Genomic DNA, 56651 nt, shown 5'->3' with positions numbered 1-56651 from the left:
TACCGGGAGCGCCTCGAGTCGCTGGCGCGCGCCGTCCGCGACCGGGGCTGACGTGCCGGCGTCCGTCGGCACCGCGGTCACGCCGGCCCGTGCGGCGCGGCTGCTCGACGAGCTCGATGCCGCGACGGAGGCGGCGCTCGACGTGGCCCTGGGCGGTCGCGGTCGGGGCCGGGACGCCCTGCAGCGGCGCCGCGACGGGGCGTCGCCGGAGGAGCGGAGGCAGCGGGCCGCGCTCGAGCGCCGGGCGTTCAGCGCGGAGGCGGACCCCGCGGCGCTCGAGGAGCTGGCACTGCTGCGGGCGCAGCGCCGCGAGCGGGAGGAGGCGCTCGACGCCGCGGTCGCGGAACTGGCCGCGCCCGCCGGACCCGCAGCGGCCCAGGGCCGGATCGGCCGCGGGACGGCGAGCGGCCGGACCGGTGGGGACGAGACCGGCGAGACCACCGGAGGCGACGACGCCGACTCCCGCACCTCCGCCACGCCCCGCCCGCGCCGCCGCCTCGGGGTGATCGCCGCCCTCGTCGCCCTGCTCGGGCTCGCCGCCCTCGGCACGGCCGCCTCCGTCGCGCTGGCCCCTCGCCCGTCGCTGGAGGTCTTCACCGAGCCCTGGGCCGTCCCCGACGACGTCGCCACGCGCCCGCTGTCGACCCTCGCGAGCCTCCGCGTCTTCCACTGGGGGCCGACGCGCTACCTGGGCAGCATCGCCGGAGTCGACTACTTCGCCACCCTCAGCCTCGACTCCTTCTCGGCCGCGGAGCTCGCCGACGAGTCCGTCTGCCTCTACGGGCTCGCGCGCTCCGACGGCGACGTCGTCGTCACGGACTGCGCGGCGACCGCCGACTTCATCGCGAGCGGCATGACCCTCTCGCCCGACGACTACCAGGGCGACGCGGGCGGCACCGGAGTCGCCTGGGGTCCGACCGGAGGGATCCGCTCGGTCGGCTGAGGCGGCTGGCCCGACTCCACCGGGCTCGCCCGCCGTCCCCGATCAGCCCCCCAGGCCCCGCCCCGTCAGACCCGCCGCGTCGACGCCCGCTCCACCAGCGGCATCGGCACCAGCACCCGCTCTCCCGGAGCGCCGCTGAGCAGCAGCTCGACCGCCCGTAGGCCCATCTCCTCGTGCGGCAGCGCCACGGTCGTCAGCCCGGGGCGGAGGTAGGCGGCCAGCTCGTCGTCGTCGAACGACACCACGGCGACGTCGCCCGGGATCGAGAGCCCCGCCTCCGCGACCGCCTGGTAGGCCGCCTCACGCCGAGCGGCTTCGGGCACGACGGCGCGGGCGGACAGGTCGCCTGCGCCGACCCGGACGCGGGAGTCGGCTTCGCGTTCCTCACCAACCGGATGGAGGGGGTCGGCGACGTGCGCGCGACCCGCGTCGTCGAGGCGCTCGCGACCGCGCTGCGACTGCTCGCTCCGCGCGGACTCTGGCCCCTCCGCGCCACCCCCGTCAAGGGGTGGGGCACCCGGTCGGCGCCGTCCTAGCGTCGGGGGACGGGCCGACCGGAGGGGCAGTCCGGGATCCAGGGGAGGGCGAGATGCAGAAGCTGTACTACGCGAGCGGATTCGTGCTGCTGGGCGACGAGGTGTGCTCGGCGGTCGTCGAGTACGCGCAGGCGCTGGCGAACGTGGGGAAGTCGGACCTGGTCGTGGTGCCGTCGCTCTCGGACGAGGGGCTGCGAGGCGAGACCCGTCTCCTGGTCGGACCGGCCAGCCAGCTCTTCACCAGCCCGGCGCTCGACCGCGGCGTCGACCTCGACGATCCGGAGGCGGTGGAGTCGATGCGCGAGAAGACCCGACGGCTCCAGCCCGCGCGGCCGACCGTGCAGCCGCGCGGCGAGGGCGACGACAGCGAGGACGACGGCGGGACCGACTACCTCTGACGCCTCAGGTGTCGAGCGTGGTGCTGGGGCGCTCGCCGAAGCGGTGGGCGTACGAGGCCGAGAACCGGCCGAGGTGCGCGAAGCCCCAGCGCCGTGCGACCTCGCTGACGCTGACGACTCCGGACTCGCCCGCCCGCAGCTCCTTCTGCACGCCGTCCAGCCGGATCCGCCGCAGATAGTCGACCGCGGTGAAGCCGAACTCGCGCCGGAACTCGGTCTGCAGCGTCCGCAGGCCGATGCCCGCCGCGTCGGCGATCTGCTCGGTCCGGAGCGGCTCGTGGGCGTGCTCGTACATGTACTCGATCGCCTGGCGGAGGCGCCCCGAGCGGGGTACCCCGAGGTCGCCGGGAGTGTCCAGCGTCGAGTGCGGGAAGGTCTCGAGCAGGGCGACGGCGACCGCGCGGTCGGCCTCGCGGCGCAGCAGCGGCGAGCTGTCGGCGTCGTAGATCACCCGGGCGACCGTCGCGACGGTCGCCGACCAGCGCCGCAGCGCCGCGCCCTCGGGCCGTGAGGTGGTGTCGAAGAGGAGGGGGCCGCGGGTGCCCTCGACCTCCTCCGCGATGCCCTCGAGGTACGCGCCGTCGAAGTGGATGAGGTTCTGGCGGTAGTCGTGGAACTCGAACCGGCTGGGGCGGTCGTTGACGAAGACCGCCGGCTGCCCGAATCCGAGGGTCACCGCGTCGCCGTCGAGATCGGTGACGCCCGCGCCGGCGGTCAGCCACGAGACGACGTACTCGCCCTCGGTCTGGATCGAGCCCTGCACGGAGCCGGCGAACTGGCTGCCGCGGAGCGTCACGTCGCCGTCGCCGACGGAGGTGTAGCGGTACGAGAAGTCCTCGCCGGGCTCGACGACGAAGCGGTGCCCGTTGTACGACTGCTCGAAGAGGGCCCGCGCCTGCTCGATGTCACGCCCGCCGATGTCGGAGCGCATGACCTCGTCCTTCTCGTTCATCCCGATCAGGGTCGCACGAGGAGCGCTCCTCACCGCGTGCCCCGAACGGGGAATTCGTTAAGCGGATAAACCAGTCGCGGGTCCGGCGGCGCGGGTCATGGCCTGGACGGTCGCCGCCTGGAACTGCGTGAGCAGCACCACGGTGTGCCGCGCTCCGGCTTCCACGGCGAGCGAGAAGGTGGCGCCGGCCGGAGTGGCCCGCCAGGAGCGGATGTCGCGGGTGCCGACGCGGGTCGAGTCGCCGGTGCCGGCGCTCCGCAGCACCAGGGAGTCGGGCAGCACGCAGAGCGCGCCCGTCACGCCGTCGACAGTGGAGGAGCACTCGAAGCCTGCGTCGTCGTGCACTGCACCGGCGAGCTCGACGAAGTCGGTGACCTCCATCGGCTCGTCGTCGTCGCGCCTGGACACGGCGCGCTCAGGCAGCGTGCGTGAGCCCGGAGGACTCGGGCTGCTGCGCCGGCTCGAAGACGATCCGCAGGCCCCGGCCGCTGTTGGCCTCCTCCATCAGTGCGCGCACCCAGGTGGCGTTGATCGCCGGCATGCGGCTTCCGTGGAACGAGAACTGGAGGGGGATGGTCGGGTGCAGCCAGAGCGTCTGGCGTCCGGTGCCGTGCGCGCTCGAGGCGTCGAGCTGGAAGGCGAACGCCTCGTCGCGGCGGAACTTGTTGATCATGACGATCTGCAGGTGCGCGAGTGCGCGGTCGTCGATCTCGTGCGAGGTGGGGGGAGTGCCGTAGAGGAGAGCGCCCATGGTGCGTGCCGCCGTTCTGTGCTGTGTCGCGGGTGCCGGCCGCGACGGTGAGGTGCCCCGGCGAGTGCCGCCGGGAGGGGGAGTGCGAGATGGTGGGGGTGTTCGTGGGGAGCAGGACCCGGGGTGTGCTGTGCCGCCGAGTCGAGTGTCCGGAGTGTCGATCCGGGGGTGCCGGGCTCCGGGATGTCGAGCCCGGATGCCGTCGCGCCGAGCCGTCGATCCCCGCTGACGCCTGCTCTGCAGGCCCGTGGAGTCGGGCGGTCGGGCCGTCCCTCCGGCTGTTCTCCGAAAGTACGCCCCTCGTTCGGAGGGCGCGTGCCGCTATCCGGAATGCGAAGCAGTGGCCCCGGCCGCCGGGCGGACTCCCAGCCGGGTGACTCCGGGGCTCAGTTGCGGGTGCCTCCGAAGGGCGGTGCGGCTGCGTCGAGACACCGCGCTCGTGCGCGAGACGCCGCAGTGGTGCGTCGGGCGGGTCGGCGGTGTCTCGGCGGGGCGTGTGGAGCGGGAGGAGGCGTGACGGTGCGCTCACTGGACAGGGCGTGCGGCTCCGTCGAGACGCCGTCCCCGCGGCGGTGTCTCGGCGTGCGCGGGAGGGTGCGCTCCTCCGCGAGTCGTCACGCCGCCGCTCCGGCGGGGGCGCAGGCGCTCAGAAGGCGTAGCGGACGCGGCAGTAGGGGAGGCGCTCGGCGAGGAGGGCGCGGAAGCGGTCGAGGCTGGCGCGCTTGAGGTCGCGTCGGTAGCGGATGTTGACGGCGCCGTTCTCGGAGAGCTTCTGCTCCTGGCGCCCCGGCTGCCAGAGCAGCGACTCCGCCTTCGGGTGCCAGCCGAGGTTCACCTCGTGCAGGCCCTCGTTGTGGGTGAGGAGGATCATCTCGGCCGCGAGCTGCGCCTTCGCCCGCGGGTGGAGAACCGCGTCGAACTGGTCGAAGAGCTCGGTCCAGTCCTGCTGCCAGGTCTCGGTGAGGATCACGGGCGAGAAGTTGACGTGCACCTCGTAGCCGGCGTCGACGAAGTCGTTGATCGCCGCGATCCGCTCGGCCATCGGCGAGGTGCGGATGTCGGTGACCTTCGCCGTCTCGGCGGGCATCAGCGAGAACCGGATGCGGGTGCGCCCGAGCGGGTCCCACTCGAGGAGCTCGCGGTTGACGTACTTGGTCGCGAAGGACGCCTTGGCGGTGGGCGACATCCGGAACAGCTCGCAGAGGTCGCGGACGTTCTCGCTCAGCAGTGCATCGACGGAGCAGTCGCTGTTCTCGCCGATGTCGTAGACCCAGGCCTCCGGGTCGCACTGGTTCGCCTCGGCCTTGGGGCCCTGCTTGGCGATGTGCCGGGCGAGGTGGCGCTGGATCTGCTCGATGTTCGTGAAGAGCGTGATCGGGTTGCTGTAGCCCTTCCTCCGCGGCACGTAGCAGTAGACGCACGCCATGGCGCAGCCGTTGGCGGTGGAGGGGGCGATGAAGTCGGCCGAGCGGCCGTTCGGGCGCGTGACGAGCGACTTCTTCACCCCGAGCACGAGCGCCTCCGTCTTGATGCGCACCCAGCGCGCGACGTTCGCCTCGTCGCCGTGCACCTCCGGGATCAGCCAGTGCGACTCGACGGGAACGATCTCGGCGCCCGGCCATCGCGCCACGACCTCCTGCCCGCGGGGCAGCTCGAGCGCGGCCGGCTCGGCGTAGATCCGCCGGATGTCGAGCAGGCGCCGCTCGCGGACCTGCGCGGACGCGGAGCTCGGAGCGGTGTCGGACATGAGTCCGTTCTACCGGCGACCACCGACATCCGCTGAGCAGGGCTGTCGCCCGCCGCGCAGGTCCTCCGCCCGCCTGCAGGAACCGTGGCGCCACTCCCTCAGGATGGAGGCATGCCCTCCTCCGCCGACCGCTTCCGCCGCGCCGCCGTCGAGCTCGCGCAGACCTCCGAGCGGCAGGTCGAGTGGGCGCTCGCCGTCGCGGAGGATGCGCGCCTCCTCGCCCTGATCGACGAGCTGCCCGCGCAGCACCGGCAGCCGTCCCTGCTCTTCTCGGTCGCGCGGCTGCTCGGCGTGCCCGACGTCGACGGCGCCGGATTCGCCGCGTGGCTCCGGAGCGAGTGGGCGCGGGTGGCGCCGATCGCCGCCGAGCGGAGGACGCAGACCAACGAGGCGCTGCGGTGCGTGCCCCTGGTCGCGGCGCTCGAGCGGATCACGGAGCCGGGCGAGCCGGTGGCGCTCGTCGAGATCGGCGCCTCCGCAGGGCTCTGCCTGGCGCCGGAGCGGTACTCCTACGCCTTCACGGCGAGCGACGGCGAGGCGAGGCTCGGGTCGGGCGCGCCTCTGCTGCGGTGCGCGGTGAGCGGAGGCGCGGCACCGGCGCGGCTGCCGGTCGTCGCGTGGCGCCGGGGGCTCGACCTGGCGCCGCTCGACGTCCGCTCGCCCGAGGACGTCGCCTGGCTGGAGGCACTGCTCCCGCCCGACCGCCCGGAGCGGACCGCGCGGCTCCGCTCGGCCGTGGAGACTCTGCAGGACGACCCGCCGACGATCGTCGCGGGCGATGCGGCCGCCGAGCTGCCCGCCCTGCTCGACGCGGTGCCGCCGGGTCTGCGGACGGTGGTCGTCTCGCTCGGGACCCTGGTCTACCTTCCGTGGGCCGCGCGCGAGAGCGTCCTGGCGACGGTCGCCGATCGCGGCGCGAGCCTGGTGACGCTCGAGGCGGAGGCGCTGCTCCCGCACCTCGTCGCCGCGCGCGGGGACCGCACGGCTCGCGAGCCGACGCCGTTCCTGCTCGCCGCCGACGGCGTCCCGCTCGCGAGCGCGGCCGCCCACGGCGGCACCCTCTCCTGGCTGGCCTGAGCCGCGCTCCCGCGCCGGGTGCGGGGTGCCCGAAGCCCGGGAGGCGCCCGGCGCCCGGTGCTCGCTCCGCCCCGGCGCTCGACCCGCGCCCACTGTTCAAGAGTTGTCGCACTCAGCGTCGAGTGCGACAACTCCTGGACTCTCGCGGAGGAGCGAGCGTCGAAGCCCGAAGCCCGAAGCCCGAAGCCCGAAGCCCAAAGCCCGAAGCCCAACGCGCAGCGACCAGCGCTCTGAGCTCAGGCGCTCGGCCCGATCGTCCGCCCACTGTTCAAGAGTTGTCGCACTCAGCGTCGAGTGCGACAACTCCTGGACAGTCGCGAAGGAGAGGGCGTCGAAATGCAGCGCCGAGAGCTCGGAGTCCCGGCGCTCGACCCGCGCCCACTGTTCAAGAGTTGTCGCGCTCGGCGTCGAGTGCGACAACTCCTGGACTCTCGCGGAGGGGAGGACGGCCGAGCGCAGGACTCAGAGCTCAGAGCCAGAGCTCAGAGCGTCCAGCTCCCAGCGCCCAGCGCCCTACAGCCCGTCGACGACGAGTTGCGTCGCGCGCGGGACGTACGAGGTGTTCGTGGTCGGGTCCCAGCCCACGAGCGCGACCGCGTCGCCGCCGACGCGCGCGGTGATGCCCACGAGCGAGAACGGCTTGCCGCCCACGGCTCCGGACACCTTCCAGCCGAGCGTCTCGTCGGCGCCGGTCAGCGTCTGCTCGGTGCGCTCGACGGTCGTCTCGACCGGCACGCCCTGCATCGCGAAGAGCGTCGAGCCGGAGGCGCAGCGCGTGGTCGCGTCGGTGGCGCTCGCGAGGAGCGAGGCGGCCGCGTCGGCGGTGCCGGTGCTCGACACGACGGCGGTCATGGAGCGGTCGGCGCTGGTGCCGTACGAGAGTCCGGCGGCGGGCTGCGCGGTGTCCCAGCCCAGGCCGAACGGCGAGAGGCAGCTCGCGTCGGTCGCGGTGAGGCCGGGATAGATCGAGTCGAGCATCTCCTGGATGCTCGCGTACTCGCCGGGCACGAACTGCACGCCGGTCAGCACGGCGGCCACCTGCTCGCCGGTCTTCTGAGCGGTGTCGGCGGCAGGGGCGGCGGCCGTCGCGGTGGCGGACGGGGCGGCCGACGACGAGGGGAGCGTCGGAGTGAACGGGCGGAGGGTCGACCCGCTCGTCGCGGTCCCCGCGCAGCCCGAGAGGGCGAGCAGCAGCGCGCCTCCGATCAGAGTCGTGCGCAGCAGTGCCTTGGACATCATGTCTCCCCCTTCGCCCGCCGGCGCCGCACCGGGGCGCCTGAGGCTAGCAGAGCCCCGCGTCCCGGAGGCGGCCCGGCGCCGCCCGCAGACCGGAGGCGGCCCGGTGGCACCCGCAGACCGGAGGCGGTCCGGCAGCGCGTGCGGATCGGAGTCGGCCCGGCCCCACTCGCACAACGGAGCCCGGAACTCCGAGCCCACGCCTCCGACGGCCGTTCCCGCCGCCTCCGCTCCGCAGCTCAGATCTCGGTGTGCCCGAGCTCGGCTCCCGCGAGCAGGCGGATCTCCGGCTCGGCGATGCCCTCCAGCTCCAGCACCACGACGCGGTTGCGGCCGACGCGGGTGACCGGCGAGGGGACGATCAGCGTCCGCTGCGGTCCGCGGCGCCAGTAGCGTCCGAGGAGGAAGCCGTTCACCCAGACCAGTCCCTTGCCCCAGTGCAGCGTGTCCACGTACAGGTCGGCCTGCTCGTCGAGGTCGAACGAGCCGGAGGCGAGCTGCGGCCCGGCCGAGAACGCCGGCGCTGCGACGGCCAGGTCGGGGAGGCACTCCAGCGCGAGGGCACGCGCCGCCCAGCCGGTCAGCGGGGCGCCGTCGAGCGTCACGCCTCCGATCAGGCCCTTGTGCTCGCCGATGCGCGTGCCGTAGTTCACCCGGCCCTGGTTCTCGACCAGGATCGCGAGCTCGCCGCGTCCGCTCGGCAGAGTCAGCGCCCGCTCGTGGTGGTCGCGCGCCAGCACGCCCACCGGCACGCCGTCCAGCAGCACCCAGGCGCGGTCGCGCACCTCCTCGCCCACCACGAGGCGGACCGGAGCGGAGGAGCCGTCGAGCGTCGTCGTGAAGAGCACGAAGCCGTCGTCGTGGCCGAGGTCGTCGAAGCTGGCCATCGCGTCGAGGTGCGCGGCCGGTCCGAACGCCTGGCCGAGGCCGAGCAGCGCCGGGCCGGGGACGAGCGGAGCGGTCAGGGCGGGGGCCGGCGGGCGCACCGCGGGCACCTCCTCCGGCACCGGCGCGTAGCGCGCGATGACGTCGCGGAACGCCCAGAACTTCGCGGTCGGGTCGCCGCCCTCGTCGAGCGGGGCGTCGTAGTCGTAGCTCGTCGTGATCGCGGCGTAGCGGCCCTTGTCGTTCGCGCCGCTGGTCAGGCCGAAGTTGGTGCCGCCGTGGAACATGTAGATGTTGACCGAGCCGCCGGCCGCGAGCAGTGTGTCGAGCTCCTGGGCGGAGGCGTCGGCGTCCGTCGTGTGGTGCTGGGTGCCCCAGTCGTCGAACCATCCGCACCAGAACTCCATGCACATCAGCGGGCCGGTGGGCTGGAACTCGCGCAGCGTCGCGAGGCGCTCCGTGGTCCGCGAGCCGAACGAGCCGGTGAGGTGCAGGCCCGGCAGGCTGCCGTCGGCGAGCATCTGCGGAGTGGGCTGGTCGATGGTGGTCAGCGGGACCGTGATGCCGGAGTCGCGGGTCACCCGCACGAGCTCGGCCAGGTACTCCTTGTCGGAGCCGTACGCGCCGTACTCGTTCTCGATCTGCACGAGGACCACGGGCCCGCCGGCATCGATCTGGCGCGGAGCCACGATCGAGTACACGCGGCGCAGGTAGTCACTGACCGCGGCGAGGTAGTTCGGCTCCGAGCGGCGCACGCCCACCTCGGGGTCGCGGAAGAGCCAGGCTGGGAGGGCGCCGTTGTCCCACTCCGCGCAGATGTAGGGGCCGGGGCGCACGATCGCGTGCATGCCCTCGGCGGCGATCAGGTCGAGGAAGCGGCCCAGGTCGAGCCCGGCGTCCTCGCGCCACTCGCCGCGGCGCGGCTCGTGCGCGTTCCAGGCGACGTAGGTCTCGATGGTGTTCAGGCCCATCAGGCGGGCCTTGCGGATCCGGTCGGCCCAGAGGTCCGGGTGGATGCGGAAGTAGTGCAGCGCCCCCGACAGGATGCGGTGCGGGCGGCCGTCGAGCTCGAAGTCGGCGGTGCCGATGGCGAAGCGGCTCTCGGGAGCGGTGGTCATCTGGATCCCCCTCAGGATCGGTGCCCGGTGTGTCCGAGCGTGAGAACGACGCGGGGCCGACCGGAGCGATCCGGCCGGCCCCGCGTCGAGCAGTGGTGCTACTCCGAGACGGTGAAGCCCTGCGCGTTGCCGTACTGGACGAGCTTGCTCTGCCAGTCGGCGAGGCCCTGGTCGAGGCTGGTGCCGTTGGCGTACGCCTGGCCGACGGTGTCGCCGAAGACGCTGTTCGCGTAGACCTGGTAGGGCAGGTACGACCAGCCGGAGCGGACGTCCTTCGAGGCCTGGGTCAGCACCTCGTTGATCTTCTGGCCGCCGAAGTACTCCGACTCCTGACCGGTGAAGTCCGAGCTGTCGAGGTCGGCCGTGGTCGACGGGAATCCGCCGCTCTGCAGGAAGACGTCGACCGAGGCCTGGTCGCTGTTCAGCCAGCGCAGGAACGCGGCGGCCAGCGCCGGGTTCTCGCTCTGCTTGGTGACGGACTGGCCGCCACCGCCGTTCTCGGCGCTGACGGCGGTGCCGTCGTAGGTCGGGATCGGCGCGACGGCCCAGTCGCCGGAGGCGTCGGGGACGCTGGACTCCAGCACGCCGGGCATCCAGGCGCCGGTCACCAGGGAGGCGATGGAGCCGTCGGCGAGGCCCTTGTACCACTCGTCGCCCCAGGCGGGGGTGTCCGAGAGCAGCTTCTTCTCGACGAGCTGGTTCCAGACGCCGGTCCACTTGGCGGTGCCCTCGTCGGCGAGGTCGATCTTCACGTCCGTGCCGTCGGTGGTGAACGGCTCGCCGCCCGCCTGCCAGATCATGCTGGTCGCGAAGCCGGCGTCGCCGGTGTCGGCGGTGATGTACTTCGACGGGTCGGCGGTGTGCAGCTTCTCGGCCGCGGCCACGTACTCGTCCCAGGTGGCGGGGACGGCGATGCCGTACTGGTCGAAGACGGTCTTGTTGTAGAACAGCGCCATGGGGCCCGAGTCCTGCGGGAGGCCGACGAGCTTGCCGTCGATGTTGACGCTGCCCCAGGTGGAGGCGGAGTACTTGTCCTCGAGGTCGCCCATGCCGTACTGCGACAGGTCGAGGAGCGAGTCCGACAGCGCGAACTGCGGCATGGCGTAGTACTCGATCTGGACGACGTCGGGGGCGCCCGAGCCGGCCTTGATCGCGTTCTCGAACTTGGTGTACTCGTCCTTGTTGGTGCCGGCGTTGACGAGCTCGACGTCGACCTTGGGGTAGGCCTTCTCGAACGCGGCGACCTGCGCCTCGGCGCTGGGGGTCCAGCTCCAGTACGTGATCTTGCCACCGGCCTCGAGGGCCGAGTCGAGGTCGGCGGCGGAGCCGGCGCTCGTGGTCGTGCCGCCACCGGAGGTGGACGAGCAGGCCGCGAGGGAGCCGGCGGCCAGGGCCGCGACGGCCGCGACCGTCAGGGTCCGCCTGAGGGCGGAACGGGCGATCTTCATGGTGGTGTTTCCCTTCACTTCTTCGTGCTGCGGGTGCTGTGGACGGGGCAGGACGCTCCGGCCGGGGGATGGGTAGGGGGAGGGCTCAGCCCTTGACGCTGCCGGCGCTCAGACCGGACTGCCAGAAGCGCTGGAGTCCGAGGAAGGCGACGACGATGGGGATGATCGTGAGGAGCGAGCCCGTGATCACGAGGTTGTAGATCGGCTGCGCGCTGACGCCGGTGGCCTGCGCGTTCCACTGGTTGAGGCCGACGGTGAGCGGGTACCAGGTGGGGTCGCTCAGCATGATCAGCGGGAGGAAGTAGTTGTTCCAGGTCGCGACGACCGAGAACAGCAGCACGGTCACGATGCCGGGGGCGAGGAGGCGGATGGAGATGGTGAAGAAGGTGCGGAACTCGCCCGCCCCGTCCATCCGCGCCGCTTCGAGCAGCTCGGTGGGCACCGACTCCACCGCGTAGACCCACACCAGGTACAGGCCGAACGGGCTGATCAGCGAGGGGATGATGATCGCCCACGGGGTGTTGGTCAGGCCGAGCTGGCTGAACATGAGGAAGGTCGGGACGGCGAGGGCCGTGCCGGGGACCGCGATCGCTCCGAGCACCACGGCGAAGACCGCCTTGCGGCCCGTGAAGCGGAACTTCGCGAGGCCGTAGCCGGCGAGCGTGGCCAGGAGCGTCGCTCCTCCGGCGCCGACGACGACGTAGAGCAGGGTGTTGCCGAGCCAGCGGAGGAAGATCCCGTCGCGGTAGCTGAGGGTGTCGGCGATGTTCTGGAAGAAGACGAAGTCGCCGTCGAACCAGAGGCCGAAGCTCGAGAGCAGGCCGGCCTGCGTCTTCGTCGCGTTGATGACCAGCCAGGCCAGCGGCACGAGGCTGTAGAGGATGAAGACCGACATCAGCAGGGTGAAGGCGATCGACTTCTTGGGCTGCACCGAGGAGCCGCGGCGGGCGGCCGGGCGCTTCGGGGCGCGGGCGGGCGTCCGGGGAGCGGTCGCGAGGGCCATCAGTTCTCCTTCCGCGCGCCGCGGAGCTGCACGACGTAGGCGATCACCGCGGTGATCACGCCCATGACGATGGCGACCGTGGCCGACGCGTTGTACTGCTGACCGGCGAAGGACAGGTTGTAGGCGTACATGTTCGGGGTGAAGTAGGTGGTGATGATGTTCGGCGCCAGCGTCCGGAGGATGTTCGGCTCGTTGAACAGCTGGAAGCTGCCGATGATCGAGAAGATCGTGGCGATGACGATCGCGCCGCGCAGGGCGGGCAGCTTGATCGAGCGGATGACGCGCATCGGGCCGGCGCCGTCGATCTCGGCCGCCTCGTAGAGCTCGCCGGGGATCGTCTTCAGCGCGGAGTAGAAGATGAGCATGTTGTAGCCCACGAACTCCCACGTGACGATGTTGCCGATCGAGGCGAGGATCCAGTCGCGCGAGAAGGGCTGGACGACGTCGGAGCCGAGCAGGTCGTTGACGTTCGCGGCCAGGCCGAAGTTGTCGCCGTAGATGAAGCCCCACATCAGCACCGCGACGACCGCGGGGACGGCGTAGGGGAGGAAGACCACGATGCGGAAGAAGCCGGTGCCGTGGAGGCGGCCGCTGTCGATCGCGAGCGCCGCGACGAGGGCCAGCACGAGCATCACGGGGACCTGCACGACGAGGAACAGCAGGACGCGGCCGAAGCCCTCCCAGAAGTTCGGGTCGGTGAAGATCGCGGCGTAGTTCGCGAAGCCGACGAAGGAGTTGCCGCCCACCAGCTGCTCGCGGAAGAGGCTGAGGTAGATCGAGTAGACGACCGGGGCGATGAAGACCAGGAGGAAGACGACGAGGAAGGGGGCGACGAACGCCAGGCCCTTCCACTCGCTCTTCGCCCGCGACTTCGGGGCCGCGAGGGGGGACGCCGGAGGGGCGACCTCGCTCAGCGGGACGGGGGGAGACGTCGTCGTCATGGGATTCCGTTCGGGGAGTAGTGCGGGCCCGTCATGTTCACGTCAACATGGCAGAGCGTCACCGTAGCATGTCCACGTCGCCACCCGCGACTGATCCTGCGTCACGGTTCGGCGCACGATGCACCACGGCTGACGGGCGGCGCGCTATAAAGGGAAGCCCATGTCACTCGAGACCGACCGCCCGTCCCCGTCCACCCGGCCGCGACGCGGCGTCTCGATGGCCGACGTGGCCCGGCGCGCGAACGTCTCGGGCCAGACGGTCTCGCGGGTGTCGAACGGCAAGCAGAACGTCGACGGCGAGACGCGCGAGCGGGTCCTCGAGGCGATGCGGGCCCTCGGCTACCGGCCCAACAGCGCGGCGCGGGCCCTGCGGACGGGCCGCTTCCACAGCATCGGCGTGATCATGTTCACGCTGTCCTCGTTCGGCAACATGCGCACCCTCGACGCCATCGCGATCGCGGCCGCCGACGCGGGCTACTCGATCACCCTCATCCCCGTCTCCCACCCCACCCAGGGCGAGGTGTCGGTCGCGTTCCACCGGCTGAGCGAGGAAGCGGTCGACGGCGTCATCATCATCGTCGAGGCGCACCTGCTCGACGAGGCCGACATCGTCCTCCCGCCGGACCTGCCCGTGGTGGTCGTCGACTCCGCCGGCGGCGAGAAGTACCCGGTGGTCGACACCGACCAGATGTCGGGCGCCCGCCAGGCCGTCGAGCACCTGCTCGGACTCGGCCACCGCACCGTGCACCACATCGCCGGTCCCGACCGCTCCTACTCCGCCGAGCGCCGCCACGAGGCGTGGGAGTCGACCCTGATCGAGCGCGGCGCCCCGGTGCCGGAGGTGCTGGTCGGCGACTGGTCCACCGACTCCGGCTACCGCCTCGGCAAGCGGCTCGCCGCCGATCCGGAGGTCACCGCGATCTTCGCCGCCAACGACCAGATGGCGCTCGGCGTGCTGCGCGCCCTGCACGAGGCCGGACGCGCCGTGCCCGGCGAGGTGAGCGTCGCGGGCTTCGACGACATGCAGGAGTCGGCGAGCTTCTGGCCGCCGCTGACGACGGTGCGCCAGTTCTTCGGCGACACGGGCCGCCGCTCGGTCGACATCCTCCTGCGCGAGCTCGAGTCGGGCGAGCGCACCGGCGTCTCGCTCGTGCCGACCCGCCTCATCGTCCGCGAGAGCACCGGCCCGGCCCCCGCCGCCTCCTGACGCTTCCGCGGAGCCGGCCCGCGGAGCCCGCCCGCCCTTCACGTTGATCGAGGAGCCGGCCCCGCCGGCGTATCGAGATCCCCTGCACCGGACCCCCTCTGCCGCACCCACGCCCCTCCCCGTGCCCGCTCGACCGCGGAGCTCGCGATACTGTGAGCCCTCTCACCCCGGACCTCCAAGGAGACGCACATGTCGGTCGGCCTGCTCGCGGTTGTCGATGACATCCTCACCGCCGCCCTGAAGGCGAGCGCCAAGACGGCGGGCGTCGTGATCGACGACGCGGCCGTCACCCCGCAGTACGTGCAGGGCCTCACGCCCGCGCGGGAGCTCCCGGTGGTCGGGCGGATCGCGCTGGGGAGCCTGTTCAACAAGTTCGTCATCATCATCCCGCTGGCGCTGCTGCTCTCGGCGTTCGCGCCGCAGGTGCTGCCGTACCTGCTCATCCTCGGCGGCGCGTTCCTCTGCTTCGAGGGGGCGGAGAAGGTGCTCGAGTGGTTCGGCGTCTCGCACGGCGGCCACGAGACGGAGGCGCGCGACGAGAAGAAGCTCGTCTTCGGCGCCATCCGCACCGACCTCATCCTGAGCACCGAGATCATGCTGATCGCGCTCGACGGCCTCGACCCCGACTTCGGGATCTGGCCCACGCTCGGCGCGCTCCTGGTCGTCGGGCTCGGGATGACCGTGCTCGTCTACGGCGCCGTCGCGCTGCTCGTGAAGATCGACGACGTGGGCCTGCGCCTGATGAAGAACGCGGCCCGCGGCGTGCGGCGCACCGGAGCGAGGATCGTCGCGTCGATGCCGGTCGTGTTCCGCGCGATCAGCATCATCGGCACGCTCGCCATGCTCTGGGTCGGCGGGCACCTCGTCGTCGCGAACCTCGCCGAGACGGTGTGGCACGGTCCGTACGACCTCGTGCACGTCGTCACCCACGCGGTCGAGGGCGCGGGCCCGGTCCTCGTGTGGCTGGCCGACACCTTCGTCTCGATGATCTTCGGCCTCGTGCTGGGTCTGGTCATCGCGGCCGTCGTGATGGGCGTCTCGCGCCTGCGGACCCGCGACGAGGCGGCCGCGGGGCACTGAGCGGGGTCTCGGTACGCCGCGTGCCGCGGCCGGTCGACCGGCATGGGGGTGCGCGGTCGCTCCACCGGCGCGGAGGTGTGCGGCTGCCCGACCGGCACGGATCCATGCTGATCGAGCAGCCCGCGCCGCGGGCGTATCGGGATCCCACGACGCGCCGCCCGCGCAGCGCCGCTCCGACGGCGAACGACGGACCGCCCCCGTCCCCGGAGGGGCGGAGGCGGTCCGTGTCGGAGGGGGCGTCAGCAGCTGCGGGCCGCGTACGCTCCCGTCGCCACCGAGGTGACCTGCTTGCCGTCGACCGTGCCCGTCGCGGTGACGGTGGCCTGGCCGGCCGGCAGCGAGGCCGCGCGCGTGGTGAACGCGGCGCTGCCGCTCGCGCCGGGCGCGACTCCGGTGACCTGCTTCGACCCGGAGGGCGTCGCGATGGTCATCGAGACCGGCACTCCTGACTCGTTCTTCGCCGCGACGGTGAGCGTCACCTTGCCGGCGATGCAACGGGTGGTCGCCGTGACCGCGACCGCGAGGGCGACGGGCGCCTTCAGGGTCACCGTCACCGTCGTGGTCGAGGTGACGGAGCCGTCGGCCGCGCGGACCGCGATGGTCGCGACTCCGCCGTTCGCCGTCGTCGGCTGGGCGATCCGCACGGTGGCCGCCGAGTCGGTCGCCACTGCTCCGATCACCGGCATCGCCGTGCCCTCGACGGTGACCGCGTAGGAGGTGCGGGCCGGGTCGAACCCGGCGATGCCGGCTCCTCCGACGCGCAGGGCGCCCAGGGTGGCGACCGCGGCGGGCGAGGCGACCGACTCGTAGAGCTTGGTCTCGGCCACGATCAGGTGCGTGTTGTCGTAGGCGTTCATCACGACGCGGAAGGCCTTGGCCGTGACGGGCGCGAACGACGCGATCAGGGTCGGAGCCGTTCCGCCGGCCGGCGACGCGAGGGCCACGGCCGACTCGTAGCCGGGGACCGCGGTCCAGGTCGTGCTGTCGGCGGCCTGGTACTGCAGCTGGTAAGTCTGCGCCCAGCTGGTGCCGCCGTCGGCGAGGAACTGCACCGACACCTTCTCGACCTGGCGGGTCGAGGGGAAGGTGTAGGTCAGCGAGCTCTGCGCGGCCTTGGTGCCGTTGGTCCAGTTCGACCAGCCCTTGTCGCCGTCCACGCCGTTGCGGGTGCGCTCCGGTCCGTAGCCCGACTCCGACGACGACGCGGTCGCGACGATGCCGGCGTCCGGGTTGAAGTTACGGAGCGTGCCCGTGGTGACGAGCACCGTGAGCGTGGCGGGGAGCGTCGCGCCGTCGGCGGTCGCCGTTCCCGAGACCGTCACCTGCCCGGCCCGGGCGAGGGAGGCGGTGGTGAGCGGCGTCCAGTCCCAGACGACCGGCACCGGGAAGGTGCTGGCCGAGGCGCCCACGCGGGCGGGGACCGTCGTCGGGGCCGAGGCCTTCACTCCGGCGACCGAGGCGCCCGCGGCGGCCGTGACCGACACGGGGTCGGTCGCGGTCAGTCCGCCGACGTCGACGAGCGCGGTGACCGTGATCGTCTGGCCGTAGAGGTCGGTCGCGGTGCCGGGCACCTCGACGCGGCCGGTCGCGCCGTACGCCGAGTCGGCGGGGCGCTGCCAGGTGACGGCGAGCGGTGCGCCGGCTCCCCAGGAGTACTGCGGGGTGATGCTCGCGGGCAGGGTCGGAGCGACGCCCGCGGTGGTGCGGACGGCGATCGTCTGGCCGGCGGTCGGGGCGAGGTCGCGGAGGGACCACGACTGGTTCGCTCCGCCGTTGGAGGTGTAGACGCCGACCGACGCGTTGTCGGCGCTGGAGCCGCCGTTCACGTCGAGCGACTGGGCGATCGACTCGGCGACGAGCGAGAAGTTCACGCCGTCGGTGGTGTTGACGATCCAGCGGGTCGCGGCGGTCGTCTTCGCCGCGTCGACGGACAGCGAGCGCAGGTCGGTGCCGGCGGTCGTGGCTCCGAGCACGCGTCCGTCGCCGTTGACGAGGACGACGCGGCGGGTGGCCTCGCGCTCGCCGGCGGCGACCTCGCGGACCGTCCAGGTCTGCTTGGCGGCCGTGGCGGAATCGGTGGCGAGGCCGGTGATCGTGGTCGCGGCGCCCGAGGGGTTGCCGGTCAGGGCCTTGCCGCTCTGGGTGCCGACCAGCTGGTAGCGGTGGCCGTCGCGCAGGGCGGGGGCGGAGTCGGCGACTCCCGAGACTCCGTCGATCGAGAAGCTCGTGACCGACTTGGCGGGCACGGTGATCGTGGCGGTGCGCGAGATGCGGTCGACGCTCACCGGCGTCTTGGCGACCAGGGCGTTGCTCGTGGGAGCGGCGGCCGAGGAGGCCTTCGTGGTGACGTACGGGGTGACCGTCGCGGTGTCGGCGATGGTGCCGAAGCGGGAGAGGTCGAGCACGACGGTCTTCTCGGTCGCGGTGCTGTTGGTGTGCACGACGGTCGCGCCCGAGCCGTCGCCGCGGACGGCGGCAGTGGAGGAGCTGTCGTTGGAGGGCATCAGGTGGTCGCCCTCGTGGATGAACTTGGTGAAGTTCCGGATGGTGTTGAACTTCGAGTTCGTCTCGACGCCGCAGACCGGGGCCTTGGTGGAGTCGCCACCGGCGTCGGCGACGCGGCGGACCGACTTCCAGACCTCGGTTCCGTTCTCCTGGTACGGCTTGCAGTCCAGGTCGATGTAGACGGAGCCCCAGTTGAGGTTCTCGCCCTTGGGCTTGGGCTGCTGCATGTTGTAGTAGTCCTCGACGGGCTGCCAGAGCACCCACGCCTTGGGCTCGAGCTCGCGCAGGTCGTCGTTGATGCGGCCGGCGATGCCGAGGCCGTTCTCCATGTTGGTGGGGTCGAAGCCGGTGACCCAGTTGCCCTCGATCTCGCTCATCCACAGGTCGGTGTCGGCCTGCTTCGCGAGGTCGCGGACCTTGAGGCGGCCCGAGGTGCCGTAGGTGTGGACGTTCATCCGGTCGACCTCGGCGCGGATCGCGGCGGAGTAGGCGGCCCAGTTCGTCGCGAAGATGTCGGGGTTGGTCTCGTCCATCGCGGCGATGCCGGCGTCGGTGGTCGAGGCGTCCAGCGCGGCGGCGACGTCGGGGATCAGACCCGCTTGGCGCGTCGGTCCGACGTGCATTCCCTCCTGGCGTCCGCCGGTCGGGACGCCGTTGGAGAGCTGCGTGCCCCAGTAGTTCGTGTTCGGCTCGTTGAAGGGGTCGAGCGTGTCGAACTCGATGCCGTACTCGTCCTCCATGTGCTCGGTGACCTTCACGAGGTACTTCGCGAACTGCTCCTCGGCGGCGGGCTTCAGCTGCTCGCTGTTCGCGTCGAAGCCGCCCGAGACGTAGCCGCTCTCGGTCATGAAGTACGGGGCGGAGTTGGAGAACGCCTCCCAATGCGAGATCTGCTTCTCCTCGGCGAGCCTCTCGACCCACCAGCGCTGCGTCTCGTCGGCGGTCCAGTCGTAGGAGGCGGGGTCGTCCGCGTTCCACTTCGCCAGGAGCGCATCGCGGTCGGCGAGCTTCGTGGAGGTGCCGCCGTAGGTCGACGCGTCGCCGGCCGGGTTCGGCTTCCACCAGCCCTCGACGGCGCCGCCCGGGCGGAGGTAGTCCTTCACGTCGGAGGCGTTGCCGCCGCCGATGTTGTAGCGGGCGATGTTGAGGTCGAGGCCGCTGTCGCCGAAGACCTTCTGGTAGAGGTCCTCGCGGAGGGCCTCGGGATAGCCGCCGGTCGCGTTCGCGAACCAGACGAGGCTGGTGCCCCAGCCCTCGAACGCCTCACCGGCGGCGGCGGGGTTCGGCGTGATGCGGAACGCGTCCGCGGCCTGAGCGGGGGCCGCTGCGGCGGGGATCGCCAGCAGTGCTCCTGTGGCCAGGGCGGCGCTCGTGGCGAGCGCGGCGACCCTTCTGAAGGACATCGACATTGATGCGGTCTCTCTTTCGCCATCGAAATGCGGGCATGTTCACATGAACGCGCCCTGACGGCCGACTGTACATGTTCACGTCAACAATCGGAAGGTGCTCAGGGGCGCGCGGGGCCCGCAGCGTCGAGAAGCCAGGAGTCGTCGCAGTCGGCGCCGAGTGCGACGACTCCTGGAGGGTCGTGGGCCTGCGGAGGCGTGCGGCCGCGCCACGCCACCCCCGCGCTCAGACGCGGTGCGTCGTCTCCGGGAAGGCCTCGGGCTCGCACTGGATGGTCGCGTGGTCGATGCCGTGGCGCTCGCGGAGGACGGCGAGCACCCGCGAGAGCGCGGTGCGGTAGTCGGCGTCGGGGGCGACGACCACGTGGCCGGTGGCGCTCTCCATGCCCGAGGTGATCGTCCACACGTGCAGGTCGTGTAGCGCCAGCACGCCAGGGACGGCGCAGACGTCGCGCTCGAGTGCCGCGAGGTCGACGTGCGCGGGCGCCGACTCCATCAGGATCCCCAGCGCCTGCCGCGTCAGCGACCAGGTGCGGGGAAGGATCAGCAGCCCGATCAGCACGCCGACGATCGGATCCGCCCACGCCCAGCCGGTGGTGAGCAGCACGATCGCCGCGACGATCACGCCGATCGAGCCGAGCGCGTCGCCGAGCACCTCGAGGGAGGCTCCGCGGAGGGTGATGCTCTCCTTCGCCCCGGCCGACAGCAGGCGCAGGCTCACGAGGTTGACCGCCAGGCCCACGACGGCGGTGATCAGGAGGGGGCCGCCGGGCACCGCGGGCGGCTCGGCGAAGCGGCGGACGGCCTCGACGATCACGAACGCGGCGACCGCGAACAGAAGCAGGCCGTTGGCGAGGGCGGCCAGCACTTCGAGGCGGTAGGAGCCGTAGGTGCGGCCCTTCGCGGCGGGGCGGGCGGCGAGCGAGATCGCGGCGATCGACATCCCGAGCGCCAGCACGTCGGTGCCCATGTGCGCGGCGTCCGAGAGCAGCGCGAGCGAGCCCGTCGCGACTCCGACCGCGAACTCGACGATCATGAACGCCGCGGTCAGGACGAAGGCGGCCACGAGCGGACGCCGGTGCCGCGCGGCGGCGGAGCCGGCCGGAACGCCGTGAGAGTGGCCCATCGGCTCCTCCGATCCCTGTTCGTATAAACAGTCTTGCATGCGTTTGGAGCCGAGCGCGAGCGTCCTCAGCCGACCAGCGGGTCCAGCGCCTCGCCGAGGTAGGGCGCCAGGGTCCGGGCGTACGACTCGGTGAGGTGCCCGAGGTCGCGGTACACCTTCACTCCGCCGATCACGAGGGGGCAGCCGCGGTCGTCGCAGAACCAGCGGGTGAGGTCGACGGCGGCGGCGCCCGGCCAGTCCTCGGCGGCGGCGGCCATCAGCTCGCGGTCGGCGAAGGCCTCGTCGAGCGGCACGCTGCAGTCGGCCGCGGAGCCCGGCTCCTCGGCGCAGGCCAGCAGGGAGAGCGAGGGCAGCACCGGATTGTCGCGGATCGCGACCACCGTGGATCCGCGGGCGATCAGCGGCGCCCACGACTCGTGGAACCCGTCGATGCCGGCCTGCTCGTCGGGGGTGCCGGACGCGTCGACGAACACGGACTTCTTCGCGGAGTAGGCGGTGACGACGAGCGCATACGGCTCCTGGCCGGCGAGCTCCTCCTGCAGCTTGCTGTTCCAGACGTCGCAGGAGCGGCGGGAGGAGGCGGAGTCGTCGCGCCGCTCCGCGGTCGAGAAGACGCAGCCCGTCTTGTAGTAGGTGTGCAGGTCCCAGCCGCGCTCCTCCGCGACGCCGCGCAGCGCCGGAAAGAAGGACGCCGCGTGCGAGTTGCCGATGAGCAGCACACGGAGGCCGGCGGGATCGCCGAAGCGGCACTCCTTGAGTGCGGTGCCGGAGTTGCCCGTGCTGCACTCGTCGGTGTTCAGCGCGGAGCCGTCCTCCGAGGCGTCGACGGCGGGCAGGCTCGTGGTCCAGGAGTCGGAGCAGGCGTTCGCGAGCGCCGCGGCTCCGACGCAGCCCTCGGTCGAGACGGGGAGGGTGTGCGCGCGGGTGAGGTCGGCGGCGATCGCGGCGTTCGTGCCGGTGAGGCCCGTCGCTCCGGCCAGGGCGGCGACGGCCAGCAGGGCCGCCGGGGCGAGCGCGCGGAGGCGGTGCGGGCGCTCGGCGGGGGCGCGGCGGTGGAGGGGGTCCTCGAGGAAGCGCTTCGAGGCGGCGGCGAGGAGGATCGCAGCGGCGATGGCGCCCAGGCCCGCCGGAGCGGTCGGGTCCTCGCCGGTGCTCTCGCGCCAGAAGACGAGGAGCGGCCAGTGCCAGAGGTAGATCCCGTAGCTCAGGCCGCCCAACCACACGAGCGGGGGCAGGGCCAGCAGTCGGCCGACGCCGCGGTCCGGGGCGGGGCCGGTCCCGGCGACGAGCACGAGCACCGCCGAGAGGGTCGGCCAGAGCGCGGCGGTGCCGGGGAACGCGCTCGAGACCTGGAGCACGAATCCGCAGGAGACGACTCCGATCAGCCCCAGCCACCCGGCGACCGTCCGCAGGGCCGCCGGGATCGCCAGTCCCGGGAGCACGAGGGCCGCGAGCGAGCCGAGCCCGAACTCGTATGAGCGGGCGAGGGTGCTGTAGTACGCGGTCGGCTGGTCGATCCCGACCAGCACGACGGAGAACGCGAACGAGAGGACGGTGAGCGCCGCGACGAGCGCCAGCAGGAACCGCGGCAGCTGCGCGCGTCGCCGCAGCAGCACGGCGGCGAGGGTCGCGACGAGCACCAGGGCGAGCCAGACCAGGTAGAACTGCCCCTGCACCGACATCGCCCAGAAGTTCTGCACCGGCGAGTGGAAGTCGTCCTGCGCGAGGTAGTCCACTCCGGCCCGCGCGAGCGCGACGTTCTCGACGTAGAAGGTCGAGGCGAGCACCTCGGTGAAGGTCTGCAGCAGCTGCGAGGGGCGCAGGAGGAGTGGAGCGAGCGCCGCGACGACGACCAGCACCACCGCGGCCGCCGGGAAGAGCCGCGAGGCGAGCCTCCGGAGGAAGGCGATCGGACGCACGCGCCCGAACCGGCGGATCTGGCCGAGGAGGGTCAGGGTGGTGAGGAACCCGGCGATCACGAAGAAGACGTCGACGCCTCCGGAGACGCGGCCCAGCCAGATGTGGAACGTCGCGACCAGGAGGGACGCGACGGCGCGCAGTCCCTCGATCTCGGGCCGGTAGCCGGACGCGTCGGCCTTGCGCACCAGCGCGGACCGGCCGGAGGCGGCGGTGCGGGCGGAGTGGCGGGGCAACGGGTTCCTTCCGTGACGGTCGGCGGGCGGTGGGGCGGGAGCCGTCGATCGTCGGTGTTCAGGATCGCGCTCTCCCGCCCTCAGGGGAACCGTGTCCGGGGTGCTGTCCACCTGGTTGGGGGCTGCGGAGGCGAGGTGCGCGACAGGTGTCCGCTTACTCGGCTGTTCCGGGCCTTCTGAGTGCATCGAGAACTCGGAGGTCGCCGTTCTCGCGCGCGACCACGGCGACTTCTGCGGAGTCGCCGGTGGGCGGGACCGAGGGTGGATCGAAGGCGGGTGGCGCGGATCGACTGGCGCGGATGGACGGGCTTAGGTGAGGTAAGGCTATGCTCACCCGGGCTCCGCGCCGAGACGCGGGTGCCGCCCGCCGACGGACCGGGCCGACGAGCCCTGCCGGCGAACCGGACCCACGAACAAGGCCCACGAACCGGGCCGACGACCGACGCCCACGAACCACGGGAGATCCATGTCCACGCATCGACGGCGCCCCGCCGCCCTCGCCCTCGCCGCCCTGACCCTGCTCGCCCTCACCGGCTGCGGCGCCTCCGAGCAGATCGAGCCCGAGAGCACGGCCGCCGCGGGGGAGGGCACGACCTCGTACCCGCTCACGCTGGACGACTGCGGCACCACGACCACCGTCACCGCCCCTCCGCAGCGGGTGGTCTCCCTCGACCAGAACTCGACCGAGATCCTGCTGTCCCTCGGCCTCGAGGACCGGATGGTCGGCACGGCCTCCTGGACCGACCCCGTGCTCGAGACCCTCGCCTCCGCGAACGAGAGCGTGCCGCGCCTGGCCGACAACGCGCCCACCTACGAGGTGCTGCTCGGCGCCGACCCCGACTTCGTCACCGCCTCCTTCGGCCGGCACTACGCGCCCGAGGGCGTCGCCTCGCGCGACCGCCTCGCCGAGACGGGGATCGGCTCCTACCTCGCCCCCTCCGACTGCGACAACGGGGCGAGCGTCAACGGCGGGAGCGGCACGCGCACCGTCCCGCTGACCGTCGACGTCCTCTACCAGGAGATCCACGAGCTGGCCGAGGTCTTCGACGTGCAGCAGCGCGGCGACGCCCTGGTCGCGCAGCTGCAGGAGCGCGCCGCCGCCGCCACCGAGGGGGTCGACCTCGGCGGCCGGAGCGTCGCCTTCTGGTTCGCCGACACCAAGACGCCCTACATGGCCGGCGGCTACAACTTCGCCTCGATGCTCGGCACCACGACCGGCATGACCAACGTCTTCGCCGACCGCACGGAGGACTGGCCCGCCGTGGGCTGGGAGAGCGTCGTCGCGGCCGACCCGGACGTCCTGGTCCTCGGCGACCTGCAGCGCGACCGCTTCCCCGGCGACCGCCTCGACGACAAGACCGCGTTCCTCCGCTCCGACCCGCTGACCAGCAGCCTGCCCGCGGTGCAGGACGGCCGCTTCATCGCGCTCCACGGCGCCGAGATGAACCCGTCGATCCGCTTCGTCGACGGGCTCGAGAAGATCCGCGCCTGGTGGGACGAGAACGGGGCCTCGCTCTGAGCACGCACACGGGCACGGGCACGGGCGCGGTCCTCGTCCGCCGGGTGCCGCGGGGCCTTGCCGCCGCCGCGCTGGTCGTCGGCGGGCTGCTCGCGCTGGCGCTCTCGGTCGGCGTCGCGGTGACGCTCGGCCCGGCCGACGTCTCGCTCGTGAACGTCCGCGACATCCTCCTCAACCACCTCGGGCTCGCCTCCGTCCCGGTGCGTGCGGCCGAGGACGCGATCGTCTGGCAGGAGCGCCTCCCGCGCGCACTCGTGGCCGCGGCCTGCGGGGCGGGGCTCGGCGTGTGCGGAGTGATCCTGCAGTCGCTGCTGCGCAATCCGCTCGCCGACCCGTTCGTGCTGGGCGTCTCCTCCGGAGCGTCCACGGGCGCGGTGCTCGTCGGCGTGCTCGGGGTCGGCGGAGGAGTGGTCGGGCTCTCCGGAGGCGCCTTCGTCGGCGCGCTGGTCGCCTTCGGCTTCGTGCTGCTGCTCACGCGGTTCTCGGCGGGCGGCACCTCGGGCGTGATCCTGGCGGGGGTGGCGAGCACCCAGCTGTTCTCGGCGCTGACCTCGCTGATCGTGTTCGCTCTCGCCGACTCGGACGAGACCCGCGGCGTGATGTTCTGGCTGCTCGGCTCCCTCGAGGGCATGCGCTGGGACGACGTGGCGCTGAGCGGAGGAGTCGTGCTGCTCGGCTCCGTGGTCTGCCTCGCCGCGGCGCGCACGCTCGACGCGTTCGCTTTCGGGGAGGACGTGGCCGCGTCGCTCGGCGTGCACGTGGGCCGCACCCGCCTCCTCCTGCTGGTGGTGACGGCCCTGCTGACGGCGACCCTGGTGAGCATCGCCGGCGCGATCGGCTTCGTGGGGCTGGTGCTGCCGCACGCCGCGCGACTCGTGTTCGGCCAGCGGCACTCGCGGGTGATCCCCGCGACGATCCTGCTCGGCGCGGTGTTCCTGGTGTGGGTCGACGCCGGATCGCGGGTGGCGTTCGCGCCGACTCCGCTGCCGGTGGGGGTCGGCACGGCACTCGTCGGCGTGCCGGTGTTCATGCTGCTGCTCCTGCGGCGGAGGGGCCGCTCGTGACGCTCGAGGCCGACCGGGTCTCGTGGCGCCGGGGCGGCCGCCTGGTGGTCGACGGGGTCTCGCTCCGCCCCGCTCCCGGCTCGACAGTGGGACTGCTCGGGCCCAACGGCTCGGGCAAGTCGTCGCTGCTGCGGCTGCTGCAGGGCACCGCGGCTCCGGACGCCGGCGTCGTCACCCTCGACGGCGCGCCGCTCCGCTCGCTCCGCCGCCGCGAGGTCGCCCGGGCCGTGGCCACGGTGACGCAGCAGGCCGAGACGGAGGCGGACCTCCCCGTCCGCGACGTCGTCCGGCTGGGGCGGACACCGCACCGCTCCCTTCTGGGCGGAGACACGGCCGAGGACCTGCGCGCGATCGAGCGCGCCCTCGAGCAGGTGGGTCTCGAGGCGAAGGCCGACCACCTCTGGCACACCCTCTCGGGCGGCGAGCGGCAGCGCGCGCACATCGCCCGGGCGCTAGCGCAGGAGCCGCGCGAGCTGCTGCTGGACGAGCCGACCAACCACCTCGACATCCGCCATCAGCTGGAGCTGCTGGCCCTGGTGCGGGCGCTGCCGGTGACCACGGTCGTCGCGCTGCACGACCTCAACCTCGCGGCCCTGTTCTGCGACGCGCTGCTGGTGCTGCGCGAGGGGCGCGTGGTCGCGGGCGGCACCCCGGAGGAGGTGCTCACTCCGGCGCTGATCGCGGACGTCTACGGGGTGCGCGCCCGCGTGATCGTCGACGCCGGACGGCCGCACGTGCTGTTCGACTCCTGATTCCGCTGCCGCATCCTGACCCCACTGCCAGACGATCGTCGATCAGTCAACGGTCTCGTCCGTCGTGAGGAGCGCGTTCTACCGTCGGTGAACCGGCTTCGAGACCTCACAGGAGAGGTCCCCCTCGCGCTGGGCGAGGTGCTCTCCTGACGGAGGGCGATGGACGTGCCGGTGACGACGAGGGGAGTCGAGAGATGTCCAGAGACGACGTGGCACCGGGGCGGTTCGCGCGGTTCGTGAAGTGGGTCAACAAGGCCGACGGCTGGGAGCCGCAGTACCTGCGCGGGCGGGTCGTGGCCAAGAAGGACGGCGAGTGGATCGTCGCGGTCGACGGCGAGGAGCGCCGGATCGTGAAGAAGGAGTGGAGCGTCTACCGCTGACCCTCGGGGAGGACTCGTGATGCTGCCCGACCGGCGCACTCCCGAGATCAGAGAGGCGCGTCCCGGAGTCTTCGTGCTCGAGCTGCGCCGCACCCGCCGCCGGCCCGCCGAGGAGCTGGGCGTCCTGATCCGCACGGGCACGACCTGGACGGTGCTGGGCCCCGAGGGCGTGCTCTCCGACGTGCCGAGCTTCCACGACGCCGTGGCGGCCCTGCGCGAGTAGCGCCGCACCATCGAGGTGCCAGCGGCCACGCTGAGTCGCCCGAGACGGTCGCCCGCTCCGGCGTGTCGACAACCGTCTAGGGCGCCTCAGCGCTGACACGAGAGTGGACGGCGCGGCGGTGGTGCCGCCGAGGCGTGGGCCCGCCGCGCCTACAGCTGGCGGCCCGGACGCTGCACGCCGACGACGGTGACGGTCAGCGTCGCGGAAGTGCTCTGCGCGGCGGACGGCGCGGACTCCGAGAGGCGCACGGTCAGGCGGAGGTGGTCGGTCGCTCCGACGGCCAGAGCTGGGGAGCCGGGCAGGTCGAGGCGGGAGGCGGCGGGGCGGTCGGCCGACACGGTGGTGACGGTGCCGGGGCAGGTCGCGGCATCGGCCGACCAGGACAGCGAGCAGCGCTCGATCGCGAGCTGCAGGCCGTCCGAGAGGTCCGTGCCGGTGGCCGTCTGCAGTTGGAGGGCCGACATCGGCAGGGTCCCGGCGTTCGTCAGGTCGAGGAGGCGCCGGGCCGTGCCGCCGGGGACGAGTCCCGCGACGGGGACCGGCACGGTCGTCGCTCCGGTGCCGGTGAACGTCGCGATGACGGTGCCGGAGGCGACCCGCGCGCTCACGGAGCCCCGGTCCAGGAGCACGGCGGTGGCGGTGGCGGCGGCGCCGAGGACGAGCGCGCCGGCGACGAGTCCCGCCAGGCCGGCGCGGGAGACCACGCGGCGGCGGACCTCGGGGGAGTGGCGCGGGGCTCCGCGGTCGCGGGAGGACGGCCGGGCGCTGTGCCGCCCGTGCTCAGCGGGCGGACGCAGGGGCTCCGGGGGCGGCGTGCCGTCCGACGAGCGGTGCGCGCCGCTCATGGGGCGACCTCCGCGGGGCGGCGCCAGATGGCGATCAGGAGCGCGCCCACGATGACCGCGCCGCCCGCGGCGAAGAGCGCGAACCGCGCCTCCGAGTGGGCGAGGCCGATGCTCGGCCAGCCCAGCAGCGGCACCACCGAGCTCTCGCGCCAGATCCGCTCGTCCGCGATCGTCACGATCCACGGGTCGGCCGACTCGTTGTTGTCGCCCTTGGTGGTGAGCGCCAGCTGGCCGGGCTCGCGGCCGCGGAGGGCCGCAGCCTCCTCCTCGGAGTAGACGAGGGTGACGCGGTGGATGACGCGGCGGCCCGGATCGTCCGGGTCGGTGAAGACGATCACGTCACCGGCGCGGATCGCGGCCTGGTCGACGGGCAGGGTGACGGCGAGGGAGCCGACGGGCATCCCGGGCGCCATCGAGTTCGACAGCACCGGCACGAGCCGCACGAGACCGAGCGCGGAGAGGACGAAGACGGCGATGCCGGCGACGGCCACGATCGTGACCAGGCCGCCGAGGAGAGCGCGGAGGGCCTTCACGCCTGCTCCCTCCGGTGACGACGGCGCGCCGCCGCGGCGAGCAGGGCGCCCGAGCCGAGGGCGAGCATCCCGCCCAGGAGCGCAGCGCCCAGGTCGCGGCCGGTGACGGCCAGCCCGCCGCCCGCCGCTCCGGGGAAGGAGCCGGGGCCGGGCGTCGCGGAGGGATCCTCCTCCGTCGTGCCCACGAGCACCCGCAGCGACGCCGCCGCGAGCTCGGTCCCGTTGCCGGCCGACTCCGGGAACAGGACGCGGACGCGCACGCCCACGGTGGCCCCGCGCTCGAGCGGACGGACACCGTCGAGCCGGCCGAGCGTCGCCGCGGGCCCGGATCCGAGCGGCACAGCGTCGTCGGGGCAGAGGTAGCGCTCGACCGTGCGCCCCCCGTCGACGACCTCGGCGACGGTGAACGCCGAGCCGCAGAGCTCGACGGACAGCTGGAGGCCGTCGCGCGGGTCCTGCGCCAGCGTCCCTCCGTCGACCGCGAAGGCCACGGAGACCCCCTGCGGCGACAGGCCGGTGCTGGTCACCTCGACCGCCCACTCGGCGCGGTCGCCCGGAGCGAGGTCGGTGAGGGATCCGGGCGCCGAGAGCTCGCGCACGTCGAGCACGCCGACGGGCTCGGCGCTCGCCGCGGGCGCGAGGAGCACCGCCGCGAGGACGGCGACGAGCGCACGGGCGTGGGGCATGGGGACGACTCCGGGAGGAAAGGGGGATGCCTCCGCCCCGCGCCGGTGGCGGCCGGGCAGGACGGAGGCGGTGGGGGACGGTCTACTTCTGGATGCCGGCGCGCTGGATCGCGGCGGCCGTGAAGGTGACCGTGGCGGAGGCGTTCTCGTACGCGTTGTCGGCCGCGGTCGGCAGGACGAGCTCGATCAGCGTGTTCAGCGTCACGTCACCGGCGTCCGAGGGGAAGGTCCCGGTCGTGGTGGGGGTGATGCCGAAGTTCGCCGGGGTGAAGTCGACCGCGCCGGCCTGGCCGCCGATGGACGACAGCTTGCCGGATCCGGTGACCGTGGTGGTCCCGCTGCAGGAGTACGGGCCCGCCGGAGTCGTGGTGGGGGCGGTCGTCCAGGCGGTGGAGCAGGTCAGCAGGCGGTAGTCGAGGCCGTTCGGGCCGGAGACGAGAGACTGGCCGACACGGTTCTGGTCGGTGGTGTCGGATCCCACGACGTCGTTGGTGACGGCCTGCGAGAAGCGCACCGACGAGACGAGGTCGCCGTCGTTGGTGGCGTTCGGCAGGACGATCGTCACCGGGCGCTGGATGGTGTCTCCGGGCGCGATGTCCGTCACGATGAAGGTGCCGTCGAGGTTGATGTCGAGCTGTCCGGCGTCCGCGGTGACGCTGGCGGTACCGGAGTCGGTGAACACGGCGAAGGCGCCGGCGCCGGCGAGGGCTCCCGCGGCGAGGAGGACGCCGCCGGTGAGGGCGATCTTCTTCCAGGGGCTGCGACGGGTGGGTGCTGTGGTGGTCATGGCGACCGTTCCTTTCTGGTGGGTGGTGCCCGGTGCGGGCGTGGTCTCCCTCACGAGGACACGTGCAGGACGAGAGGGGTGTCGGCGGGGAGGCATCAGCAGCCTCCGGCGGTGGTGACGGCCGGCTGGGCGACGGCGGTCGAGGCGGCGGACGCGACTCCGAGCCAGCGCTGCAGGTCCGGGCGGACCCGCCACTGGTAGCTGCGGCCCTCACCGACCCGGTCGTCGGTGAAGCTCGTCGCGGAGGCGGCGGGTGCCGCGATCACGGTCCAGGGGCCGGGCGTCGTCCCCGCGAGGCGGCGCTCGAGGGTCCAGCCGGTCGCTCCAGCGGCGGCCGACCAGCTCACGAGGGTGCTCGGCCGACCGGCCGTGCAGCTCGCGACAGGCGTGGCGACCACGGGGGAGCTGGTCCAGGCGCCGAGCCCGACCGCTCCGCTCGTGCTGCCGGTGCCGGAGAAGCCGCGCCGGACGAGGGGAGCGGGATCGACCCACACCGTGATCGTGCCGCCCGCCGTGAGCGCGCCGTCCGTGACCGTGTACGCGATCGTCGCGCTCCCGGTCCAGCCGTCGGTCGCGGGCGTGTAGGTGCACGTGGATCCGGAGCAGGAGAAGGTGCCGCGCAGCCCGGCCGGGACGCTCGTGCCGGCCAGGGCGAGGGTCGCGCCCGCGTCCTCGTCGGTGTCGTTCGCGAGCGGAGCGACGGTGACGGCGGGGCCGCCGGTGGTCGCGACCACGCGGTCGGGCCGGGCGACCGGCGCGCGGTTCAGCGCGGTGACGGTGACCGTGACCCGCACGTTCCAGGTGCCGTACTGGCCCGAGAGGGAGTAGTCGAAGACGTCGGTGCCGACGAAGGCGGCGATCGGGCGGTAGGTGCACTGGCCGCGGGTCGCTCCGCTCGCGACGCAGGAGACGGAACCCTGCACGGGAGTGGCGGGGGCGGGGGTCGCCGCGCCTCCGATCGCCCTCGGGGTCGCCGAGAGCTGCGCGCGCGAGAAGGTCGCGCCGGTCGCGGCGGGCCCGTCGTTCGCGAGCACGTCGATCACGACCGATCCGCCCTGCACGACCGTCGCGGCGTCAGCCGCCGGATCGGGGATCACCGAGATGCTCACCGAGGCCGTGCGGGTGAACGCCCCGCCGGTCGGGCCGGTCGCCGTCGCCGTGGCGGTGTTGGCGATCGTGCCGGCGGTGACGTCGGCGGCGGTGGTCGTGTAGGCGGCGGTCGCGGTGACGATCTGGCCGGGCAGCAGTCGTCCGGAAGTGCCCGGCCAGGAGTAGGTGAGAGCGGAGAGCCCGCTCTTGGGGTCGCTGATCGCGACCGCGGTGAGGGTGGTGGTGCCGGTGTTGGTCGCGCGGAAGGTGTAGGTCACCACGGTGCCGGCGGCGCTGATGAAGGCGGGGTTCGCGGTCTTGGCGAGCGCGAGGTCGTTCGTGCGGGTGATCGTCACCGTCCGCGAGGCGGTGGCCGTGACGGCGGCGCCCGTCGGAGGGGTGCCGGTCGCGGTGGCGGTGTTGAGGACCTGGCCCGCGTCGACGTCGGCCTGCGTGAGCGTGTACGACGCGGTCGCGGTGACCGACTGGCCGATCTCGAGGCGCCCGGCGGTCCCCGGCCAGGAGTAGGCGAGCGCGGAGAGCCCGCTCTTGGGATCGGTGACCGTGACGGAGCTCAGCCCGGTGTTGCCCGTGTTGGTGGCGGTGAAGCTGTAGGAGACGGTCGAGCCCACGGCGGCCCCGGTCGGGATCGTGCCGTTCTTCGTCAGCGAGATCGAGGGCGCGTAGCGGATCGGCGTGGTGGCCGTGGAGGTCGCGGTGACCGTCACGGGCGAGGCGGCCAGGGTGCGGCCGGAGACGGTCGCCGTGTTGACGAGCGACGTGTTCTTGTCGATGTCGACCTGAAGGACCGTGTACGGCGCCGACGTGAAGGTCGCGCTCGCTCCGGGTGCGAGCTGAGTCGAGGCGGGCGTGATGCCGGAGACCTTCGGGTCCGTGACCGCGACGTTCTGCAGAGTGACGGTGCCGGAGTTGAGGGCGAGGAAGGAGTAGCGGATCTGCTCGCCCGCGTCGGCCTGGGCGTTGCCGTTCGTGTCGGTGAGCAGGGCGGTCTTGGTGAGGGTCAGAGCGGGAGCCGGGGTGGCGATGGGGGCGGTGACGGTGGCGGTCCTGCTCGTGACGGGGGTCGTCGTCACGACGTTCGAGATCGTCTCCGTCTTCGTCGCTGCAGCGGTCGCCGTGTTGACGAACGAGCCGGCCACCGCTTCGGCGGCCGTGACCGTATGGGATCCCGTGCAGATGGTGGAGGCGAGCGGGAGCAGGGTCGTCGTCGGACAGGAGATGCTCGCGGCCTTCGGGTCCGTGACGACGATCCCGGTGAGCGTGCCCCGGATAGATCCGTTCGTGACGACGAACTGGTAAGGGATGACGGATCCCTCGGCGTAGGCGACGGGCTGCGTGGTGGTGCGGTCGATCTGCTTGACCAGAGTGATGTCGTCGAGAGTGTTGATGGACGAGACGGAGACGTTGCGGACGAGGTGGGTGTCGTTCGATCCACCGGTGGACGCCGTGAAGCCGAGCTTGTAGGTCGAGGGCGCTGCGGTCGGCATCGTGAACTGCATCAGCTGATCGAGCTGCCCGGCGGGCAGACCCGCTGTCCCTCCCCAGTAGACCGTGACGACGGGAGTGGCGGCAGCCGAGACCATGATCCGTATCGTCCGCCCGTAGGACGCGGGCGGAGCGCCCGTCGATGTCGTGGCCGTCGTGCGGACCGACGTCAGCAGGGGAGGCGAGGCCGACTGGAGGAAGCAGTATCCGCTCTTGGCCTGCCCGGGTCCGCGCGCCACGATCTTGTTCGCCGTGAGGAGCGCCGACCCGGAGTTCGAGGGGCAGTCGGAGCCGAGGCCGAGGGTAGGCGCGGCGGGGGGCCTGGCCGAGAAGTTCCCGAAGGCGTCGATTCCGATCCCGAGGTAGCCGCCGTTCACCCCGTCGACGGTCGCCGACTGGCCGTAGCCGAGCGATCCGCCCGGAGCTCCCGCCGCGGTGAGGGACCTCGAGCCGTCGGTGAGGAAGAAGCCGATGCCGTCGGCCCCGGTCAGCGAGCTTCCGTACTGGTACTGGTCGAACTGGACGTCGATGCCGCCCGCGGCAGGAATGGGCCGGTTGAAGACCGCGCCGCCCTTGGCGTCGTTGCGGGCATCGGTGAGCTGGAGGAAGCCCGGACTCGTCGCGGCGACGGGGGCTTGAGTCCGGTTGGCGCAGACGCCGAGGTTCGAGGACCCGGCCGGGGGTGCGGTCGTCGCCCGGGTGATGCAGCCCCCGTCGAGCGCCTGCCAGGCCGAGTCCGCGACGCTGGTGCCACCGAAGCCCTCCTGGAGCAGGACCGTGGCCGCCGCAGCTCTCGTCGCCGGCAGAACCACGAGGACGGCGGCGAGCAGGAGCAGGACGAGGCCGAGGGCGATCGAGCGGTCGTGGCTCGGCCGGGCATGCGCGTTCGACACGGATCGACCTCCCCCCGGGGCGCCTCGCCGGGCCTTCCGGATGGAGCGGGATCACGATAGGTCGCGGCTCGGAGGCGCCCTGTCCCCCTGAGACGGGACGTGGGCGGCGGACGACGGGCCCCCGATCCGGTGGGCACGCAGAAGGGGGAGAGCGAGCGCTGAACCAGCGCTCAGGTGGTGCCCAGAAAACGCGACCTATCCGGGGGTCCCCCGCGAGAGTGTTGACGTGCGCACGGCCCTCGCGCTGGGCTCAGGGCGGCCTGGATCCATGCCGGCCCCGCGGGACCCCGGAGTTCCGCCACCGACACGATGCGGTTCCGCTCCCGTGGCGGGCATCTCCGGAGCAGTGGCGCGAGATAGCGCTCTCACCAGGACCTTCTCCGGATCGCTCCGCTGCTCGACGCCAGGTGGGAGCGCCGCCGCGGGTGTCCCTGAAGTGGGTCTAGTGGTCGCGCGGCGGACGCGGGAGGATGCATTCGCGCCTGCCCGCCCGCACGGTCCCCCGAAGGACCGCACCGCGCCCCCTCCACGGTGGTCCGATCCGGACCGCAGCACCCCCCCTCACACCTTCCGGTCAGGCTCCGCCGACCGAGCAGCCCTCTCCACGTCGGGATCCCATGTCCTCTCCTGCGCGCCACAGCCGCCGTCTCGTCCTCACCGGAGCCGCCCTCGGCGTCGGATCCGCCTTCGCCTACGCGATGACCGCGTCCGCGGCGCCCGACTACAGCGTGATCCCGCCGCTGCCCAACGAGCTCGGCCGCAGCGACACGGCGATCTCGCGCGTGGGGAAGAAGCCGTACCAGATCATCGACGTGATGATCGGCACCGACCGCGCGCGGCTCTTCGTCCCGCACACCGCGGTCCCCTCGCAGCGGATCGGCCGGGTCGTCTACTGGTACTACCACGCCAACGGGAGCACCTACGCGGCCCTGTCCGGCGCCTACCAGTACAGCGCCGACCAGGCCGTCGACAAGGGCGTCATCTCGATCTGCCCCAACTACGGCGGCAGCATCTACACGAACAAGCGGGCCGTCGCCATGCAGGTGGACGCGGTCGCCTGGTTCCAGAAGACGTGGCGGATCGGGGCGAGCTTCCTCCGCTCGAACTCCGGCGGTGGCGCACTGCTCTGCTGGGCGTACGGCAACAAGCTGGTCCCCGAGATCCGCGGCGCGTACCACGCGGCCGGCGTCTACGACATGGCCGACATGGCCCGGCGCGACCCGGGGCGCGTCCTGCCGGACTACGACAACGACCCCTCGACGATCCCGGCGACCGACCCCGCGCTGCTGCCGCAGGCCTCGTGGGCGGGGGCGCGGATCCGCACGACCGGCTCGACGGAGGACGTCCTCGTCCCGATCGCCGTGCACGGAGGGGCGTGGGTCGCGCTCGCGAAGCCCGTCGCGAAGGAGGCGGTGGTCCTCTACACGCCGACCGAGGGCGCTCCGAACGGCCACAACGTGCCGAGCCTGACGAACAAGGACATGCTCGACACGTTCGACCGCTGGCTCGCAGAGCAGCCGGTCGTTCCGCTGCCCGACGAGCCCGCCTCGTCGATCCCCGGCGAGGGCACGTACCAGAACTCCTCGCCGCTCATCACGACGGCGGGCACCTGGAGCACGATCTCCTCCTCCGCCGACAGCGGTGGGAGCATCAGCTACTCCAGCTCGGCCGGAGCGTCCGCGAGCTTCCGCTTCTCGGGCACGGGCGTCAGCTGGGTGAGCCGGATGACGGCGACCTCCGGCATCAACGAGGTGCTGCTCGACGGCGTCCTCGTCGCCACTGTCGACCGCTACAGCCCCACGACCCGCTCGGGTCAGACGGTCTGGACGAGCGGGCCGATCGCCGCCGGCACCCACACGGTCACGATCCGCCGCGGGACGACGCGCAACCCGGCGTCCACCGGATCCACGCTGATCCTCGACGCCTTCGTCGTGACCGCGGGGACCGTCTCCACGTCGACGCCCACCCCCACCGCGACGGCGTCTCCGACCAGCACGCCGAAGCCGACGGACACGCCGACGCCCACCGACACGCCGACTCCGACCGAGACCCCGACGGCCACGTCCACGCCCACCCCGACCTCGACGCTGCCGGCGGCGGGGACGTACCAGAACGGAGCCGCCGTCATCGCGACGGTCGGCACCTGGGCGACGCTCTCGAGCACCGCCGACAGCGGCGGCAGCATCTCGTACTCCAGCACCTCCACGGCCTCGGCGACCCTCCGCTTCCGGGGCACGAAGGTCAGCTGGGTGAGCCGGATCACCCCGACCTCGGGCATCAACGAGGTCCTGATCGACGGCGTGCTCGTCGCCTCCGTCGACCGCTACAGCGCCACGAACCGCTCGGCCCGCACCGTGTTCACCAGCAGCACCCTCAGTGCCGGCGAGCACACCATCACCATCCGCCGCGGCAGCAAGCGCAACGCCGCCTCCACGGGCAACTCGCTGATCCTGGACGCCTTCGTCGTCGTGTGAGCCGCTCGGGCACCCGAGCCGCCCGCGTGATTCCGGACAGAGGACGCGGGCGGGCTCGGGTGGTCGGGTGTCCGGGGGCTCGTGGAGGGGGCCCTTGTCGCTGAGGCGCTCGCTCGGCGCCCACTGCGTCGAGTCGCCCGTGTCGAGTCGCCCGAGAATGCAGTTGTTTCAGCGTTCTCGGGACCAATTCGGGCACCTCAGCGGGCTTCGCGCGAGGCGGCCCGTGCGAGCATGCGGGGATGAGAACGCTGATCCTCGGAGGCACGGGCTGGCTCGGCGGGCACCTCGCGGAGGAGGCGCTGCGGCGCGGCCACGACGTGACCTGCCTCGTGCGCGGGACGGCCGTGCCCGCGGGGGCGTCCCTCGTCCGGGCCGACCGCGACCGCGACGACGCTCTCGACGCCGTGGCTGCGGCATCGTGGGACGCGGTGATCGACGTCTCCTCGACCAGGCAGCACGTCCGCCGATCCGTCCGCGACCTGCGCTGCAGCGCCTACGTCCTCGTCTCGACCACGAGCGTCTACGCCGAGAACGCGGTCGTCGGCGCGGACGAGGACGCCGAGCTGCTCCCTCCCTCCGACGACCCCGCCTCGTACGGCGCCGCGAAGGCCGCCTGCGAGCAGACCGTGCTTGCCGGATCCGCGCCGTCCCTGATCGCGCGCGCCGGCCTGATCGGCGGCCCCGGCGACCCGACGAGCCGCTCCTCCTACTGGCCCTGGGGCTTCAGCACGCGGTCCGGGCCCGTGCTGGTGCCGGACGCGCCCGACCTGCTGACATCGGTGGTCGACGTGCGGGACCTCGCCGCCTGGCTGGTGGCGTCCGCCGAGGCGCGTGTGGAGGGCGTGATGAACGTCTGCGGGACCCCCGTGCCGTTCGCCGAGCACCTGGCCGCGGCGCGCGGCGGATCGTCCGCCGAGACGATCGCGGTGCCGGAGGAGTGGCTGCTCGAGCGCGGTGTCGGCCAGTGGGCGGGTCCGGGCTCGCTGCCGCTGTGGATCGCGGACCCCGACTGGCGCGGCATGAACGCCCGCTCGACGGCACGGGCGGAGGCCGCGGGCTTCGAGCGCCGCGAGCTCGCCGAGACGCTGCGGGACGCTGCGGCCGCGCACGTGCCGGGACGCGGCGCCGGGCTGGGGGAGGAGCGGGAGCGGGAGCTGCTGGGGGAGTGGGGTGCGGGGTCGGATTGAGGCGGCGGGCCGTCTGGGCTGAGTCGTCCGATGGAGCAGGCGGCCCTACGACGAGGCGCGGAGTTCAGAGGCCGGAAGAAGTATTGATCCCTGCCCGCCTGGCAGCCGCTCGACCGATGTCATCCAGCTGAGCGAGCATCTCGGCGGGCGGCCTCGTGACGTCGATCCGCACCGTCCGAACCACGACACCGGAGCCTTTCACCGTCGCTGTCCGGTCACTCGTGTCTCCGGCGCTCGAGACGTAGACGAGCGTCCCCTCAGCCAGCCCGAGCACTGTGCAGTAGGCCAGCATCTGGTAGAGGTCCTCGACCCTCGGTGGTCCGAGTTTGTACTTGGCATCGATGACGACCACTGGTCGGCCGCTGGCGACGTGGACGAAGTCGGGTCGGATCGGCTGGCGTCGTTCGAGATCGAGATGAGCGGGGAACTGACCGATACTGACGCCCCGCGAGACCCCTGAGAGAGCGCTGCTCAGAGTCGTGGTCACGAATGCCTCGAACGCCTCCGCCATATTGACGACGAAGGAGGCGACGGTGTGGCCGCCGTTCGTCGTGGTGGGCGTGATGCGTGCGAGCACGAGTTCGGCGAAGCGCAGGGCGGGCTGATAGCGCTGGTTCAGCCGCGACGGCTGCCACGACGGCGTCATCGTCCCTGGCCGCAGGAGGGCCGCCTCCGACAGTCTCGAGTCGAGGTGCGCCAGGCGCCGCCGGACGTCCGGCGACACGCGGGGCACGGCGAGCAGCAGCCGGCCGGCCGCACGCAGGATCCGGTTCTCGACGATGTCGGCCGAGTAGTCGTCGACCGTCAGCTCGATCGGGAGGAGTCGTCCGCCGCGGCGCGTCATCTGGTCGGAGAACCGGACCCGCCCGCGCACCGTCATGGCGCTCTCGTCGTACCGTCGGTACCCCTGCAGGAGGCCGTGCCCGAGCGCACGTTCCGCGATGCGCGCGTACGTCTCGGCGACCGCGGGGAAGATCTCCCTGCCGTCGCCGGAGACCTCTTCCGGTCGGAAGCCCGGGTCCGCCGCGAACCCCAGCATGAAGAGCACCGAGGAGAAGGCGGCCTTCGGACGGACGACGACCTCGTCGCCATCGATCCGAATCGCCCCGATCCTGTTGAGCTGAGGCTTCACCTCGGCGCCTGACGCTGTCATGCGGGATTCGAGCAGCCCTGCGCTGCATACGCGACCGATGACCTCAGGGTCGAACGAGACCGCCGTCCAGCCGCCGTTCTCGTCGAACTCGACGCGGGTCATCCGGCCGGAGCGTCGTCGACCGCTTCGTCCGGATCCGCGACAGCACCGGGCTCGAGAGCGCTGAGACCGAACGTCGCCCGGACCTCCGCGCGAGACAAGCGTCCGTAGTAGTGCTCGTCGAGCAGCGGAAGGATGTCGTACTCCCAGATCCTCGCCAATCCGGAGTCCGTGCGGGCAGAAGCGCCCATGAGGTAGGACGGGCCGATCTGGAAATCGCGGTCGAGGTCGCCGATCCGCTCGTTGAGCTGCCTCAGCAGAGCACTTCGGCTGATCTCATGGTGCTGCGCCTTCGACCATCGCTCGATCAGGCCGAGTACCGGCTCCTCTGCGGGGTGCAGCTCGACGAACGAGAACCGCCTCCTGATCGCCGCGTCCACCAGGGAGATCGAGCGGTCTGCCGTGTTCATCGTTCCGATGACGAAGAGATTCTCGGGCAGACGGAAGTCCTCCTCCGGCGAGTACTGCAGTGAGACCCCGGCGTCGCGGTATTCGAGGAGCAGGTAGAGCTCGCCGAACACCTTCGCGATGTTCGCCCGGTTGATCTCGTCGATGATCAGCACATGCGGCACTGTCGGGTTCGCCGCCGCCGCAGCAGCGAGAAGACGTACCGGCCCCGGTGCGAGTCGGAAACTCGCGGACCCCTTCTCATCGACCGTCGGCCGGAACCCCTCGAAGAAGTCCTCATAGGAGTAGGAGGGGTGGAACTGGACGATGCGGACCGCGCCCTTCGGCGCGATGAAGTCGGCGAGAGCACGGGCGAGATAGGTCTTGCCCGTTCCGGGAGGCCCGAAGAAGATCGCTTGGCGACGCTCCTCGAGGAGACCCAGCACCTCGTTCAGCCACAGTGAGTCGTAATGCAGGCGACCCGCGAGTTCGGGCGTGCTGCGGGGGAGGCGGAGGGGGCCGGACAGCGGAGGTGCGGGCGTCGGTGCGATCGGCGGCGATATCAGGAAGCCGACGTCGGTGATCGGAGCGCTGCCGGACAGGACGTCGAGGACGGCGTTCGGTATCTCCGACCTCGAGACCGGCGTTCGCCAGTCGACGCCGCGTCGTCCTCGGGAATCGAGTTCTCCGATGACGCCCCAGTGCACGTCGTCGGAGCCGTCGACGAAGACCTGGTCGCCGGCCGCCATCGTCACGAGGAACTGCGCAGCCGAATCCACCTCGGTGAGGACATCGGTGATGAGAGGTCGCGGACCGGCCTCGGACGTCGGCCAGTCTCTCCATGAACGGAGCGCTTCGTCGCGGATGCCGCTTCGACCGCCATCCGGCGGGAGCGTGACGTGGAGGCCTGGGAGGGCGAGTGGCGCGCCGGGAGCGGCCGAGGGTACGGCCCAGCCGCGATGCTCGGTCTGCGGTGCCGCAAGCCACCATTCCGCGTCCCACGGTGGCGAGTACCAGGCGATGTCGAGCTCGCCGCTCGGGTCGAGGCTGTCCCGCAGAGCGAGCAGATCGCGGTCGACGTCGTCCGTCACCGTCGGGAGCGCTCCCGCGAAGGCGTCGCGGATCGCGTGCTTCTGCGCGACGGAGACGATTGCTTCGAAGCAGCTCGGCCAGGCCAGAGCGAGCAGAGAGCTCCGGATCGGTGGAGCATCACCCTGTACGTCGAGCGTGCGGTCGCGGAAGAGCCAGGGATCGCCGAGCGCGGCTTCGCGATGATCGGACGCGAGGGCGTCCCACTGCCGGACGAAATCGCACAACCAGAGGAGATGCTGTGCGATCTGCTGGTTGAACCCCTGACCGCCGTTGAAGACGCCGCGAGTGTCGAGGGCGTCGACGATCACATCAGGGACCCGGGGGCGATCGGGCAGCACGTCGAGGATCTCCTGCAGAAGAGCGAGCTTCGTCTGCGCCCGGATGTTGATGAGGGGGAGGCGCTGCAGGAAGCAGAGCTCGGCGGCGAGCAGGACGACCGCCCTCGGCTGATCAGTCATCTGCTCGGCGATCCGCTCACGGAAAGTGCCGGTCGACCCGGGTGTCTCGATCGCTCGCCGGAGTGCCGCCGCAGTATCAGCGGTCCAGGTCACCGTCCGGCCGTCGAACGCGGAGGCCTGGCGTCGGAGACCACCGTCGAGGACGACCCGGGCGGCCTGCGCGATCGCCGTCCGCTCCGCCCGGCCCGTCCGTCCGGACGTCTCCGGTTGCTCCGCTGGAACGCCGGGGTCGGTCGTTCCTCTTATGGCCGCGCAGTCCGAGCACCATCCCGGTCGCGTCAGCGTCCTGAGATCGACATCCGGCGCAGCACCCCAGGCCTTCAGCACTTCGTCCTGAGCCCAGATGCGGATCGGAGTCGTCACGCCGTGAGCACATCCTGGGAGATGCAGCTTGCCCGAGGACGCTTCCTCGTAACCGTGCTCGGATGCGGCGAGCCCCCACTCGACGCCGTCGAAGGACCGCGTGGAACCGGAGATGCGCCCTTGAGCTCCCGGAGCAGTGCTGAGCACCAGGAATCCGAGCCCTGTGAGGACCCGCTGTGCCTGGCCGGAGGTGAACTCGCTCCTCTGCAGACCGGTGACCTCGGAGATCACCTGTTTCACGGGGAAGCGGCTGCCGCTCACCTCGACGGAGTACGTGCTCACCTCGGCCGGCGCGGTACGGGCGAGGGTGCTCTCGACTTGTTCCCGTGTGAGTTCGTAGGTGGCGCCGTTGATCGTGAACTGCACTTCGTCCCCTTCGTCGTTCCGGTGAGTCTGTCGGACGGTACCGACTTTCACCGTATCGGCTCCCTTCTCGCGCCGGGAGAAGAGGGGGTGTCGCTGACCGTCTTCGAGTCCGTCTGCTCCGGTCTTGGTATGGGGGAGAGTCCGACGCGATGAGCGCGGAGAATCCAACGGGACGGCGACCGATCGAGAAGGAAGCGACAGCCCTTCCGCAGCGAACCGGACCTCGACCGGTGTGGCACGATCAACCCATGCCCGGCTCACTGCACGCCTATGTCGTCGAAGGAACCCGTCTCCGAGTGGATGTGGTCTCGGATCAGGGGGCGACTCTCTCCCTTGCGGGGGAATTCACCGATCTCGAGCCGGTGACGGAGAGCGGTGGCGTTCTCGAGAGCAATCCTGCACTGCGCAGCAACATGTGGGCGTACGCCAAGACCTGGTACCGCGCCCGGATGACGTCCAATGCCGAGGCTCTCGCGCATTCGGATCCGGCCGAGCAGAAGGCCGCTCTCCAGCAGGTGGAGCAGGAGCGGCGGACCGCACAGAAAGTGGCCGAGACGTACGCGAAGACGGCGCAGTGGATCGCGGACGTCGCAGACGACGTCTCGCTGCTGGACGTCCAGCACGGATGGTGCTCGTCGTGCTTCTTCAACACCGAGCACCGGAAGTCGAACCGTCCCGCGGGGCAGCTTCCCGTCTACGTCTGCCAGGGCTGCGGATCCGCGACGCTCCCGTGCGTGGCTGTGGGCTGCGGCAACATGGCGGTGCGCGAGCGCGGCGCTCTGCGCGTCCCCCAGTTCTGCGCCGAGCACAAGCACGAGATCCCGGGCTTCGAGAAGGCCCAGGGGAGCTTCGGCGAGCTGCACGACTACGAGGCCTTCCTCGAGTACGAGAAGCCCGACCTCGACGCGACCTCGAAGATCATCGTGGGCGGCATCGCTGTCCTCGCGATGGCGGCGCCGGTGGCTCTGCTCGCCGCTCCCGCCATCGGCGGCGCGATCGGCTCGCTCGGCGTCTTCGGCGGATTCACCGGCGCAGCGGCGAGCTCACACGGACTCGCGCTGCTCGGCGGCGGCACCCTCGCAGCGGGCGGGCTCGGCATGGCCGGCGGCACGGCGGTCGTGACGGCCGTCGGAGCGGCGGTGGGAGGTGTCCTCGGGGCATCGGTCGCGAACGCCTACCTGAGCGAGGACAAGTCGTTCCAGATCGAGCTGCTCCGTCCGGGAACGGGCGGCGTCCCCGTGGTCGTCGCTAACGGGTTCCTCACCGACGGTGAAGGAGACCGATGGGGCAAGTGGAAGTCGATCGTCGACTCCCGCTACCCGGACTCGCCCGTCTACCGCGTCCGATGGGGGTCGAAGGAGTTGCGGGATCTGACGGATCTCGCCCTGGGCGCAGCAGGCAAGGGCGTCGCCATGGGGCTGCTCAGAGGAGCGGCGGCGCTCGGGCACAAGGCGGGGGCGAAGCTTCTCGGAGGCGTCGCCGGGCCGGCGATGATCGCCTCGGACCTCGCGAGGAACCCCTGGCACGTCGCGAAGAACCGCGCCGAAAAGACGGGCGTGATCATCGGTGATCTCCTTGCACGCACGAACGCGGAGTCGTACGTGCTCATCGGTCACAGTCTGGGAGCGAGGGCGATGGTCGTCGCCGCGCAGTCCATGGGCACGAAGCCCGGAGGGCCGCGGATCCAGGCCGCACATCTCCTCGGCACCGCGATCGGAGCGAAGAGCAACTGGGACTCGTTGACCGCCTCGGTCGACGAAGCGGTCTACGGCTACCACTCCCGCAACGACGCGATCCTCAAGTTTGTCTACCGGACGGCTCAGGCCGGTGAGACGGCAGCTGGTCTGGTGGGCTTCATCCCCGCGTCCAGCAAGCTGCAGAACATCGACGTCTCGGATCGTGTCCAGACGCACTTCGAGTATCAGGACAACGTCGAGCTCCACGACGCCGTCTGAGCGGTGCCGGGCGGGAGGTCGGTGACCTCTCGCCCGCGATCAGTCGATCCGCTGGTCCTTCGTCCATCCGCGCAGGACTCGCCGACGACCGCCGGCTCGGCCGTTCGGCCCTCGAGGGACGAGCGCTGTCCGAGCTAGCGCCCTTCCCCACCCAGCCGCTCACTCATCCCCGCGACCTCCTGCCACGCCCCCGTTGCCCGCTCCTCCGCCGTCGTTTCCCCCAGCAGCGCGGTGAGCCGCTCCCGCAGCCGCAGCTCTGCGGCCGTCATCGCGCTCTCGTGCCCCCGCGCAAGGAGGTACGAGTGGGCGTCCGTCGCGAAGGCGGCCAGGGCGTCGAGGAAGATCTCGAGGACGCGGGCGGCCTCGCCGATGCGGGACGGATCGCGGGGCACCGGCAGCATCGGCACGAGCCGCAGCCTCCCCTGCCAGAGGCGCTCGTCGAGCGGATCCGCGAAGAGGGTGAGCGCGGTCGCGAGCGTTCCCGAGGCGGAGGAGGGGAACGCGCGGCGGACGTCGTGGACGATCTCGTGGAAGTGGTCGTCGCTGAGGCCGAAGCCGACGAAGAGCAGGTGCCGGGTCGCGAGGGTGGCCTTCACGATCGAGGAGAGGGCGCGGCGGGAGGAGTCGAAGCCGAGGTAGTCGTCGCGGGTGAGGACGATCGAGGACGGGTCGTCGACGGTGCCGTGGAGCTTGAGCAGCCAGCGCTCGTGGTCGCCCTCGTGGTCGCCGGGGATGACGGCGCGGGGGACGCCCGCGTCCTCGGACGCCGTCTCGAAGAGGCGGTCGTAGTTGAGCGTGATGGCCTGCTCGGAGTCGATCGCGGTGAGGAGCGCCGGAGCGAGACCGTACCGCTCGAGGGATCCGATCTCACGGGCGACGGCCTCGGCGAACCGTCCGGGCTGCTCCTCGTCGAAGAGCGTCGCGAGGTAGGACGCCTGGTCGAGCACGTTCTTCCCGCTGAGGACCGCGGACGTCTCGGAGTCGAGCCCGATCTCGCGGCCGAGCTCCTCGAGCAGTCCGTCCCAGGAGGGGCCGCCGGCGCTGACGCTGGTCCCGGCGCCGAGGAAGGGCACGAGCCGGCGGCGCCGGGCGCGCTCGGCGAGGCTCTGCGCCTCCTCGAGGGCCGGAGCCTCCAGCTCGGGCCAGGACGTCGCGGGATCGAGTCGCCGCCTGGACTGGGCGAAGGCGTGGACGTCGGCGCGGAGGGTGACGATCGCGATGTCGACCTGGAACGCCTCGGCGGCCTCCCGCAGCACGCGGAGCTGCTGGGCGAGCACGGCGTCGCGGAGGGTCCCTGATCCTCCTCCCGCCGTCGCGAAGAGCGGCACGGCCAGGAGCGGCAGCGGCCGCCTCGTGCGCCGATCTCTCGTCGCCGTCCGCGCGGCGACCTCGACGAACGCCCGGAGGCGGCGGGCGATGTCGGCGAGTCCTTCGCTGTCCTCGGCGTCGTGCACGGCGCGATCGGGGACGGCGGTGAGGACGGGAGTGGGCTCGCCGTCGCGCGGCGCGAGCGGCAGTGCCGCCTGTCGGCCGTCCGAGAACTCCGGAGTCAGCGCGGCGCGTGCGCGATCCTCCAGCTGCGGCACCCCGCGCCAGAAGTCCGTGAACGAGAGGAAGCGGTCCGTCGGCAGGAGCCACGCGTCGCAGGCGAAGTGGAGGAGGCTCCCGCGGGTGACGAAGAGATGAGGTCGAGGCACGGCCTCTTCCTATCAGCATCGCTCAGTCGCCCGGGAGGGCTCGTTCTTCGCGTCGAGAACGAGCCCTCCCGGGCGACTCGGTGCAGACGGCCGGGAGTCACGCGAGCATCCGATGCCGATGTGACGCCGACGTCAGCGCCCCAGCACTCCCGCGTACACCGCGAGGTACTCGTCGACCATCCGGTCCCCGGCGAAGCGGCGGCGCGCGGTCGCCCGCACGGCCGCGCGGTCGAGGAGTCCGGCCCGTTCGACCGCGGCGACCGCCTCCGACAGGGAGCCCACCGCGAACCCGGTGACGCCCTCGTCGATGATCTCGGCCATAGATCCGCGGCGGTACGCGATCACCGGCGTCCCGCACGCCATCGCCTCGACGACGGAGAGGCCGAACGGCTCGTCGAAGCCGATCGGATGCAGGAGCGCGAGCGCCCCGCCGAGTACGAGGGCGCGCTCCTCCGGCCCGACCGAGCCGCGGTAGACGACGCGAGTCCCGTCGACGAGCGGCTCGACCTCCTCGCGCCAGTAGCGCTCGTCCTGGACGATGCCGCAGATCACGAGTCGCCGCCCGGCCGCGGCGGCGATCCGGACCGCCTCCGCCGTGCCCTTGTCGGGGTGGATCCGGCCGAGGATCACGAGGTCCTCTCCTCCGGATCCGGCGGGGAAGCCGTCCACGTCGATCCCGTGGTGCACCGTCGCCGCGTAGTCGAGCTCGGGGGAGCGGTCGCTGTCCGAGATCGACACCAGATGCGCGGTGCGCGGATGCCGCAGCGCCTCGCGGTAGGCGGGCAGGATCTCGGGCCCCGAGAAGCCGTGCACCGTCGTCACCAGGAATACGGCCGCGGCGCCGTCGACGTCGACGCAGAGGCGGATCAGGAGGCCGGCGTCGCGAGTGGCGTCCTCGCGACCGCGCGCGGCGGAGAGGGCCTACTCGAGGAGGAAGGCGCGCCCGTTGATCAGCAGCGTGTCGCCGTCGGTCGCGGCGAGAACGCCGAACTCGTCGACGGAGCGGGTGGAGTCCCCGGCGGTGTCCGAGGTCGCGGCGACAGCGGGAGTGGCTGCGGCGGCGGTGAGGAGGAGCCCGCAGGCGAGTGCGGTGATCACGGTCGTGCGGTTCATCGGCGTCGTCCTTGGCGTCGTGGTGGGCCGCTTCTCATGGAGGCGGCGGGAACTGGTTCCGAGCCTAGGGCGCTGAGCCCGTCAACGCCCTGGGTCGTTCCTTGGGTTCAGCTATGAAGTACCGTGCAGCCATGCCCTGGGGACGCCTCTACTTCGCCGTGCAGGCCCTCGGCGGCGCGGCCTGGTGGGTCGCCGTGGCGCTCGTCCCCGCCGTGCGGATCGCGACGCTCGGCAGCCTCGATCCCGTCCCTGTCGCGGCACTCGACCTCCCGCTGTTCGTCGGCGCCTCCGCTCTGGCCGCGGCCGGGATCCGCTGGGCGGCCGTCACCGCGACGGCCTGGACGCTCCTCGTCGCGGTCGCCCTGGCCGTCTGGGCCACCCTGACGGGGGAGGCGGGCTGGGGCGTCGTCGCGATGCTCGCCACCGCGGGCGGCTCCGTCGTCGCGGCGTGCCTGCTCCTGCTCGGCCGGGTGCCGACGCGCTGGATCGCCTCCGGTCCCTTCTCCTTCCGGGTCGCGACCGCGGGCCGCCGACCCGGATCGCACCTCGCCGCGACCCTCGGGCAGATCGCGCTGTTCTGGGGTGGCGCGCTGGTCGTCGTCCCGCTGGTGATCGCCGCGCTGGAGGAGCGCTGGGGCGTGGGCATCGGAGCGGCGCCGCCCGCGGTCGTCGGCGTCGGCGTCCTGCTGCTGGTCGCGGCGAGCGCGCTCGGGATCTGGTCGGGGCTCACGATGTCGCTCCTCGGCGACGGCACGCCGCTGCCGATCGCGATGACCAACCGGCTGGTGATCGCCGGCCCCTACCGCTGGGTCCGCAACCCGATGGCGGTCGCCGGCATCGTGCAGGGAGCGGCGGTCGGGCTGCTGCTCTCGTCGTGGCTGGTCGTGCTGTACGCGCTCCTCGGCGCCGTCGTCTGGAACCAGGCCGTGCGCCCGCTGGAGGAGGCGGACCTCGCCGCCCGCTTCGGAGCCGACTTCGAGCGCTACCGCTCGCGCGTCCGCTGCTGGGTGCCCCGCCGCCCGGAGCCGCTGCCGCGCCGGGGGTAGCCGCTGCCGCGGTGCGCTCGCCGAGGCGTTCCGCCCCCCGCCGGGACACCCCCGCCAGGCCGGCGTCTCGTCGACGAGGGCTGTGTCTCGAGGTGACGGACGCGCCTCTCGCGACGGCTCCGCGCCTCGCCCGCCGACCCCGTCACTCCGCGGTGCGCCCGCGCCCCACCACCGCGGCGACCAGCCCCGCCGACACCGCGGCCAGCGCGACCAGCACCCCGCCCACGCCGAGCAGTCCCGCCACGAGCGGAGTCGCGAGCGCCAGCGCGACACCGGGGAGCGCCAGGCGCGCGGGCATCGGCTGGTGCTCGCCGAGCGGCGCGTGCACCGCCCACAGGGTCAGGACGAAGGCCGCGACCGGCACCGCGACGGCCGCGCCGATCACGGTGTCGGACGCCTCGAGGTGGCCCGCGGTCGCGGCGACGGCCGCCTCCAGCCCGGATCCCAGCGCTGCGAGGGCCGCGAACGCCGCGAAGTGCGCGTAGCCCCAGCGGTAGGAGAGGCCGCGCCGCCGCTCCAGCAGCTCGCCGGAGGGATGCGAGAACGACAGCCACCACAGCGCGAAGACGATCACCAGCCCGCAGGCCGCGACCAGCACGAGCGAGGCGCTGACGCCCGCCTCCGTCACCGCCCGCTGCACGCCCATCACCGCCGCGAGGACGCCCTCGCCGAGCAGGATGATCGTGAACAGCCCGTACCGCTCGGCGACGTGGTGCGGATGCCAGTTCGCGTCCCCCGCCCGCTGCGCCCAGAGGGGCACCGCCAGCTCGCAGGCGACCAGGAGCAGGAAGCTCACCACCCCGACCTCCTCGGGCAGGAGCAGCCGCAGCAGCCAGCCGACCTGCACGATCGAGAAGCCGACGGCGTTGCGCACGGCGGAGGTGCGGTGCTCCGGAGTGGACACGGCGACGCGGATCCACTGGCTCACCAGCGCGAACCGCATGATCGCGTAGCCGATGGTGATCGCCCGGTAGTCGCCGTCCTCGAAGCCGGCCGGCACTCCCGCCGCGAGCACGAGGACGCCGCCCATCTGGGCGAGGGTCAGCAGCCGGTAGGGCACATCGTCGGTGTCGTACCCGGACGCGAACCAGGTGAAGTTCATCCACGCCCACCAGATCGCGAAGAACACCATGCCGAAGGGGAGGAGCCCCTCGGCGAGGTGCCCCTCCTCGGTGGCGTGGGCGAGCTGCTGGGCGATCTGCGCGATCGCGACGACGAAGGTCAGGTCGACGAGCAGCTCGAGCGGACTCGAGACGCGGTGCGCCTCGTCGATCGCGCGCGGCTGCATCCGCACGCGGAGGGGGTGCGCGGGGGAGGCGGGCATGCGCTCATCCTGCACCCGGAGGGCTTCTGCGCGAGTGCCGCGCCCGCCTCCCGCGACCCTCGGCGCGCGCCCTCGCATCAAGCGTCCAGAAGTCGTCGCACTCGAGCGCGAGTGCGACGACGATCCGACACTCGCGGGCGGCCGGACCTCGCCAGGTCGGGCGCAGCCGACACCGCGAGCACGCAGAAGTCGCGGTACTCGCCCTCCCGTACGGCCACTTCTGGGTTCTCGTGCGCCCCGGGCGACACCCGGCGGCCCCGCGCCGGCCCGCGCAGGACCCCCGCCTACGATGGGTCGGGATGTCCCCCGAATCCGCGCTCGCCGCCCCGACCCGCGCGTCCCCGGGCGCCCGGCGGTCGCGGCGCGGGCCGCTCCTCGGGCTCGCCCTGGTCGCCGTCCTCGTGGCGACGCGCCTGCTCGCCCCGGACGCGGCGGGCGACGCCCTCTCGGACGCGGTGCGCGACTTCCTCACCCTCTCGATCAGCGTCGTCATCGAGTCGCTGCCGTTCGTGTTCCTCGGCATCGTCCTCTCGATCGCGGTGCAGCTGTGGGTACCCGAGGCCGTGCTGCTGAGGATCCTGCCCAAGCGGGCGCTCCCGCGGCGGCTCGTGATCTCGCTGCTCGGCGTGCTCCTCCCGGTCTGCGAGTGCGGCAACGTGCCGCTCGCGCGCGGGCTGATCGTCAAGGGCCTCTCGGTGTCGGAGTCGATGACGTTCCTCCTGGCCGCGCCGATCGTGAATCCGATCACCATCGTCACGACCTACCAGGCCTTCGGCTGGGCCGACGGGATCCTCGTCTGGCGCATCGTCGGCGGCTTCGCGATCGCGAACCTCGTCGGCTGGATCTTCAGCCGCCACTCCGAGCCGATGAGCCTGCTCACCGACCGCTTCCGCGCTGCCTGCGAGGCGGGCGAGCGGCCCTCCCGCTCCCTCCGCGACCGCTCCCGGCGCAGCGTGCTCCTGTTCGCCGAGGAGACCGGGGCGATGATGCCGGCGCTGTTCGTCGGCGCCGCCATCGCGGGGCTGATCCAGGTCGGCGTCTCGCGCGACGTGCTGACCACGCTCGGCGGCGACCCGCTCTGGTCGGTGCTGGCGCTGATGGTGCTCGCGTTCGTCATCTCGATCTGCTCGAACGTCGACGCGTTCTTCGTGCTCTCGTTCGGCTCCACGTTCCTGCCGGGAGGCATCATCGCGTTCCTCGTCTTCGGTCCGATGATCGACGTCAAGATGCTCGCGCTGCTGCGCACCACGTTCTCGGCCGCGACGCTGGTGCGCGTCACCGTGCTGGTCGCCCTCGCCGCGGCCGTGCTGGGACTGGCGGTGAACTATGCGCTCTGAGCGCCTCCTCGCCCGCTGGAAGGGCGTCGTCCTCAGCCTGATCGGCGTCGTCTCGACCCTGTGGCTCGCGGCGACCGGCCGGCTCGGCCTCTACATCCACCCCCGCTACTTCGAGTTCTCGGTGGTGCTCGCGGTGATCGCCGGAGTGCTGCTGATCGCGGCGTTCGCGGTCGTGCCGGGCGCCGAGGAGGACGCCCACGAGCACGAGGACGACGTCGAGCACCTCCACGCCCCCGCACCCGCCCGCCCCTGGCGCCGGGTGGTCGCGGTCGCGGCCGGAGTCGCGGTGATCGCCTCCGCCGCCGTCGCCCTGCTCGTGCTCCCGCCGGCCGCCCTCACCGCCTCGACCGCGACGCAGCGCGAGGTCAACACCAGCGCCGTCGACGCCTCCGTGACCGCCGCTGCGCCCACCGGCGACACCGCCTCCTTCAGCGTGCGCGACTGGGCGACCCTGCTGCGCCAGGGCGCGAGCGAGCAGTTCCTCGCCGGCCGCACGGCCACGGTGAGCGGCTTCGTGACCCCCGACGCCTCCGACCCCGAGAACGTCTTCTACATCGCCCGCTTCGTCGTCACCTGCTGCGCGGTGGACGCGCAGCCGGTGGGCGTGCCGGTCTACCAGGCCGGCTGGGCCGACACCTGGTCGGAGGGGCAGTGGCTGGAGGCGAGCGGCGGCTTCGGCGCGAACCCGAGCGTCACCAGCGCCGAGGCGGTCGTGCTGGAGCCGGAGGCGGTCACTCCGATCGACGAGCCGGCGATGCCGTATGTCTACTGAGCGCGGCGCGAATCCTGAGCCCGGCGCGACTCCCGAGCGCGGCACGTCGGCGCAGAGCGGGCGACAGGACGATGGCGGCGCTCCCGGCCTCGACTCCGCAGGCGCCTCCCGCTTCCCACGGCTCTTCTGGGCGGTCGTCGCGGTGCTCGTCCTCGCGGTCGGAGGCCTGACCGCCGCCACCGTCGCGAAGGGGCCCCGGGTCGCCTCCCTCGAGGTCAGCACCGACGGCGTGGTCGAGCGCGACGGCTCCCGAGCCCGCCTGCACCTCGACCAGGCGCTCGAGCCCGACGCGCTCGACCGTGTCCGCGTCGCTCCGGACGCCCCGCACACCACCGAGCTCGACGGCGGCGTGCTCACCGTCACCTTCACCGACACCCTCCGCTACGCCACCCGCTACGAGATCGGGATCGACGACGCCCGCAGCGCCGCGACCGGCTCGGCCGCCGACGTCTCCGCCTCCTTCACCACGAAGGACCCCGATCTCTTCACCCTCGATCGCACCGCCGACGACCCCTCGCAGCCCGACGCCGTCCGCGTCCGCCCGCTCTCCGGAGGCGACGCCCGGGTCCTCGTCGCGGCCGACCGGATCCAGGACTACGCCGTCGTCGGCCCGGTGCTGGTCGTCGTGACCATCGAGCCGGACGACACGAACCTCCTCCGCACGGTCACGCTCGACACCGGCTCCGAGGGCGTGATCCCGCTCCCCGGCCCCGGGACCGTGCGCGAGCTGCACTCGTCGCCCGAGAAGGGCGTGCTCGGCTGGACCTTCACCGGGCAGGCGCCGTCGGGCCCGCTCGACCGCGCCCTCTACTCCTACGACCTCACCGACCAGAAGGCCGAGGCGGTCCCCGTGCTCGGGATCGACGGCGGGCCTCTGCGGGCGCGCGACTGGATGTTCGTGCCCGGCACCACCTCCGTCGTCACCCACTCGCTCGACGACACGGTGCTCCTGCTCGACCTGCTGACGCCCGGCTCGATCAGCCCGCTCGGGCAGCACGCGGAGCTGCGCGGATTCGTGCCCGGCGCGAACCGGCTCGTGGTCGCCGATCCGGAGTCGGGCTCGCTGATCGACCTGGCCGACGGCTCGGTCGAGACGCTCGCCCTCCCGCCGGCGGACGTGAGCGCGACCGCGTCGCCCGTGCAGATCCTGCTCCTCGACTCCGGGAGCTACGTCGAGCTCGAGGCCGAGTACGCACCGGAGACGGGCGCGACCCAGTACTCCGTCGTCCGCGTCGACGCGTCCGGCACCTCGGAGGTGTTCCGCACCTCGCCGACGGGGCGCATCCGCGGCGTCTGCCTCTCGCCGAACGGGCAGTACCTCGCCGTCGAGACCGTCTCGGTCGAGGGCCGGCCGGACGACTACCCGGGCGAGCCGGGCTTCAGCGCGACCTCGACCGTGCTCGTCGACCTCGGCACCGGCGACACCGCGCGCAGTGTCAACGGGCGCTCGCGCGACTGGTGCGCGTAGGGGGCCGGCCTGACAACCGGCTCGTCGACCTGACTGATTGCTGGCGGCTCGGAAGTACCGGATCGTTCAGCAGATCATCGAGAACGACCAGCGCGCCGAGCTGAGCGTCGCGGATCGCACCGCCGCGTGGGCGCAGCTCGCGTTCGAGGGCGTGTCCGCCGCAGCGATCGCCAAGCGCACCGGCACCAAGACCGACGCGGTTAAGATGGGGCTTGCGGTCGCGGAGTCCGCGACCGTCACATCCGTTCTGCACGAGCACGAGCTGACCCTGGACCAGGCGGCGGTGCTGTTGGAGTTCGAGGACGACGCCGACGCCCGCGCGAACCTGATCGAGGTCGCCACCCACGACCCGGCCCAGTTCGAGCACACCGCGCAGACCCTCCGCGACGAGGCCGCGCACCAGGCGCTCCTCGCGGCGACCGCCGCCGAGTACACCGGCAACGGCTTCCAGATCCTCACCCGCTCCGACGCCTACGGCGACGCAGCGACGTGGACGCCCATCCGGCAGCTGCGCGGCGAGGACGGGAAGAGCGTCACTCCCGAGCAGGTCGCCGCCGCTCCCGGCCGCGGAGTGCTCATCGACACCAGCTGGCGCGGCGAGGTCGAGGTCACGCTCCTGGTTCAGGACCCGACCGCCGCCGGATTCACCTACGCCTACGGAGCCCCCGAGCAGCCGCAGACCGAGGAGGAGGCCGAGGAGGAGCGCGCTGAGAAGTCCGCTGAGCGCAAAGTGCTCATCGCCAACAACAAGGCGTGGAACGCGGCCGAGAAGGTGCGCCGCGAGTGGATCGCGACCTTCCTCGCCCGCAAGACCCTCCCGAAGGACGCGGATCGCGTCATCGCCCTCGGTCTCACCGCTCACCGGTTCGCGGTGTCCTCCGGGATGACGGGCGGCAGCGACCTTGCGCACGCGCTGCTGCGCATCGAGCGCCCCTCCGGCTACCGCGTCGACGCCCTCGCGGCGCTGATCGAGGCGAACCCCGCGAAGGCCCGCCTGGTCGCGCTGGCCGTCGTCCTCGGAGGGCAGGAGGCGCACACGAGCAAGGAGTCCTGGCGTCGAGGCGACGAGCGCACGGCCGAGCACTTCCGCCAGCTCGCGGCCTGGGGATACGCGCTCCCCCCGGTCGAGCAGGTCGTCACCGGCGACAGCACCCCCGCCGACGCCGCAGGACTCAGCTAGCCCACCCAGCGGGGACCGGCTCGCACCGGTCCCCGCCCCTCCTCTTCTCCCACTGCTGCACAGGAAGGCCCCACCATGACCACCACGACCACCGCACCCCGCCCCGCCCACCGCTTCGACCCGTACCAGGAGTGATCGACCTCGAAATCGGATCGCTTTCCACGGCTGGGGGACCGACGACGAGAACGACGACCACCCTCGACGCTATCGACTGCGCCGACGGCCCACACGAGATCGATCCCGCGTCGCTCGGTGAGAAGCCGATTTCGAGTGTCGACGCCACCCCATCGGACGCGGACAACGACACCGTCTGGGTCCTCACAGTGCGCGGAGACCGGGATCCCTCCTGACATCGGCGGGACTTCTCGACGCGCTCGGCCGGTGTCGTCCTCAAGCGCGTCTCGGCTCTGCTGTCCAGTACGGAAATCGTCCTACGGCCGGCCGAGTTCAGCTAGTCGACGGTCATAGCGGGCCAGTTCGGCACGCATCTGCTCGATCGACCTCGGCGTGAAACGCCTCACCTGCATGTCGAGGATCGCATCGGCCACGACGTCGCTGGTCCCGAATGCTGCGGCAACGGCCGCCCTCTCGTCGTCGCGACCTCCCGAGACGCTCGCGCACACCCGGAACAGCTTCTCGGGGTTCTCGATGGCTCTGATGCAGGCGTTGATGATCTCGGTACTCATCACCAGATTCTGACGTTCGCTGTCGTCGTCCATGCGGTCACCGTACCGGCCGAAGCGACCTGCCTCCGGGCGGCGACGGCCTCGCGGCGGGGCGGACGTTCTCGGCGCTCCAGTCGGTCGGGTCGTCGCGGGGATCGCGAGGCCGGGCTTCATGGCGACGACGATGTCCGCGTTCTCGAGGTCCTCCACTGTGACGGCGCGGGGGGTGCGGTCGCTGATGTCGAGACCGAGCTCCGCGACGGTCGCGGCAATCGCGGGGTTCACTGTGTCTGCGGGGGACAGCCCGGCGGTGGTGGCGGTGTAGCGGTCGCCGGCGAGTACTTCGAACACGCCGGCCGCTCCCAACTCGGCGCCCGCGGTCAGCCGAAGCACCAGCATCGCCTGCACGATCCACCTCACCCGGAAAGGGGACTTAGTTAGACCGTCTAGAAAATCTAGGCTGTGACCGCTCGATCGGCGATCCCTGGCTGCTGGTCGTTCGAGGTTGGCGCGCGTTCGGCCAACCGGCAGCGAGGGGTGCACCGACCCGAACGGTTGCACCCCTCGGTGTAATTGTGAAGCCACCAGAGCCCGTTGACGAGAGGGGCCCGGAGGCGCCGAGACATTTTCGAGGGTCGATGCCGGTGAGGGTCAGGCGAAAGCGCTGCCCGCCAGCGGATGCGCGAGCAGGATCCCCGCGATGAGGACGAGTGCGGCGCTCGGCAGCACGAACTCGACGGGGCGTTTTCCGTGGCGGCTCAGCGCGGAGGGCGCCAGATGGATGAGCACGCCGACCGTGAGCAGGGCGGCGCACGTGAGAAGACCCCATCCGCCGATGAAGAGCAGACTGACTCCCGGGCCACCCGACTCGGGGATCCCGTACCAGACGGCGTCCGCGATCCAGAGTGTCGCGGCGGCGACGCCGGTTGACGCGAGAGCGACCCAGGACACAACGGAGCTAGAGCCGGTCGAGGTCGATCTCCTGGTGTCCACCTGCCGAACGCTAGGGCAGCCGACGGCGCTGGACAACGAAGCCGGAATGAACAAGAGGTGGACGTGAATCCGTCCGGCGACGGACGGCCGTGCCCCTTCAAGGAGTTGCCGGTGGACTCCCGAGCGCAGCGTCGTCGTGTCTCGTTGCCCTGCGGTCGGGGATCGAGGAGCGGGGAGGGGGAGGCGCCGGCTGGTGGACCGACAGGTCGGCTTCGCTTGCAGTTCCCGCAGCGGAGGATCGCCATGCTCACCGGCGGTGCCGACTCGCTGCCCGTGAGGGGAGCTCTCGCTGAGCTGGCGGATGAGCCGATCGGCGATCGGGTTCAGCCGGTGAGCCGGCGGACCTGTTCCGCGGAGAGCTGGCGGTCGGCGAAGAGCACGACTCGTGCGGTCGGGTCTGGGCTGTGCGCGTCCGGACCCTCCCATCTGAGCGCGAGGCCGAGTCGTTCGATGGTGCGGCGGGAGCGTGCGTTGCGTTCTGCGACGACCGCGGTGATGGGCAGCTCCGGTCGGAGGCGGTGGGCGAGTTCGATGCCGGCGAGGGCGACCTCCTGCGCGTAGCCCTTGCTCCAGTGGTCGGGGTGGAGGGTGAACGCCACATTCCAGGCTGCATCGGAGAGCAGAGTGCATCCGCCCATTCCGATCAGATCACGGCTGTCGATGGGGGAGTCGCGCCGGCGGATCACCCAGCTGCTGAGTCCGTCCCGTGTCCACTGGGTCCTTCGATACGCGATCACGGCCCGGGTCTGATCGGCGGAGAGATGGAGGAGGAGCGGATCCTCTTCCGCGATCCGCGGATCGGTGTAGAGGCGGAACAGCTCGTCCAGGTCGGTCTCGGCGGGCCGGCACAGTCGGAGCCGGTCGGTGAACACGTCGAGGTCCCGTGGGGCACAGGCCTGTCCGTCGCTCACGCTCATGGGATGAGGTTGCCATGACCCGACCGCTCGACCAGCGTTGAGTGCGCATGTGATCCGGTCGCGCGAGGTGGCCCGCACGGGGATCGGTGGCCGGAGGTCCTCAGTTGCTGACGTGAGTCAGAGTCCGCGCGTACTCGATCATCGGATGACCACCGAGCGGATGCGGCGCGGGATCCCCGTGAGGCTCGAAGCCGGACGCCTTGTAAAGCCCTTCCGCCGTATCGTTTCCGGCGCGGACGTGCAGCTTCAGGACGAGGTAGCCGAGCTGAGAGGCGGACTGGACCGCGTCGTCGAGCAGTGTCCGGCCGAGCCCGCGCCCTGTTTCGCTCGGTGCGACGGCGAGCAGTTCGAGCAGCGCACTGTGTCGGCCCGGACCATCGCCCGTGTCGACGGTGAGAGCGAACCCGAGGGGATCCGAGCCGATGACGGCGAACCGAACGAGAGGCCGGTGGAACTTCGCTCGAGCCCTCTCGGCGACCGCGTCGTCCTGACTGCATCCGTCTCGTGCTCTGAGTGCCTCCAGCCAGAGGTCGATGCAGGGCCCGCGATCGTCAGGCGAACCGGCTCGGATCTTCATGCGCTGAGGCTATCGAGGCAGCCATCGGACATGTTCCGAATCCGAGTCGCGTCCTCGTTGTGGACGCCGGCTCGCCGGCTGACGCTGGACAGCAGCTCGCCGAGGCGTGGTCGTGTCACCGAACGAGACGTCGGGCGAAGGACCGGCACATGCTCCGAGCGGCGGGCGTGCGCGAGGAGCGATTCGTACAGTGGAGGTATGAGTGTGATGAAGGAGACGGGTACCGCGCGGCGGAGCGGACGAGGGTGGACGCGGGCTGCGTTCGTGCTGGGCGTTCTCGCCGTCGTGTCCTACGCCGTCGGATACCTGGCGGTGGCCCACCTGTGGGTGGGCGATCCCCTGGTCATCGGAGTCGCGACCACGCTGCAGTACCTTCTCCCGCTGGCCGGCGTCCTCGTCGGTCATCAGGCGCGACGACACGTCGGTCCTCGCTGGGAGTCGACGGTGGGACTCGTGCTCTCCTACCTCTTCCTGGCCTTTGCCGTGGTGCCGGTCGTCATCGGCTTGGCCGGACTGCTGCTGGCACGCTGATCGATCGACGACCCGGATCATTCAGCGGTTCAAGCGATTCGCCGCCGTCTGAACGATCGGCAGCTTCTTCGCACGAAGGGTGGCGGCGAGGAGCCAGCCGAGGAGGGAAGCGATTCCTGCCGTGACTGCATATTCCGTGATGAGGCCCGCGGAGGAGGGCCAGGTCGCGTTTCCCGACGCGAGTACCAGCGCGGTGGAGGCGGCGGCGCCGATCACGAGTCCCAGACCCAGGAACGCGGCCGCCCGCCCGACGCGCGGGGTGCGGCGTGTCCGCCGGTCGAGCCAGAGACTCGAGGGAAGCCATAGGAGTGCGCCCGCGACAGTGAACGCAGCTGCCGTGCCCGCGATGAGCCCTGCTGCGGACCCGCCCGATACATCCCAGCTGCCCACAGTTCGCAGCAGCGCGAGGACCGCAACGGCAGGCCACGCCAGAATGCCCCATGCCAGTTCTCGTGTTTCCATGAGCATCATGGTCCGGCACGTCGGTGAACACGCCATGAATCAGAACGTTCAGCACTCCACGATCATGTGTTCCGTAAGGGGATGGTTCACCGGCACGCGAGGTTCTAGTTGTCCTTGACTCTGCGACCCGCGCCGCGCCCGTCTCCCCCGGCAATCCAGTCGTTGACCGCTCGAGCTACGTGAGTGTTGTGACTTGCGGCCCATGAGGGATCGTTGGATGCGGACGTGAAGGCGATCATCGGTGTG

50 protein-coding genes and 1 pseudogene (1 of these 51 running past the window's edge) are annotated in these 56651 nt (G+C 72.0%); 22 read left to right on the top strand and 29 right to left on the bottom strand.

Annotation, left to right across the window (positions count from 1 at the left end):
* Together C5B95_RS14355 and C5B95_RS14350 are read left to right on the top strand one after the other, a co-directional pair.
* Positions 1-51 carry the 3' end of a DinB family protein gene (locus tag C5B95_RS14355; protein ID WP_104282942.1) on the top strand. 534 nt of this gene lie to the left of the window's left edge, so the window shows 51 of its 585 coding nt (coding positions 535-585); its start codon lies beyond the left edge, outside the window; the stop codon is at positions 49-51.
* A gap of 1 nt (position 52) precedes the next feature.
* Entirely contained in the window at positions 53-943 is an 891-nt protein-coding gene (locus C5B95_RS14350) for a hypothetical protein (protein WP_104349478.1), read from the top strand.
* A gap of 65 nt (positions 944-1008) precedes the next feature.
* Here C5B95_RS14350 and C5B95_RS18115 read toward each other — a convergent pair.
* A pseudogene (locus C5B95_RS18115) lies at positions 1009-1323 on the bottom strand (substrate-binding domain-containing protein); the annotation flags it as partial.
* Between C5B95_RS18115 and C5B95_RS18110 the strand changes: the two are divergent.
* Complete coding sequence (locus C5B95_RS18110; RefSeq protein WP_374954260.1) at positions 1231-1479, top strand: serine hydrolase; 249 nt, start codon at positions 1231-1233, stop codon at positions 1477-1479. The pseudogene C5B95_RS18115 and the gene C5B95_RS18110 overlap by 93 nt on opposite strands.
* A 53-nt stretch (positions 1480-1532) precedes the next feature.
* Positions 1533-1877 carry a hypothetical protein gene (locus C5B95_RS14340; RefSeq protein ID WP_104223414.1) on the top strand — a complete coding sequence of 115 codons (345 nt, stop codon included), beginning with the start codon at positions 1533-1535 and terminating at the stop codon, positions 1875-1877.
* A gap of 4 nt (positions 1878-1881) precedes the next feature.
* Here the strand turns inward: C5B95_RS14340 and C5B95_RS14335 are convergent, their stop codons facing one another.
* From C5B95_RS14335 to C5B95_RS14320, 4 genes are all read right to left on the bottom strand, one after another.
* Entirely contained in the window at positions 1882-2829 is a 948-nt protein-coding gene (locus C5B95_RS14335) for an AraC family transcriptional regulator (protein ID WP_104349476.1), read from the bottom strand.
* A gap of 57 nt (positions 2830-2886) precedes the next feature.
* The gene (locus C5B95_RS14330; RefSeq protein WP_104223412.1) at positions 2887-3237 is read right to left on the bottom strand and encodes a hypothetical protein; all 351 of its coding nucleotides are present in this window, start codon (positions 3235-3237) and stop codon (positions 2887-2889) included.
* Between the two features lie 7 nt (positions 3238-3244).
* The gene (locus C5B95_RS14325; protein ID WP_104349475.1) at positions 3245-3580 is read right to left on the bottom strand and encodes an ATP-dependent DNA ligase; all 336 of its coding nucleotides are present in this window, start codon (positions 3578-3580) and stop codon (positions 3245-3247) included.
* Between the two features lie 646 nt (positions 3581-4226).
* Entirely contained in the window at positions 4227-5327 is a 1101-nt protein-coding gene (locus tag C5B95_RS14320) for a spore photoproduct lyase family protein (protein ID WP_104349474.1), read from the bottom strand.
* A gap of 111 nt (positions 5328-5438) precedes the next feature.
* Here C5B95_RS14320 and C5B95_RS14315 point away from each other — a divergent pair, with 111 nt between their 5' ends.
* Positions 5439-6404: a DUF2332 family protein gene (locus C5B95_RS14315; protein WP_104349473.1), complete on the top strand. Its 966-nt coding sequence runs from the start codon at positions 5439-5441 to the stop codon at positions 6402-6404.
* A gap of 513 nt (positions 6405-6917) precedes the next feature.
* Here the strand turns inward: C5B95_RS14315 and C5B95_RS14310 are convergent.
* From C5B95_RS14310 to C5B95_RS14290, 5 genes are all read right to left on the bottom strand, one after another.
* Positions 6918-7643: a hypothetical protein gene (locus tag C5B95_RS14310; protein WP_104349472.1), complete on the bottom strand. Its 726-nt coding sequence runs from the start codon at positions 7641-7643 to the stop codon at positions 6918-6920.
* Between the two features lie 236 nt (positions 7644-7879).
* On the bottom strand, positions 7880-9643 hold the full coding sequence (locus C5B95_RS14305) for a beta-galactosidase family protein (protein ID WP_104349471.1): 1764 nt from the start codon (positions 9641-9643) through the stop codon (positions 7880-7882).
* A gap of 98 nt (positions 9644-9741) precedes the next feature.
* On the bottom strand, positions 9742-11091 hold the full coding sequence (locus C5B95_RS14300; protein ID WP_104349482.1) for a sugar ABC transporter substrate-binding protein: 1350 nt from the start codon (positions 11089-11091) through the stop codon (positions 9742-9744).
* A gap of 85 nt (positions 11092-11176) precedes the next feature.
* Entirely contained in the window at positions 11177-11986 is an 810-nt protein-coding gene (locus tag C5B95_RS14295) for a carbohydrate ABC transporter permease (RefSeq protein WP_258062773.1), read from the bottom strand.
* Between the two features lie 107 nt (positions 11987-12093).
* The gene (locus tag C5B95_RS14290) at positions 12094-13035 is read right to left on the bottom strand and encodes a carbohydrate ABC transporter permease (protein WP_104223405.1); all 942 of its coding nucleotides are present in this window, start codon (positions 13033-13035) and stop codon (positions 12094-12096) included.
* Between the two features lie 160 nt (positions 13036-13195).
* Here C5B95_RS14290 and C5B95_RS14285 point away from each other — a divergent pair, with 160 nt between their 5' ends.
* A complete protein-coding gene (locus tag C5B95_RS14285) occupies positions 13196-14242 on the top strand; it encodes a LacI family DNA-binding transcriptional regulator (protein WP_146076621.1) in 1047 nt (348 codons plus the stop codon).
* A 189-nt stretch (positions 14243-14431) separates the two neighbouring features.
* A complete protein-coding gene (locus C5B95_RS14280) occupies positions 14432-15322 on the top strand; it encodes a DUF808 domain-containing protein (protein ID WP_104349470.1) in 891 nt (296 codons plus the stop codon).
* Between the two features lie 239 nt (positions 15323-15561).
* On the opposite strand, the gene C5B95_RS14275 is transcribed toward C5B95_RS14280, so the two are convergent.
* The 3 genes from C5B95_RS14275 to C5B95_RS14265 form a co-directional block, all read right to left on the bottom strand.
* Entirely contained in the window at positions 15562-19230 is a 3669-nt protein-coding gene (locus tag C5B95_RS14275) for a glycoside hydrolase (RefSeq protein WP_181068094.1), read from the bottom strand.
* Positions 19231-19459: 229 nt separating this feature from the next.
* Entirely contained in the window at positions 19460-20359 is a 900-nt protein-coding gene (locus C5B95_RS14270; protein ID WP_104223402.1) for a cation diffusion facilitator family transporter, read from the bottom strand.
* Positions 20360-20424: 65 nt separating this feature from the next.
* Positions 20425-22512, bottom strand: a complete 2088-nt coding sequence (locus C5B95_RS14265) for an acyltransferase family protein (protein ID WP_181068093.1) — start codon at positions 22510-22512, stop codon at positions 20425-20427.
* A 466-nt stretch (positions 22513-22978) separates the two neighbouring features.
* On the opposite strand from C5B95_RS14265, the gene C5B95_RS14260 reads away from it, so the two are divergent.
* The 5 genes from C5B95_RS14260 (at position 22979) to C5B95_RS14240 (ending at position 26450) form a co-directional block, all read left to right on the top strand.
* The gene (locus tag C5B95_RS14260) at positions 22979-24031 is read left to right on the top strand and encodes an ABC transporter substrate-binding protein (RefSeq protein ID WP_104349467.1); all 1053 of its coding nucleotides are present in this window, start codon (positions 22979-22981) and stop codon (positions 24029-24031) included.
* The gene (locus C5B95_RS14255; RefSeq protein WP_374953713.1) at positions 24004-25095 is read left to right on the top strand and encodes a FecCD family ABC transporter permease; all 1092 of its coding nucleotides are present in this window, start codon (positions 24004-24006) and stop codon (positions 25093-25095) included. The genes C5B95_RS14260 and C5B95_RS14255 overlap by 28 nt, the downstream gene beginning before the upstream one ends.
* On the top strand, positions 25092-25847 hold the full coding sequence (locus tag C5B95_RS14250) for an ABC transporter ATP-binding protein (protein WP_104226361.1): 756 nt from the start codon (positions 25092-25094) through the stop codon (positions 25845-25847). Before C5B95_RS14255 ends, C5B95_RS14250 begins: the two co-directional genes overlap by 4 nt.
* A gap of 194 nt (positions 25848-26041) precedes the next feature.
* The gene (locus C5B95_RS14245) at positions 26042-26227 is read left to right on the top strand and encodes a hypothetical protein (RefSeq protein ID WP_104223398.1); all 186 of its coding nucleotides are present in this window, start codon (positions 26042-26044) and stop codon (positions 26225-26227) included.
* A gap of 16 nt (positions 26228-26243) precedes the next feature.
* Positions 26244-26450, top strand: a complete 207-nt coding sequence (locus tag C5B95_RS14240; protein ID WP_104256374.1) for a hypothetical protein — start codon at positions 26244-26246, stop codon at positions 26448-26450.
* A gap of 149 nt (positions 26451-26599) precedes the next feature.
* Here the strand turns inward: C5B95_RS14240 and C5B95_RS14235 are convergent, their stop codons facing one another.
* The 5 genes from C5B95_RS14235 to C5B95_RS14215 form a co-directional block, all read right to left on the bottom strand.
* The gene (locus tag C5B95_RS14235) at positions 26600-27295 is read right to left on the bottom strand and encodes a peptidase (protein WP_104260823.1); all 696 of its coding nucleotides are present in this window, start codon (positions 27293-27295) and stop codon (positions 26600-26602) included.
* Positions 27292-27828 (bottom strand): signal peptidase I, encoded by a 537-nt coding sequence (locus tag C5B95_RS14230; RefSeq protein ID WP_104349466.1) that lies wholly within the window; start codon positions 27826-27828, stop codon positions 27292-27294. The genes C5B95_RS14235 and C5B95_RS14230 overlap by 4 nt, the downstream gene beginning before the upstream one ends.
* Positions 27825-28514, bottom strand: coding sequence for a hypothetical protein (locus tag C5B95_RS14225; RefSeq protein WP_104234081.1), 690 nt, complete (start codon positions 28512-28514; stop codon positions 27825-27827). The genes C5B95_RS14230 and C5B95_RS14225 overlap by 4 nt, the downstream gene beginning before the upstream one ends.
* A gap of 82 nt (positions 28515-28596) precedes the next feature.
* A complete protein-coding gene (locus C5B95_RS14220; protein ID WP_104226366.1) occupies positions 28597-29301 on the bottom strand; it encodes a TasA family protein in 705 nt (234 codons plus the stop codon).
* 95 nt (positions 29302-29396) lie between these two features.
* Positions 29397-32789 carry an Ig-like domain-containing protein gene (locus C5B95_RS14215; protein ID WP_104349465.1) on the bottom strand — a complete coding sequence of 1131 codons (3393 nt, stop codon included), beginning with the start codon at positions 32787-32789 and terminating at the stop codon, positions 29397-29399.
* 617 nt (positions 32790-33406) lie between these two features.
* On the opposite strand from C5B95_RS14215, the gene C5B95_RS17610 reads away from it, so the two are divergent.
* Together C5B95_RS17610 and C5B95_RS14205 are read left to right on the top strand one after the other, a co-directional pair.
* Entirely contained in the window at positions 33407-35263 is a 1857-nt protein-coding gene (locus C5B95_RS17610) for a hypothetical protein (protein ID WP_181068092.1), read from the top strand.
* Between the two features lie 239 nt (positions 35264-35502).
* Positions 35503-36450 (top strand): NAD-dependent epimerase/dehydratase family protein, encoded by a 948-nt coding sequence (locus C5B95_RS14205; RefSeq protein WP_104349464.1) that lies wholly within the window; start codon positions 35503-35505, stop codon positions 36448-36450.
* Between the two features lie 64 nt (positions 36451-36514).
* Here C5B95_RS14205 and C5B95_RS14200 read toward each other — a convergent pair whose 3' ends face one another.
* Entirely contained in the window at positions 36515-37705 is a 1191-nt protein-coding gene (locus tag C5B95_RS14200; protein ID WP_104349463.1) for an McrC family protein, read from the bottom strand.
* Complete coding sequence (locus C5B95_RS14195; RefSeq protein WP_219813855.1) at positions 37702-40629, bottom strand: AAA family ATPase; 2928 nt, start codon at positions 40627-40629, stop codon at positions 37702-37704. The genes C5B95_RS14200 and C5B95_RS14195 overlap by 4 nt, the downstream gene beginning before the upstream one ends.
* Positions 40630-40730: 101 nt before the next feature.
* Between C5B95_RS14195 and C5B95_RS14190 the strand changes: the two genes are divergently transcribed.
* The gene (locus C5B95_RS14190) at positions 40731-42323 is read left to right on the top strand and encodes a DUF726 domain-containing protein (protein WP_219813854.1); all 1593 of its coding nucleotides are present in this window, start codon (positions 40731-40733) and stop codon (positions 42321-42323) included.
* A 134-nt stretch (positions 42324-42457) separates the two neighbouring features.
* Here C5B95_RS14190 and C5B95_RS14185 read toward each other — a convergent pair whose 3' ends face one another.
* The 3 genes from C5B95_RS14185 to C5B95_RS14175 all read right to left on the bottom strand — a co-directional run bounded on the left by C5B95_RS14185 (position 42458) and on the right by C5B95_RS14175 (position 45133).
* Complete coding sequence (locus C5B95_RS14185; RefSeq protein WP_104349460.1) at positions 42458-44020, bottom strand: SIR2 family protein; 1563 nt, start codon at positions 44018-44020, stop codon at positions 42458-42460.
* A 132-nt stretch (positions 44021-44152) separates the two neighbouring features.
* Positions 44153-44842 (bottom strand): glycosyltransferase, encoded by a 690-nt coding sequence (locus C5B95_RS14180; protein WP_258060024.1) that lies wholly within the window; start codon positions 44840-44842, stop codon positions 44153-44155.
* A 99-nt stretch (positions 44843-44941) separates the two neighbouring features.
* Positions 44942-45133, bottom strand: coding sequence for a hypothetical protein (locus C5B95_RS14175; protein ID WP_104223384.1), 192 nt, complete (start codon positions 45131-45133; stop codon positions 44942-44944).
* Positions 45134-45264: 131 nt separating this feature from the next.
* Between C5B95_RS14175 and C5B95_RS14170 the strand changes: the two genes are divergently transcribed.
* On the top strand, positions 45265-46179 hold the full coding sequence (locus tag C5B95_RS14170) for a methyltransferase (protein ID WP_104349458.1): 915 nt from the start codon (positions 45265-45267) through the stop codon (positions 46177-46179).
* Positions 46180-46321: 142 nt separating this feature from the next.
* Here C5B95_RS14170 and C5B95_RS14165 read toward each other — a convergent pair whose 3' ends face one another.
* Positions 46322-47503 (bottom strand): low temperature requirement protein A, encoded by a 1182-nt coding sequence (locus C5B95_RS14165; protein ID WP_219813853.1) that lies wholly within the window; start codon positions 47501-47503, stop codon positions 46322-46324.
* A 299-nt stretch (positions 47504-47802) separates the two neighbouring features.
* On the opposite strand from C5B95_RS14165, the gene C5B95_RS14160 reads away from it, so the two are divergent.
* The 5 genes from C5B95_RS14160 (at position 47803) to C5B95_RS17250 (ending at position 52610) form a co-directional block, all read left to right on the top strand.
* A complete protein-coding gene (locus C5B95_RS14160) occupies positions 47803-48840 on the top strand; it encodes a permease (protein ID WP_104223382.1) in 1038 nt (345 codons plus the stop codon).
* Complete coding sequence (locus C5B95_RS14155) at positions 48830-49612, top strand: TIGR03943 family putative permease subunit (protein ID WP_104349457.1); 783 nt, start codon at positions 48830-48832, stop codon at positions 49610-49612. Before C5B95_RS14160 ends, C5B95_RS14155 begins: the two co-directional genes overlap by 11 nt.
* A complete protein-coding gene (locus tag C5B95_RS14150; RefSeq protein WP_104349456.1) occupies positions 49602-51080 on the top strand; it encodes a hypothetical protein in 1479 nt (492 codons plus the stop codon). Before C5B95_RS14155 ends, C5B95_RS14150 begins: the two co-directional genes overlap by 11 nt.
* Positions 51081-51117: 37 nt before the next feature.
* Complete coding sequence (locus C5B95_RS14145; RefSeq protein ID WP_104349455.1) at positions 51118-52260, top strand: hypothetical protein; 1143 nt, start codon at positions 51118-51120, stop codon at positions 52258-52260.
* A 131-nt stretch (positions 52261-52391) separates the two neighbouring features.
* Complete coding sequence (locus C5B95_RS17250) at positions 52392-52610, top strand: hypothetical protein (protein WP_146076619.1); 219 nt, start codon at positions 52392-52394, stop codon at positions 52608-52610.
* A gap of 81 nt (positions 52611-52691) precedes the next feature.
* Here C5B95_RS17250 and C5B95_RS14140 read toward each other — a convergent pair whose 3' ends face one another.
* From C5B95_RS14140 to C5B95_RS14125, 4 genes are all read right to left on the bottom strand, one after another.
* A complete protein-coding gene (locus tag C5B95_RS14140; RefSeq protein WP_258060023.1) occupies positions 52692-53345 on the bottom strand; it encodes a low molecular weight phosphatase family protein in 654 nt (217 codons plus the stop codon).
* 231 nt (positions 53346-53576) lie between these two features.
* Positions 53577-53876, bottom strand: a complete 300-nt coding sequence (locus C5B95_RS14135) for a hypothetical protein (RefSeq protein WP_104223378.1) — start codon at positions 53874-53876, stop codon at positions 53577-53579.
* Between the two features lie 365 nt (positions 53877-54241).
* Positions 54242-54835, bottom strand: coding sequence for a GNAT family N-acetyltransferase (locus C5B95_RS14130; RefSeq protein WP_104269213.1), 594 nt, complete (start codon positions 54833-54835; stop codon positions 54242-54244).
* Positions 54836-54935: 100 nt separating this feature from the next.
* Positions 54936-55412 carry a GNAT family N-acetyltransferase gene (locus tag C5B95_RS14125; RefSeq protein ID WP_104349454.1) on the bottom strand — a complete coding sequence of 159 codons (477 nt, stop codon included), beginning with the start codon at positions 55410-55412 and terminating at the stop codon, positions 54936-54938.
* Positions 55413-55610: 198 nt separating this feature from the next.
* On the opposite strand from C5B95_RS14125, the gene C5B95_RS14120 reads away from it, so the two are divergent.
* Positions 55611-55943 (top strand): hypothetical protein, encoded by a 333-nt coding sequence (locus C5B95_RS14120; RefSeq protein WP_104226378.1) that lies wholly within the window; start codon positions 55611-55613, stop codon positions 55941-55943.
* Between the two features lie 21 nt (positions 55944-55964).
* On the opposite strand, the gene C5B95_RS14115 is transcribed toward C5B95_RS14120, so the two are convergent.
* Positions 55965-56405 carry a hypothetical protein gene (locus C5B95_RS14115; protein WP_146076618.1) on the bottom strand — a complete coding sequence of 147 codons (441 nt, stop codon included), beginning with the start codon at positions 56403-56405 and terminating at the stop codon, positions 55965-55967.
* Positions 56406-56651: the final 246 nt, after the last annotated feature.

It is taken from the genome of Rathayibacter sp. AY1A7, from assembly GCF_002930845.1.
In the GTDB taxonomy this organism is placed as follows: Bacteria; Actinomycetota; Actinomycetes; order Actinomycetales; family Microbacteriaceae; genus Rathayibacter.
The sequence above is the reverse complement of the archived record's forward strand: the minus strand, read 5'-3'. Positions and strand labels throughout refer to the sequence as shown.

Bases quoted from the DNA above. Each gene is read 5' to 3' on its own strand.
- C5B95_RS14340 (WP_104223414.1), top strand. From the start codon at position 1,533: ATGCAGAAGCTGTACTACGCGAGCGGATTCGTGCTGCTGGGCGACGAG.
- C5B95_RS14335 (WP_104349476.1), bottom strand. From the start codon at position 2,829: ATGAACGAGAAGGACGAGGTCATGCGCTCCGACATCGGCGGGCGTGAC.
- C5B95_RS14325 (WP_104349475.1), bottom strand. From the start codon at position 3,580: ATGGGCGCTCTCCTCTACGGCACTCCCCCCACCTCGCACGAGATCGAC.
- C5B95_RS14320 (WP_104349474.1), bottom strand. From the start codon at position 5,327: ATGTCCGACACCGCTCCGAGCTCCGCGTCCGCGCAGGTCCGCGAGCGG.
- C5B95_RS14315 (WP_104349473.1), top strand. From the start codon at position 5,439: ATGCCCTCCTCCGCCGACCGCTTCCGCCGCGCCGCCGTCGAGCTCGCG.
- C5B95_RS14310 (WP_104349472.1), bottom strand. From the start codon at position 7,643: ATGATGTCCAAGGCACTGCTGCGCACGACTCTGATCGGAGGCGCGCTG.
- C5B95_RS14305 (WP_104349471.1), bottom strand. From the start codon at position 9,643: ATGACCACCGCTCCCGAGAGCCGCTTCGCCATCGGCACCGCCGACTTC.
- C5B95_RS14300 (WP_104349482.1), bottom strand. From the start codon at position 11,091: ATGAAGATCGCCCGTTCCGCCCTCAGGCGGACCCTGACGGTCGCGGCC.
- C5B95_RS14295 (WP_258062773.1), bottom strand. From the start codon at position 11,986: ATGTCGGTCTTCATCCTCTACAGCCTCGTGCCGCTGGCCTGGCTGGTC.
- C5B95_RS14290 (WP_104223405.1), bottom strand. From the start codon at position 13,035: ATGACGACGACGTCTCCCCCCGTCCCGCTGAGCGAGGTCGCCCCTCCG.
- C5B95_RS14285 (WP_146076621.1), top strand. From the start codon at position 13,196: ATGTCACTCGAGACCGACCGCCCGTCCCCGTCCACCCGGCCGCGACGC.
- C5B95_RS14280 (WP_104349470.1), top strand. From the start codon at position 14,432: ATGTCGGTCGGCCTGCTCGCGGTTGTCGATGACATCCTCACCGCCGCC.
- C5B95_RS14275 (WP_181068094.1), bottom strand. From the start codon at position 19,230: ATGTCCTTCAGAAGGGTCGCCGCGCTCGCCACGAGCGCCGCCCTGGCC.
- C5B95_RS14270 (WP_104223402.1), bottom strand. From the start codon at position 20,359: ATGGGCCACTCTCACGGCGTTCCGGCCGGCTCCGCCGCCGCGCGGCAC.
- C5B95_RS14260 (WP_104349467.1), top strand. From the start codon at position 22,979: ATGTCCACGCATCGACGGCGCCCCGCCGCCCTCGCCCTCGCCGCCCTG.
- C5B95_RS14245 (WP_104223398.1), top strand. From the start codon at position 26,042: ATGTCCAGAGACGACGTGGCACCGGGGCGGTTCGCGCGGTTCGTGAAG.
- C5B95_RS14235 (WP_104260823.1), bottom strand. From the start codon at position 27,295: ATGAGCGGCGCGCACCGCTCGTCGGACGGCACGCCGCCCCCGGAGCCC.
- C5B95_RS14225 (WP_104234081.1), bottom strand. From the start codon at position 28,514: ATGCCCCACGCCCGTGCGCTCGTCGCCGTCCTCGCGGCGGTGCTCCTC.
- C5B95_RS14220 (WP_104226366.1), bottom strand. From the start codon at position 29,301: ATGACCACCACAGCACCCACCCGTCGCAGCCCCTGGAAGAAGATCGCC.
- C5B95_RS17610 (WP_181068092.1), top strand. From the start codon at position 33,407: ATGTCCTCTCCTGCGCGCCACAGCCGCCGTCTCGTCCTCACCGGAGCC.
- C5B95_RS14205 (WP_104349464.1), top strand. From the start codon at position 35,503: ATGAGAACGCTGATCCTCGGAGGCACGGGCTGGCTCGGCGGGCACCTC.
- C5B95_RS14200 (WP_104349463.1), bottom strand. From the start codon at position 37,705: ATGACCCGCGTCGAGTTCGACGAGAACGGCGGCTGGACGGCGGTCTCG.
- C5B95_RS14175 (WP_104223384.1), bottom strand. From the start codon at position 45,133: ATGAACCGCACGACCGTGATCACCGCACTCGCCTGCGGGCTCCTCCTC.
- C5B95_RS14170 (WP_104349458.1), top strand. From the start codon at position 45,265: ATGCCCTGGGGACGCCTCTACTTCGCCGTGCAGGCCCTCGGCGGCGCG.
- C5B95_RS14165 (WP_219813853.1), bottom strand. From the start codon at position 47,503: ATGCCCGCCTCCCCCGCGCACCCCCTCCGCGTGCGGATGCAGCCGCGC.
- C5B95_RS14160 (WP_104223382.1), top strand. From the start codon at position 47,803: ATGTCCCCCGAATCCGCGCTCGCCGCCCCGACCCGCGCGTCCCCGGGC.
- C5B95_RS14155 (WP_104349457.1), top strand. From the start codon at position 48,830: ATGCGCTCTGAGCGCCTCCTCGCCCGCTGGAAGGGCGTCGTCCTCAGC.
- C5B95_RS14150 (WP_104349456.1), top strand. From the start codon at position 49,602: ATGTCTACTGAGCGCGGCGCGAATCCTGAGCCCGGCGCGACTCCCGAG.
- C5B95_RS14130 (WP_104269213.1), bottom strand. From the start codon at position 54,835: ATGAGCGTGAGCGACGGACAGGCCTGTGCCCCACGGGACCTCGACGTG.
- C5B95_RS14125 (WP_104349454.1), bottom strand. From the start codon at position 55,412: ATGAAGATCCGAGCCGGTTCGCCTGACGATCGCGGGCCCTGCATCGAC.
- C5B95_RS14120 (WP_104226378.1), top strand. From the start codon at position 55,611: ATGAGTGTGATGAAGGAGACGGGTACCGCGCGGCGGAGCGGACGAGGG.
- C5B95_RS14115 (WP_146076618.1), bottom strand. From the start codon at position 56,405: ATGGAAACACGAGAACTGGCATGGGGCATTCTGGCGTGGCCTGCCGTT.